We start from the raw sequence: 55,655 nt of genomic DNA, 5'->3' as shown, positions 1-55,655 counted from the left end.
ACGAGTACGACACCCTGCTGTCCGACGGGAGCTCGGTGCCGGTGCCCTCGCAGGTCGACCGGCACGACGTGGCGGTGATCATGTACACCTCGGGCACCACCGGCCGCCCCAAGGGGGCGATGCTCACGCACGAGAACCTGCGGGCGAACGCCGTCGCCGTCACCTCGGCGTTCGGGCTGCGCAAGAGCGATGTCACCATCACCGCGCTGCCGATGTTCCACATGGGTGGGCTGGGGCTGCACACGCTGCCCTTCATCTACCTGGGCGCCCGCAACGTGATCCTGCCGTCGTTCGACCCGACCGTCGTCCTGGAGCTGGTGGCCAAGGAACGGGCGACGCAGCTGCTGCTCGTGCCGACCATGTGGCAGGCGGTGACGGCGGTGCCCGATCTCGAGCGCTACGACCTGTCCTCGCTGGACTGCGCGCTCATCTCCGGGGCGCCCGCGCCGATGGCGGTGCTCGAGTTCTTCGCCGATCTCGGCATCCCGATCGAGGAGGGCTTCGGGATGACCGAGTGCGCGCCGTCGGTCGCGAAGCTCGACGCCGAGCACGTTCGCACCAAGGCCGGGTCCATCGGCCGGTCGTTGTTCGGCATCGAGACCCGGATCGTGGACGACCGGGACCAGGACGTGCCCGCCGGCACCGTTGGCGAACTCCTCGTCCGGGGCGACAACGTGTTCGTCGGGTACTGGATGCGCCCCGAGGAGTCGGCCGAAGCGTTGCGCGGCGGCTGGTTCCACTCCGGCGACCTGGGCTGGGCCGACGAGGACGGCTTCATCACCCTGGTCGACCGACGCAAGGACATGCTGATCAGCGGCGGGGAGAACGTCTACACCCGCGAGGTCGAGCTGGCGATCGCGCAGATGCCCCAGGTGCGCGACGTGGCCGTGGTCGGTGCCGCACACGCGAAGTGGGGCGAGACCCCGGTGGCGTTCGTGGTCGCCAAGGACGGCGAAACCCTCACCGAGGAGGAGGTCATCGCGTTTGCCCGCCAACGCCTGGCCGGATTCAAGACGCCGACCAGTGTGTGCTTCCTCGCTGCGCTGCCGACCACCGCGACGGGAAAGATCCAGAAGAACGCTCTGCGTGATCGGCTGTCCGCCACCATGTCCGACGGATAGCCGAACAGATCGAGTGACGACGGCCGGTCGTGGCGCTGCCACGGCCGGCCGTCGTCATGCCGTGGTGAGTTCCTCACCCCGCGAACGCGGACGCCGGTGGTGCCCGCGCGGGTTCGCGGGCACCACCGGCGTCGGTGGAACGGGGATCTCTGCGCTACGGCAGCAGCTGATCCATGAAGGAGTTGCTGTAGATCCGGTGGGGGTCGAGCGTGTTGAACGCCGCCCGCGCGCTGTCCCAGTTGTCGCTCGCGGGCACACCGTCGCGGTAGCTCTGCGGCAGGGCGCCGCTGATGATCCCGCCGTCGGTGTACGGGTCCGCGCCGAACGCCCAGCCCTTCGACCACTCGGGGCGGAAGGTGTAGTCGTTGCCCGTGTAGTGCGAGCGCATCCACTGCTCCATCTCGCGGTAGAACTCGAACATGCCGGGGGTACCCGGGACGCCGAGCACGTTCAGCCAGATGGCGGTGTCCCACTCGGGGTGGTCCGGGCGCGGACGCATCGCGGAGATGGTCGGCGCGCCTGCCGAGGGGACCTTGACGTCCGCGGCCTGGTCGAGGCCGCAGCAGCGGATCTCGACGGGACCGTTGAGCGGGTACTGACCCTTCGCCTTGTAGAACTCGATGCGCTCGTTGAACCAGTGGGTGAAGTCGTGGATGACCTGACCGATGTTGGCTCGGTTGGTGATGACCGCGCCGCCGCCCTCGGTCAGGCGGAGGGTGGTGGCCTTGATGTAGAACTGGATGTCCTTCGACCAGCCCCAGATGTCGTTGGCGCCGGTCGCGGCGAGCCCGGCGACCGTGGTCGTGTACATGATGTTGCCGAACGCAGGCGCGATGCCGGGCAGACCCGAGTTCATCTGTCCGAGAAGGTCGGTGACCGCCTCGGGCAGGTTGTCCGAGAACGGGTAGTTGTACGGGCCGGTGACCTCACGCGCCCCGGCGGGCTTGGTGGGTGCGACCGACCAGACCTTGAGCCACGGCTTCTCGGTGAAGGGGTACCAGATGGCCTCCACGCCGCCGTTGGAGGCGACGTAGCTCTCGAAGGTGCGGCCCGAGGCGCCCTTGGCTCCGAACATCTCGGTCCACTTGATGTCGGTGTAGCTCTGGCACCGCATCCGGAAGTTCGGACCCGCCTGCAGCGTCACCGAGGTGAGGAAGGTGCGGCCGAGGTTGGTCAGCAGGGGCTTGATCTGAGGATCGTTGCGGGAGTAGGTCTTCTCCGCGTACTTGGAGCCGTCCCAGACCACCGCGGTCAGCGAGGTCACCAGGTTGCTCAGCGAGCCGTATGTGTGGCCCGGGGTGGTGGCCTGTCCGTTGGCGGGCAGGGCGGCGCCGTGCGCATCCACGGCAAGCGAGCCCGCGATCGACAGCACGCCCGGCGCGGGCAGGTTCGCGAAGCCGAGGCCCTGTGCCTGCAGCGCGGTGGTGATCGCGTCCAGGGTGGCGCCCGGGCCCGCGGTGACGGTCGCCGGGGCGCCGCCCGCGTTGACCGAGACGCCGTTGAGGTGCTTCATCGTGTCGACCAGGATGACCTTGTCGACGGGGGCGCCGTTGACGACGGTCAGCGGGGTCCAGCCGTGCATGGCGCCGCGCGGACGGATCTTGTACCCGTTGGCGTGCGCCCAGTTCGCCAGGCGGACGACGTCGTCGGGCGACTTGGGATGACAGGTCCAGACGGAGTCCAGCATGATCTCCTTGGACCAGTTCTGGTACGCCTGCTGCGCGAGTTCGATGCCGTCCGGGAAGCTCGGCGGCGCGGGGAGTGTCGGCCCGCCGAGCGAGCCCGAGCCGCCTGCCGAGCCCGACGAGCCGAGCGGGATGGCGTAGACGGGCGTCCACGCGCCCGCCGCCGTCGCTGCCAGGGCCCCCGCCCCTGCAGCGAGGAATCCCCGCCTTGATAAGCCGAGACGCTTATCGTTCGATTCCGGCATGCGTTTACTCCAGTCGTGTGTGAGAGAGGGGGAGTTGTGTTCGTCAGTGCTGGGTAGGTCGGTCGGCCGTGCTGGGAACGGCCGACCGACCAGTCGTTCTTGCTGGATCAGGCGAGCGTGAGGACCACGTCTGCCAGGGCCGGCGAGTCGTCGCGCTCGAGAACGCTTGCCGAGATGAGCAACTGGCCGGCTTCTTTCCAGATCCGGATCTTGAGGGTCTCTCCCGGGTAGACCACCCCGGCGAAGCGGGCCTTGTAGCCCTTCACCTTCGATGTGTCAGCGTCCAACGCGGCATCGACAGCGGCCTTGCAGACCATCCCGTACGTGCACAGCCCATGCAGGATAGGCGCAGGGAAGCCGGCTGCGCTGGCGAATTGGGGATCCGAGTGCAACGGGTTCCGGTCACCGCACATCCGGTACAGCAACGCCTGCTGCGGCAGGATCGGCGCCTCGACCTCGAAGTCGGGGGACCGGTCGGGCAGTGTGACGGACTCCGAGGGGCCGCGCTCGCCGCCGAAGCCGCCCTCGCCGCGAGCGAAGATCGACGAGCGTGCGGTCCACAGCGGATTCCCGTCCAGGTCCGTGGTGGTGGACTCCTGGACGATGACCGCGGCCTTGCCCTTGTCCCACACCTCGGAGATCCGGGTGGTGGTGCGTGCATTTCCCTCGGCCGGAATCGGCTGGTGCACGGTCACTTCCTGGCTGCCGTGCACGACCTTGGCGAGGTCGATCTCCACGCCGGGGAAGGACACCTTCGGTGCCTCGGTGGCATGGAAGTTCGCCACCACGGTGGCGAAGGTCGGCAGCACCTGAGGCTTGCCGTCCTCGAGGTAACGCAGCTCCTTGGCGTCGAGCGGGCGCGCGCCCGCTCCGATGCCGAGGTGGTAGTGCTGCACGTCCGAGCTGGTCCAGGAGAACTCCTGGGTGGGCAGCTCGGCGCCGATCGCGATGTTGGGGTCGATGGGCAACGTGGCTTTCCTGTCAGTTCGAAGTGGCGGTGGCGGATTCGGCGCTCACGCCGGAAGCGGACTCGGTGCCCGACTTCGCCTTCTCGGCGATGTCAAGGACCGCGAGGTACGCGAAGGTCATCGCGGGACCGATGGTCGCGCCGGGACCGGCGTAGGTGTGACCCATCACGGGGGCGCTGGCGTTGCCCGCCGCGTAGAGGCCCTCGATCACGGTGCCGTCCTCGCGCAGGGCGCGACCCTCGGTGTCGGTGCAGATGCCGCCCTTGGTGCCGAGGTCGCCCGGCACCATCTTGATCGCGTAGAAGGGGGCCTTGCTGATCTCCCCGAGGCTGGGGTTCGTCAGGCGCGGGTCGCCGTAGTAGGCGTCGTACCCACTGTCACCGCGACCGAAGTCCTCGTCCTTGCCGCTGCGCGCGAACCCGTTGAAGCGCTCGACCGTCTCGGTGAGGGCGTCGACGGGCAGTCCGGTCTTCTCGGCGAGTTCGGCGATGGTGCCCGCCTTGACCACGACGCCGGCCTTGAGCCACCGGCCGGGGAACGGGGAGCGCGGCGTGATGCCCGCGAAGGTGTAGCGGTTGCGGTAGCGCTGGTCCAGGATCATCCAGGTCGGGATGTTCTCGCCCGGGCCCTCGCCCTGGCCGTACTTGCCGCCGTACATCATGTGGGTGGCCTCGACGTACGGGGCGGCCTCGTTGCCGAAGCGCTTTCCTGCGGTGTTGACCATCATCGAGCCGGGCAGGGTCCGCTCGGACAGGGCGAACCAGGGGCCGCCGGTCAGCGGGATGGACGGACCCCACCAGGCGTCGTCCATGAAGTCCACTGCGGCACCGACGTTCTGGCCCGCCAGGATGCCGTCGCCGGTGTTCGCCTTGGCGCCGACCGTCCACTCGGTGGTGATCGGGGCGCGCTGGTACTTCTTGCGCATCTCCTCGTTGTGCTCGAACCCGCCGGAGCCAAGCACGACGCCGTGCTTGGCGCGGATGACCTGCTCCTCGCCGTCGACGAGCACCTTCACGCCGCGGACGGCGCCGTCTTCCGTGTACAGCTCGGTCAGCGGCGTGTTCAGCAGGATCGGCACGCCTGCGTCACGCAGGCCGATGCGCATGCCCGCGACCAGGGCCTGACCGCGGACCAGCAGGTCCTTGCCGGTGGCCTTGGCGGCCAGGAAGCGCATGCCGACCTTCATCGCGCGCACGGGTCCACGGCGGTTGCGCATCAACAGGTTCAGCCACTTGTAGTCGGCCTGCGTGATGACGAAGTTCTTGGGAGCCTTGACGTAATCCGGCTCGAGGTTCTTGCGGTCGTCGCCGAGCTGGTTGCCGTCGAAGGGCGACGGCTCCACGGAGCGTCCGCCGAGACGTCCGCCGGGGGCCTCGGGGTAGTAGTCCGAGTAGCCGGGCACCCACTGCAGCTTCAGTGCGCTGTTCTTCAGCACGAACGAGAGCATCTCCGGCCCACGGTCGAGGTAGGTGTCGATGCGCTCGGGCGCTACGACGTCGCCGATGATGCTGTGCAGGTACTCGCGGGCTGCCTCGCGGGTGTCGGTGACACCGTCGGCCTCGAGCACCTCGTTGTTGGGGATCCAGACGCCGCCACCGGACCTGGCGGTGGAGCCGCCGTAATGGGCGGCCTTCTCGACGATGACGACGCTCAAACCCTGGTGGGCGGCGGTCAGGGCCGCGGTCATGCCCGCCGCGCCGCTACCGACAACGACGATGTCGTATTCCTGCTTGCTCATGTAGAACACGTTATAGAATCAAGTGGGTCTCAGTCCATGCTTTCTGCCAGGAAGTATTGCCGAACTGGGTCTTGACAACCGGAACCAAACGAAAACACGTTGCAGGCGGACGGAAGGTGGTGCGCGGTGTCCTGGGACCTCTCCGCGGATGTCGTTGTAGTCGGGGTGGGCGTCGCGGGTGTCTCCGCCGCTCTCGAGGCCGTCGCGGCGGGTGCGGATGTGATCGCGCTCGACCGTTACAGCGGCGGTGGGGCCAGCACCATCTCGGGCGGCATCGTCTATGCCGGCGGCGGGACCTGGGTTCAGAAACAGGCCGGGGTCGCCGACAGCTCGGACGCGATGTTCGCCTACCTCAGCCGCGAGGTCGGGGACGCCGTCAGCGAGGAGACGCTGCGCAAGTTCTGCGACCAGAGCCCCGCGATGATCGACTGGCTGTCCGGCCACGGGGTGCCGTTCGAGGCCTCGCTGTGCCCGTACAAGACGTCGTACCCGAGCAACCGCCACTACCTGTACTACTCGGGTAGCGAGGCGGCGGGCGGCTTCCGCGACATCGCGAAGCCGGCGCCCCGCGGACACCGGGCCAAGGGCAAGGGGACCTCGGGCAAGATGCTCTACGGGCCCCTGATCGCCTCCGCGCTGACAAACGGCGTCAGGCTTGAACAGCAATCCCGTGCGACAGAGCTGATCATGGACGAGACTGGGACCGTGGTCGGGGTCCAATGCCTGAGCCTTCGCGGCGCACCCAAGCAGGTGCGCGCGCGGTATGCCGCGCTGACCTCCCTCTCCGCCAAGCCGGGCATCTACTACCCGCCGATGCGCAAGATCCTGCAGAAGCAGATCGAGAAGATGGAGGCGCGGTACGCCAAGCCGATCCGCATCCAGGCCCGTTCCGGCGTGGTGCTCAGCGCGGGCGGGTTCATCGCGAACCGTGAACTCGTCGCCGAACACGCGCCGCAGTATCGCGGCGGGCTTGCGCTCGGCACGGCGGGCGACGACGGCAGCGGAATCCAGATGGGTACCGCCGTCGGCGCCGCGACCGACAAGCTCTCCAACATCTCGGCCTGGCGTTTCATCGTTCCGCCCAGCGCCTTCCTCAGCTCGGTTCTCGTGAACGAGAAGGGCAACCGGATGGTCGACGAGTCCCGGTACGGGGCCGCGCTCGGGTACGCGATGATCGCCGAGAACTCCGGGCAGGGGTGGCTGCTGGCCGACGCCGACCTCGTGAAGGAGGCGCGCTTGCAGCTGGGCACCCAGACCATGTGGTTCCAGCGCGTCCAGGCCGAGACCCTGCTTCGCGGCGAGGGCGTCACGGGGAACACCCTCGAAGAGGTTGCGGCCAAGGTCGGGATCGACGCAGCCGGGCTGGCGGCGACGGTCGCGGCGCACAATGACGCGATCGCGGCGGGCGAGGCGGACCCGATGGGCAAGCCTGCTGACTTCGTTCGGCCGGTGCGGACGGCGCCGTTCTCACTGTTCGATGTGTCGCTGAAGAAGAGCCTGACCAACCCGCTGCCGATGCTGACCCTCGGTGGCCTTGTCGTGGACGAGGCGACCGGTGAGGTCACCTCGACTGCGGGCGAAGCCATTCCGGGGCTGTACGCGGCGGGCCGCACCGCGGTGGGGATCTGCTCGAACTCCTACGTCAGCGGGCTTTCGCTAGCAGACTGCATCTACTCCGGCCGCCGGGCCGGTGCGCATGCTGCGCAAGGTGGCTCCGCCTAGCACCAGGTACTGACGAAGGGAACCGAAGATGCTCACGACCGAGTTGCGCAGCCAGATCGCGGATCGTCTCGACGCCGCAGAGAAGGATCATCTGGCGATCGATCCGTTGTCGGAGCAATACCCGGACCTCGATGTCGTGGACGCCTACGAGATCCAGCTGATCAACATCCGCCGCCGGGTGGCGGAGGGTGCCAGGGTGGTCGGGCACAAGGTCGGCCTGACCGCGGCAGCGATGCGCGAGATGATGGGCGTCGACGAGCCCGATTACGGCCACCTGTTCGACGACCGGGAACTGCGCGAGGGTGAGCCGGTGGACACCTCGCGCTTCCTGTTGCCGCGCGTGGAGGTCGAGGTCTCCTTCATCCTGGGGGCGGATCTGCCAGGCGCGGGGTGCACCGTCGATGACGTGATCGCCGCGACGGAGTTCGTGGTGCCGTCCATCGAGCTGATCGACACCCGGATCAGGGAGTGGAAGATCGGTATCTGCGACACCATCGCGGACAACGCCTCGTACGCCGGTCACGCGATCGGTGCCCAGCGCGTCCGGCCCGGCGACATCGACCTCACCGCTATCCAGGCCACCCTCCTGCGCAACGACGAGTTGGTCGCGGAGGGATGCAGCGATGCCGTCCTCGGTAACCCGGCGGCAGGCGTGGCCTGGCTCGCCCAGGAGGTCGAGGGCTTCGGGGTGCAACTGAAGGCGGGCGACATCGTGCTCCCGGGGTCGTGCACCCGGGCCTTCGACGTCCGCCCAGGCGACAGGTTCCACGCCGAGTTCAGCGGGCTCGGTTCCGTTTCTCTACAGTTCAAGTAGGAGACAGCCATGACCAAGGCAAGTGTTGCGATCGTCGGGTCGGGCAACATCAGCACCGACCTCCTCTACAAGCTGCAGCGATCCGAGTGGCTCGAACCGCGCTGGATGATCGGCATCGATCCCGAGAGCGAGGGCCTCGCGCGGGCGCGCAAGATGGGCCTCGAGACCTCCGCGGAGGGCGTCGACTGGCTGCTGAACCAGCCCGAGAAGCCGGACCTGGTGTTCGAGGCGACCTCGGCCTACGTGCACCGCGACGCCGCGCCTCGGTATTTGGAGGCGGGGATCCGCGCGATCGACCTCACCCCCGCGGCCATCGGCCCGGCGGTCGTTCCGCCCGCCAACCTGCGCGAGCACCTCGACGCCCCGAACGTCAACATGATCACCTGTGGGGGCCAGGCGACCATCCCGATCGTGTACGCGGTCTCCCGCGTGGTCGACGTCGTGTACGCGGAGATCGTCGCGTCGGTCGCGTCGCTGTCCGCGGGGCCGGGTACCCGCGCCAACATCGACGAGTTCACCAAGACCACCAGCCGTGGCATCGAGGTCATCGGCGGTGCCAGCAAGGGCAAGGCCATCATAATCCTGAACCCGGCCGATCCGCCGATGATCATGCGCGACACCATCTTCTGCGCCATCCCCGAGGACGCAGACCATGCCGCGATCACCGACTCAATCCACCGCGTGGTGGCGGACATCCAGCAGTACGTGCCCGGATACCGGCTGCTCAACGAGCCGCAGTTCAACGAGCCGAGCGTGGTGTCTGGCGGCTACGCGACCGTGACGACCTTCGTCGAGGTCGAGGGCGCAGGTGACTTCCTGCCGCCGTACGCGGGCAACCTCGACATCATGACGGCGGCGGCAACCAAGGTGGGCGAGGAGATCGCCCAGAAGCTTCTCACCGTGAGGGCGTGAGTGACATGGCAGTGACATCGAAAGGCGTGATCGACAGCACCGTTCATTTCGACTCGGCGTGGGACGTTCGGGTCACCGACACCTCGTTGCGGGACGGCTCGCACCACAAGCGGCACCAGTTCACCGGTGACGAGGTGCGGGCGATCGTCGGCGCACTCGACGCGTCCGGCGTGCCGGTCATCGAGGTCACCCACGGCGACGGCCTCGGCGGGTCCTCGTTCAACTACGGCTTCTCCAAGACCCCCGAGCAGGAACTGATCAAGATCGCGGTGGACACCGCGAAGCGGGCCAAGATCGCCTTCCTGATGCTGCCCGGACTGGGCATCAAGGAGGACATCATCGAGGCGCAGGGCAACGGGGCCTCGATCTGCCGCATCGCCACCCACTGCACGGAGGCGGACGTCTCGATCCAGCACTTCGGCCTGGCCCGCGAGCGCGGCCTCGAGACCGTCGGCTTCCTGATGATGGCGCACTCGAGCACCCCGGAGAATCTCGCGCAGCAGGCTCGGATCATGGCCGATGCCGGCTGCCAGTGCGTGTACGTGGTCGACTCCGCGGGCGCACTCGTGTTGGAGCAGGTGTCCGAGCGCATCGAGGCGCTGGTGTCGGAGCTCGGCAACGACGCCCAGGTCGGCTTCCACGGCCACGAGAACCTCGGCCTCGGTGTCGCGAACTCGATCGCCGCGGTGCGCGCGGGCGCCAAGCAGATCGATGGCAGCACCCGCCGCTTCGGTGCGGGCGCGGGCAACGCGCCGGTCGAGGCGTTCGTCGGTGTCTGCGACAAGATCGGCATCAAGACCGGCATCGACTTCTTCTCGATCGCCGACGCCGCGGAAGACGTCGTCCGTCCGGCGATGCCCGCCGAGTGCCTGCTCGACCGGCAGGCCCTGATGATGGGGTACGCGGGGGTCTACTCCAGCTTCCTCAAGCACGCCGAGCGTCAGGCCGAGCGGTACGGCGTCTCGCCCGCCGAGCTGCTGGTGCGTGCGGGCAAGCGCAAGCTGGTCGGCGGGCAGGAGGACCAGCTGATCGACATCGCGCTCGAGCTGCAGCGGGAAGCCGCCGCCGGCTGAGGTCCCGGATACGGAAAAGGGGCGCGCATCCGGATGGATGCGCGCCCCTTCATGTTCGGCGTTCGCTACGCGTCGGTGTCGCGCACCTCGAGGATGCCCTCCATGACCGCGTGTTCGATGCTGCTCAGCAGCCGCGGGCAGGTCTGCTGGGACCCGGTACGCCCACCGGACCTGGTGAACTCCGGGCACGCCTGCGCCGGATCGGCCTGCCACTGGATGCTGGTGTGCTTGAAGCTGTTCTTTCGAACGAGGACGCAGGTGCCGCAGGCGCGGCACTCCACCTCCTGCAGTCCGTCCTCGAGGTAGGTCTGCAGGTCGATGGCGGTCTGTGCGCGGACGGCCTCGACCCGGGCCGGGCTGTCGGCGAAGTCAGGGGCCTTGGCCCAGGTCGAGGTCATCTCACACTCCCGTCTTGTTGTCGGCGGCCTCCGCCGCTGCCTTCTCCTCCGCCTGGCGGGCCAGGTTCTCCTCGACCTCACGCTGCCAGGCCTCGACGGCCTTGGTGGTGTCGATCTCGAACTCGAAGCGCTGCGTCTGCTTCTCCTCGACATCGGCGACGTCGACATAGAACTGGTCGTACCAGCGGCGGAGCTGGTAGACGGGGCCGTCTTCCTCGCAGAGCAGCGGGTTGTCGATCTTGCTCTTGCTCTTCCAGATCGCGACGTCCTGCTCGAAGCCCATCGCAACACCCTCGGTGAACTTGCGCGAGATCTTCTCGGTGGTGGCGTCGTCGAGGCCCTTGGGCTTCTGCACACTCACGCCGTACATCAGCACGAACGAGTCCTGCGTGACCGGGTAGTGGCAGTTGATCAGGATGCTCTCTGCCTTGTACCCGCTGTAGTCGTTGTGCAGCCAGTTGATCATGTACGACGGGCCGAAGTACGAGGCCTCCGAGTCCAGCACGGACTCGCCGTACTGGGTGCCCATGCTCTGCACGTCCGGACGGCCGTGGTTCTGCAGGTACTGGGTGGCGACGTGGCCCTCGAAGACGTTCTTGAAGTACTTCGGGAACCCGAAGTGCACGTAGAAGAAGTGCGCCATGTCCACCACGTTGTCGACGATCTCGCGGCAGTTCGAGCCCTCGACGAGGATCCGGTTCCAGCGCCAGTCGGTCCACTCGTCGGTGAACACCTCGGGCAGGTGCGGGATCGTCACGCCCTCCGGAGGCGGGTTGCCCTCGGGGTCGTTCCAGACGAACAGCTGCTTGTTCTCCTGCAGCGTGATCCACTTGCGGGTGCGTGCCAACGGCGGGACGCGACGGGCATAAGGGATGCCCGTGCATTTGCCGTTGCCGCCCCAGCGCCAGTCGTGGAACGGGCAGGCGACGGAGTCGCCCTTGATGCTGCCCTCGCTCAGGTCGCCGCCCATGTGCCGGCAGTACGCGTCGAGCACCTGCAGCTTGTTCTGGCTGTCGGCAAAGACGACGAGCTTGGTGCCGAACGCCTCGACCGCGTGCGGCTTGCCGTCCAGGAACTCGCTCTCCAGGCCGATGCAATGCCACCCGCGGGCGAATCGCGTCGGGTTGGCTCCCACGTCGATCTCGCGAATGCCCTTGCCGGATGCGCCGCTACTCTGCGTCATCTTTGCCCCTCACATCCCTTCGTTCTTGTACTAGAACACGTTATAGAACTTGTGCCAGTTTTGCTAGATATTGGCGCTAGTAGTCGCAGTCAGGGACTTTCGTCCCAGTGGAACCCATTCTGCTCGACACGAATGGGAACGTGTTCTAGTCTCAGGTGAAAGTGAAGCACCGAGACGCACGACACATGAGGGAGTACCAGTGGGTGAGCACGACAGCCGCGCGGTGATCGAGAAGCTGAACGAGCTTCTGCCGACCCTGCGCGAGCGCGCACAGGAGACCGAGGATCTGCGTCGCATTCCCGACGACTCGATCAAGGGGCTCCAGGAGGCCGGCTTCTTCCGACTCCTGCAGCCGGCGCAGTGGGGCGGCTTCGAGGCTGATCCCGTCACCTTCTACACCGCTGTCCGCAACATCGCGAGCGCGTGTGGGTCCACCGGCTGGGTCTCCGGCATCATCGGCGTCCACAACTGGCACCTCGCGCTGTTCGATCAGCAGGCGCAGGAGGACGTGTGGGGCCAGGACACCGACGTGCGGATCTCCTCGTCGTACGCGCCGATGGGTGCGGGCGAGGTCGTCGACGGTGGCTACAAGGTCAACGGCGCGTGGGCCTGGTCCTCGGGCTGTGACCACGCCAACTGGGTTGTCGTCGGCGGACCGGTGATCAAGGACGGCCGCCCGGTCGACTTCGGCAGCTTCCTGATCCCCCGCGAGGACTACCAGATCGACGACGTGTGGAACGTGGTCGGCCTGCGCGGCACCGGCAGCAACACGATCGTCGTCAAGGACGTGTTCGTGCCGCGGCACCGCTTCCTCAGCTTCAAGGCGATGAGCGATCTCACCGCGCCGGGCCTCGCGCAGAACACCGCGCCGGTCTACAAGATGCCGTGGGGCACCATCCACCCCACCACCATCTCGACCCCGATCGTCGGCATGGCGTACGGCGCCTATGACGCCCACGTCGAGCACCAGGGCAAGCGCGTCCGCGCGGCCTACGCAGGCGAGAAGGCCAAGGACGACCCGTTCGCCAAGGTCCGGATCGCCGAGGCCTCCAGTGACATCGATGCCGCCTGGCGTCAGCTCTCCGGCAACGTCGCCGACGAGTACGCGCTGCTGCTGGCCGGCGAGGAGGTGCCGATCGAGCTGCGCCTGCGGGCCCGCCGCGACCAGGTGCGTGCCACCGGCCGCGCCATCGCCTCGATCGACCTGCTCTTCGAGAACTCCGGTGCGACCGCTCTCGCGAACGGCACTCCGATCCAGCGCTTCTGGCGCGACGCGCACGCAGGCCGCGTGCACGCCGCCAACGATGCCGAGCGCGCCTACGTCATGTTCGGTGGCGCCGAGTTCGGTCTGCCGCTCACGGACACGATGGTCTGAGGCGGGGCATCGTGACGACGACAGAACAGGCCGAGATCACCTACGAGTCGACCTCGAAGTTCGCCCAGGTCCGTCCGGACCTCAAGCTGCACTACCACGAGGCCGGCGTCGGCAACGGCCCGACGATCGTGCTGCTGCACGGCGGCGGACCCGGTGCCTCCTCCTGGTCGAACTTCTCCAAGAACATCCCCGTGCTGGCCGAGAAGTTCCACGTGCTCGCGGTGGACCAGCCCGGCTACGGGCTCTCGGACAAGCCGACCGAGCACCCACAGTACTTTGTGCACAGCTCTTCCGCGCTCAAGGATCTGCTCGACACCCTCGAGATCACCGGGCGGGTGCACCTGCTCGGCAACTCGCTCGGTGGCGGCGCGGCCGTGCGGTTCGCGCTCGACTTCCCGGATCGTGCCGGCCGGCTGGTGCTGATGGGCCCCGGCGGGCTGAGCGTCAACCTGTTCTCGCCCGACCCGACCGAGGGTGTCAAGAACCTCGGCAAGTTCAGCTTCCAGCCGACGCGGGACAACCTCGAGGCGTTCCTGCGGATCATGGTGTTCGACCAGTCGCTCATCACCCCGGAGCTGGTCGAGGAGCGGTTCGCCGCGGCGAGCACCCCCGAGTCGTTGGCGGCCGCGAAGGCGATGGGCAAGTCCTTCGCCAGCGCCGACTTCGAGAAGGGCATGCTCTGGCGCGACGCGCACAAGCTGCGCCAGCGGGTGTTGCTGATCTGGGGCCGCGAGGACCGGGTCAACCCGCTCGACGGCGCCCTGGTGGCGACGAAGATGATCCCGCGCGCGCAGCTGCACGTGTTCGGTGGCTGCGGCCACTGGGCGCAGCTCGAGAAGTTCGATGAGTTCAACCGTCTGGCAAGTGATTTCCTTCTCGACGGAGGTAACTGATGGGTATTCGTTCGCTTGCGTACATGCGCATCGAGGCCACCGACATGGCGGCCTGGCGCGAGTACGGCCTGAAGGTCCTCGGCATGATCGAGGGCAAGGGCACCGACGCCAACTCGCTCTACCTCCGGATGGACGACTTCCCTGCCCGCCTGGTGATCGTGCCGGGTGAGCGCGACCGCCTGATGGTCTCCGGCTGGGAGACGGCCAATGCGGCCGAGCTGCAGGAGATTCGGGACAGCCTGTCCGCGGCAGGCGTGCCCTTCAAGGAGGGCACCGCCGACCAGATCGCGGACCGTCGGGTCGCCGAGCTGATCGTCTTCGAGGACACCTCGGGCAACACGCTCGAGGTGTTCCACGGCGCGGCCCTCGAGCACCGCCGGATCGTGAGCCCGTACGGACACAAGTTCGTCACCGGCGAGCAGGGTCTCGGACACGTCGTGCTCACCACGGACGACGACCAGGCCTCGTTGCGGTTCTACCGCGACGTGCTCGGGTTCAAGTTGCGCGACTCGATGCGGCTGCCTCCGCAGATGGTCGGGCGGCCCGCCGACGGCGAGCCGGCCTGGCTCCGCTTCCTCGGCTGCAACCCGCGCCATCACAGTCTGGCGTTCCTGCCGATGCCGAACCCGACCGGCATCGTGCACCTGATGGTCGAGGTGGAGAACTCCGACGATGTCGGACTCTGCCTGGATCGGGCGATGCGCAAGAAGGTCAAGATGTCGGCCAGCCTCGGCAGGCACGTCAACGACCTGATGCTCTCGTTCTACATGAAGACGCCGGGCGGCTTTGACATCGAATTCGGTTGCGAGGGGCTCGAAGTCGAGGATGAAAGCTGGATCGCTCGCGAGAGCACCGCGGTGAGCCTGTGGGGTCACGATTTCACGGTGGGAATGAAGTAGTGACGGCGCCTCAGGAGTCGACGACTGGCGCGGAGATCGATCCGCGTCAGTTCCGTACCGTGCTCGGTCAGTTCTGCACCGGCGTCACGATCATCACGACGATCGACGAGGGTGAGCCGGTCGGCTTCGCGTGCCAGTCGTTCGCGGCGCTGTCGCTGGATCCGCCGCTGGTGCTGTTCTGCCCGACCAAGGCGTCGCGGTCCTGGGCGGCGATCGAGCGCAGCGGCAAGTTCTGCGTCAATGTGCTCGCGGAGGAGCAGCAGGCGGTGTGTGCCCGGTTCGGATCGCGCGAACCGGACAAGTTCGGCGGAATCGGCTGGGAGGCGTCGCCTCTCGGATCTCCGATCATCGACAGGTCGCTGGCACACATCGACTGCACGGTGGAGACCGTGCACGACGGCGGCGACCACTTCGTGGTGTTCGGTCGGGTGCACTCGATGAGTGAGATCAAGACCGAGCGTCCGCTGCTGTTCTACCGTGGGCAGTACACCGGCATCGAGCCGGACAAGACGGTCCCTGCGCCCTGGCGCGACGACCTCGAGGCGTTCCTCACCGCGACCACCGAGGACACCTGGCTGTAGAGCAACACCGAAGACGACTGAAGGGCACCTCTGAGGGGAGGTGCCCTTCAGTCATTTTCGGGTTCAGGCCCGCGAGCGTCGACCGGCTCAGACCTCGAACTCGGCCGAGGTGCCGGTGAACTCGGAGATCTTGCCCTCACGGCTCTTCTGGTCGCCGAAGTGCTGGATCCGGTAGCGACCGGCGGGCGTGCCCTCCGGCACGTCCCAGGTGATACGCGCGACCGAGGCGTTCGAACCCTCACGGCGCCAGTGGTATTTGGTGGACCAGTCGCCGTCGTCCGCGTGGCGCACCCATCGTCCGCCGTCGAGCCGCTGGACCTCGAAGAAGGTGCCGCGGCGGTGCAGGTTGTTCTTCGGGTGCCCGGTGGAGAACTCTACGGCCACTTGGGTTCCCGTCGCGGCCTTGGCGGCCGGCTGGACAAGTACGTCACCGAACTGGCGGCCCGGCATCGGCGCGTCCGCAGGGACGTCCGGCCCGAAGCTCGGCTGGAACCCGGACAGGTCGCGGGGCGCGGGTCCGCGCGGGACCTCGGCACCGTCGCGCATGGCGATCGCGAGCTGCGCGTAGCCCTGCTGGTAGGCGGGAAGTGTGTTGCGACCGAACAGTGTCGACCCGCCCTCGTACTGCTGGGAGTCGTACTCCTCCGGCGTGGTGCAGTAGCTCGAGTAGGCGTTGGCGTAGCCCTGGAAGATCACCTTCTCGAGCGGCACGCCGAGCTCCTTGGCCACGGTCCGCCGGACGCGCAGGCCTGAGACGATGGTGAACTCCGCGGGTCCACCGACCACATAGAGGTCGCCGATCCGGATGATCTGGATCTTGAGCACGTGCGGGACCCACCCGTCGGGCGGCAGCAGACCGACGGGGACGAGAACCATCTTCGGGGCCTGCGCGTCGGCCAACCACTGCGGGGTCTTGGTGTCGATTCCGCCGAGGGCGTCGATGACGGGGTTGCGGGTGCCTTCCGGGAAGATCGGGATGGCCGGGCCGTCCTCGGTGCTGCCCGCCGCCATCGCCGCTCCGACGCACGCGGGGGAGGTGCGTTGCGGCTGACCGTTGGTCGTGTAGCGACCGTCGACGAGCTGGTTTGCCATGTCGAGGTACATGATTCGGCTGTCCACGACGGTGGAGGAGATCGTTTCGGCCGACTTGAAGGCGGTGCGGGCGGCGGCCAGCTGTCGCTCACCGATCAGCCGGGTGTTCTCGAATTCGTCGTCCGTCGGACCTTTTCCGGGCTCGAGGTCGAGGTTCGGCGACATGTCGCCGGTGTTCGTCTGCGGGAACGAGGCGACAAAGCTGGGCTTGCCGTCGAGATAGCGCACCCCGGCGACGTCGTGCTCCCAGAAGTATGCGGCGGCGCCCTTGTTGTCGCCGGAGATGAGCTTGTTCTCTTCGGTCAGCGAGGCGCCGTGGGTGGGGAACCAGCCGATGGCGCCGACGTTGTCATCGCCTTGGCTGACGCGAAGCACCCGCATGTGGGTGTCGATGCCGAGGGGGTAGTAGTCCTTGTCGCTCTGTGGATTCCGGTCGAACGCGACCCGGGAGCGGTTCACGCTTGCGTCGGTGAGTTCACTGTGACCGAACGCGACGGTGCCGGGCGCCAGGTTGTCGTGGGCGGCGCTGATCGCCTCGACGAGGCCGTCGACCTCGGCGTTGAAGACCAGCGGCTGGAAGCCGAGAGTGGCCAGGCTGTACGCGTAGTCCTGTGAGGCGCCGCCACAGGCGGCATGCGAGTGCACGGCCGTGAGCATGACGTTGCGTTCGGTGTAGAGGTTGCCGTACTTCTGGCTGAGCCGGACGAGGACGGCGTCGTGCACGGCCTGGAAGATCATGCAGGTGTCGGCGCAGACGAAGACCACCCTGGAGTCGTCCGCGCCGGCGAATACGTAGGCGCGCACGCGGGTTCGCTGGTGGAGCCCCTCCGCGCGCTGCTCGAAACTCGAGTAGCCCATCATCCCGTTCTCGGCGACGGGTCCGGTCATGTCGGACAGGCCGACGCCGACGCGGAAGCCGCCCTTGGCGGGCGCGGTTCGCGCGAGCTCGGTGGTGCGCGGCGCCGCTGCGGTGGCGCGGCCCGCGCCGAGGGCGGCCAGCGCCGGAGTGGCAGCGGCTCCCGCGAGCACGCTGCGTCGACTGATCGAGACCACTGGGATCCTTTCGGGGAATCGGGCACCGTGTTGGTCAAGTGTCCAGAAGACAGCACACACCACCGCGGCCCCGTTGGCAATACCCTTTGCCGGACTTGTCCGGGTGGGGTCAGATCGCCATGCGGTGAGGGCCGATTCGGATCACTCGATGGAGGTGTCGCCGAGCGCCTCGAGGACGCGCCGAAGTCCGTCGGCGGTCTCGTCGACGACCCCGCGATCGACGTCGGCCAACAGCCGCGCGTAGTTCGCGAAGTGGTCGACGATCACGGCGCGACCCAGCTCCTGCCCGCGCTCGGTGAGGCGGATCTTGACGGTGCGCCGGTCGTCGCCGTCGCGCACGCGCTCGACCAGCCCCTTGGCCTCCATGCGGTCGGTGCGGTTGGTGATCGCGCCGGAGGTCACCATCGACGCCTTGATGAAGGCGCCTGCCGTGAGCGCGTATGGGGGCCCCGATCGCTGCAGGGTGACGAGGACGTCGAACTCGCCTGCCTCGAGGCCGTGCTGGGCGGCGGTGACCTTGGCCGATTTGTCCACCAGGCGCGTCAGTCGCTGGGCTCGCGCGAGCAGTTGGACCGGCCAGAAGTCCTCGACCAGGTCGGGGCGCTCGGTCGCCCACTGTTCGAGGATCGCGTCCACCGCGTCGCTCATATCGCTCCCCTCAAGATTTATCTCAACATCAAGATACTTGACGTCGAGAGAGCTGTCTGTTTTTATCTCAACGTTAAGAGAATCAAGGTTGAGCGATATCGACGGTGATGTCGTCGCGACCACCCGAAAGCGCCCGCCCTCGAACCCAGGAGCCGGTCATGACACAGCTCGCCCGCGTACTGCCCACCGAGTCCCGCGCCGCTGGGCCGCAACAGATCTCAGCGCTCTGGCTTGCCCTGCTGGCGAGCCCGATCGCGGCCAGCGCCAACAGTCCGGTCCTGATCCTTCCGGCGATGGCCGATTCGTTCGGGGTCCGAACTGCGACGGTGACCTGGCTCGTCACCGTCTTCGCCTGGGCGATGGCGATCGGCACCCCGCTGATGGCGACCCTGCTGCGCCGTCGTGGAACCCGCCTGACGCTCGCGGTGGGGAGCACCCTGATCGTGGCAGGCACCCTGCTCGTCGCCGTAGCGCCCTGGCTGCCGCTGGCGATGGCCGGCCGTGCGGCCCAGGCAGTCGGTGGCGCGGGTCTGGCGACCGTCGCGATGACCCTCGCGGGCACCGCCCGTCGGATGGGGGCGATCACCGCCGGCTTCGGCATCCTCGGCGCGGTGGGGCCGCTGGTCGGCTCGTTGATCGCCGAGGCGGCATCCTGGCGCGCGGCGCTTGCGATCTCGCTCGTCGCGCTGCTGGCCGTCCCGGCGGTGATCCGGCGCAGCCCGGCCGTCGTCCCCGCCGCCACCGTGCCCTTCGATGGCCGGGGCGCTGCCCTGCTCGTGTGTACGGCGTCCGCCCTGGTCCTCGTGCCCCGCTACCCGGCACCTGCGGTCGCCGCCGCGATCGTGATGGGCGTCGTGCTCGCGGCCCATATCCGCAGGCGCCCCGACGGCTTCGTTCCCGCAGCGCTGCTGCGCAGCCCGGCGTTCGTCGCCTCGACCCTCCTCGCGTGCGCACTCGCTACGTCGTACTTCACGCTGCTGTTCACGATCCCGCAGCTGCTGCGGGAGCGGACCGAATGGTCAACGGCCGCAATCGGTGCCGGGCAGCTGGTGGCCTTGCTGATCGGCTCCGCGCTGTCTCTGGTGCTGGCCGCCGCCGCGGTGCGGATCGGCCGTTCCGGGGTTCTCGCCGTCCTGATCGCCGTCGGGGCGTTGGCCCCGCTGACCGCGGCCATGACCCCGTGGGCGCCGCTGCTGCTGGTGGCGGCCACCCTGGCGGTCTTCGCCACCACCGGCGGTCAGGCCACGCTGGCGGTCTATGCGACCGCTGCCGCACCGGAGTCCCAGCGCCCCACCACGATCGGTCTGTTCAACCTCTGCTACCAGCTCGGCGGGGCCTTCGGCCCGGCGATCGCGGCCCTGATCGTCCTGGGCTGACCGACGTCCGGATGCGCCGGTCGGTGGGTGTTCACACCACCCGCGCGTCCCCGAAGGTCATCTTCAGGTCCGGAATCGACAAGGTGAGCAGGGCACGGCGCGGTAGGCCGAGCGAGCGCAGCTCGTCGGCGATGGGATGGGTGCCCAACGTCAGGTCCGCACCACCGAGCCGGGAGCGGACGCCGGACGGGTTCATCTCCCACTGGGTGTGCCTGGTGATGCCGTCGAGGTGCGAGTAGGCCGCCACCGCGGCGCCCGCCCCAGAACCGGGCACCGTGACGCCCGGTTTGATGCGCAGTTCTGCGATGAGCCTGCCGTCCTGGCTGACCGACGCCCGCTTGGCCGGGCTCGTGTGATCGGCGTCGAAATCCGCCAGCACCTTGGGGAATCCCCAGATCCCGCGACCGGCGGCCATCGTGAACTCGCCGTCGACGGGCAGCTGATGGATCAGCGCGCCCGCCCCGCCCGTCGCCAACGACCGGAGATCCGAGACGACGGAGGACTTGCCGGTATCGCGATGGTTGCGGACCATGAAGCAGACACCGAACTCGTTGTAGGGGCCCAGGTCTCCGTCCACGTAGTCGACGAACACCAGCACGCACAGTCCGCGACCGGGGCGATACCGGAGGATCTCCAGCCCGGTGTGATCGATCAGCGCCTGCGCCGGGGCGGTCGGGACCGAGTACATGGCCATGAACGCCGTCGCCTGCCGGATCTGCACCGGCATCTCGACGCGCTTGCCGAGAACGTCGTGGGAGGTGGCGCCGTGGGAGGTCACTGCGTCACCACGCCGCGCAGGCCGTCGACGCCGTAGACCTGCTCGAGCATCGAGCTGAAATCGGGTCCGCGCCGCAGCATCTGGCCGCCGTCGACGTTGATGATCTGGCCGGTGATCCAGGTGGACTCGTCGCCGAGCAGGAACCGCGCCAGCGCCGCGATGTCCTCCGGCTCCCCGATGCGGGGCAGGGGAGTGCAGGCCTGGTAGTCCTCGAGCAGCGGCCCGCCCTCGGTGATCAGGGCGACCAGATCGGTGCGGGTGAGCCCGGGCCGGATGCAGTTGACCCGGACGTTGCTGGCACCCAGCTCATCGGCGCCGAGCTGGACGAGGTGGTCGACGCCGGACTTCGAGACGCCGTACGCGCCGAACCATCGGTGGGTATTGCTGCTCGCGATGGAGGAGATCGCGACGAACGATCCGCCCCCGCCGCGGACCAGCTCGCGGGCGGAGTGCTTGAGCGTGAGCATCGTGCCCGTGATGTTGAGCTCCACGGTGCGGCGCCAGGCATCGACGTCGATCTGGGTGACCGGGGCGATGGTCTCGTTGCCGCCCGCGCAGGCCACCACCCCGTCGAGGCGTCCGGTCACCGCCGCGGCGGCCGCGACCGCTTCGACCACCGCGTCCTCGTCGGTGACATCGGCGGCGTGATGGGTGATCGACCCGTCGTGCGCGGGCGTGACCGACGCGGCGGCCTTGATCAACTTCTCCTCGGTGCGTCCGCAGATGGTCACGTGGGCGCCGGAACCGGCCAGCAGGGAGGCGACGCCGAGGCCGATTCCGCTGCCGCCTCCCGTCACCAGGATCGACTTGCCCCGCACAGCTCCCGTACCGATCGCGTCCACCGCGACTCCCTCCGTTGTGCAACCTGTTCTACCACCGCCGGGGCGATTTGGATATGCAATCCCGCCAGCAGGAATAGGCTCGATTCACCCGGTGCGAGCAGGTTCGGAGAACGGCTGAGCGAGGGAGTTGACGGCATGCGACCCGACATCGATCTGGTGGATGGACGGTTCTATGCGGGTGAACGTGGCGACCCGAGGGACGCCTACACCTGGATGCGTGCACACGAGCCGGTGTTCCGGGACAGGGACGGCACGGCGGGCGCCGCGAGCTATGCCGCGGTGATCGACGCCGAGCGGGACGCAGACCTGTTCTCCAACGCCGGGGGGATCCGGCCGGAGGTGGGGCCGCTGCCGCACATGATCGACATGGACGACCCGGAGCATCTGCACCGTCGCAAGCTGGTCAACGCCGGCTTCACCCGCAGACAGGTCGAGGCCAAGATCGGCGGCATCGGACGGATCTGCGACGAGCTGATCGACGCGGTGATCGACAGGGGCGAGTGCGACTTCGTCCGCGATCTCGCCGCGCCGCTGCCGATGGCGGTGATCGGCGACATGCTGGGTGTGCGGCCGCAGGAGCGGGAGATGTTCCTGCAGTGGAGCGACGACCTGGTCGAGGCCCAGGGCAGCAACGCCTCCGAGGAGATGCTGTCGAAGATGATGGCGGCGTACGTGTCCTTCGTCGAGTTCACCATGCGCACGATCGAACAGCGCCGCCGCGAACCGACCGAGGACCTGACCAGCGTGCTGGTGCATGCCGAGATCGACGGCCGCCGGCTCACGGACGAGGACATCGTGGCCGAGACCCTGCTGATCCTGGTCGGCGGCGACGAGACCACGCGGCACGTGCTCAGCGGCGGCATGGAGCAGCTGATGCGCCACCCCGAGCAGCGGGACCAGCTCGTCGCCGACCGGTCCCTGATCCCGCAGGCGCTCGAGGAGATGGTGCGCTGGGTGTCACCGGTGAAGAACATGTGCCGCACCGTGACCCGCGACGTGGAGTTCCACGGCACGCGGCTGCGCGCGGGCGAGAAGATGCTGCTGCTGTTCGAGTCCGCGAACTTCGACGAGTCGGTGTTCGAGAATCCGGCACGGTTCGACGCGTCCCGGAATCCGAATCCGCACGTGGCCTTCGGTTTCGGGTCGCACTTCTGCCTGGGCAACCAGCTCGCCCGGCTCGAGGGCAGGCTGATGTTCGAGCGGCTGCTCGAGCGGATCCCGAACATGGAACTGGCGAGCGACCTGCCGCTACCGCGCCGACCGGCAAACTTCGTGACCGGCCTCGAGAAGATGCCGGTCCGCTGGTAGCCGGCGGTCGATGAGCCGGCCCAGGATCAGGAGGTCGCCGCCGGGGGAGTGGCCCACATGTGCGAGAGGAACTGGAAGCTCGGGACGTCGTCGAGGGAGATGATCGACTCGTAGATCCGCTCGTACGATGTCTCCGCGATCCGCCAGCTCCCGTCGTCGTCGCGGTGGTACCGGTCGGTGTAATAGCCGGCACCGCGGATCCATCTGTTTGCGGCAGGCACGATCACCGTGTCCTCGAAGTTCCACGAGCCGGACGCGTCCGATCCGTCGACCGAGATCTCCGGATGGTTGGCGATGTGCACGGTCGTGATCGCCGGGCCGAGCGCGTCGCGCATGAACCCGGCGACGGCGTCGCGGCCCTGGAAGACGAGCGGTTCGGCGAGCGCATGCGTGCCGTAGTGCGCGACGATGTCCTCGGCGAGGGTGTCCGCGAACTCGTCCCACCGTTTCAGGTCCAGCGCGCGGAAGTACCGGTACTTGAGCTGCCGGAGGTCCTCGAGCGAGCTGAGGTCTTCGAGCGATCGGGGGGCCATTCGCGGAGCTTCTCACAGTCGATCGCGCGGGGTTCGGAATTCGGTCGATCTCGTCCCGACATGCAGAAGGCCGGCCCGGGGAATCCGGGCCGGCCTTCGAGCTCAGTGCAACGGGATCAGGCGGGCAGGCCCGCGGCCGACTCCAGCGACTTCAGGTACCCCCGCGGCTGGCCGAAGAGCTGGGCGCTGCCGTGTGCGCGCTTGAAGTACAGCTGGGCGTCGTGCTCCCAGGTGATCGCGATGCCGCCGTGCAGCTGGATGCTGTCCGCCGCGACCGACTGCAGGGCCTCCGAGCAGTACACCTTCGCGACCGCGGCGTCCGTCGCCGCGGTGGGCGCTCCGTCGACGAGCGAGCGGACCGCGCCGTAGGACGCCGAACGGGCCGTCTCCACCAGGAAGTACAGGTCCGCCATCCGGTGCTTGAGGGCCTGGAAGCTGCCGATCGGACGACCGAACTGCACGCGGGACTTGCTGTACTCGACGGTGAGGTCCAGCGACTGCGCGGCCGCACCGATCTGCTCCGCGGACAGTGCGACGCAGGCGATCTCGCGCACCCGCTCCAGGGCCGCCGAGCCGTCGGCGGTGAGCAGACGGGCCGAGGCGCCGTCGAACTCCACGACCGACAGGGTCCGGGTCGGGTCCATCGCGGGCAGCCTGCGGCGGCTGACCGACTCCTGCGCGGGATCGACCTCGAACAGCGCCACGGCGCCGTCGATCGCGGCGGCGACGACGAGCACGTCCGCGATCGACCCGTCCAGCACGAAGTGGCTCGCGCCGGTGAGCGAGTGCCCGTCACCGGCCGCCGTGGCCGTCACGTCGACCGACTCGGTGTCCCAGCTGCCGTCGGCGCCGGTCCAGCACAGCGCCGCGACGGCGGTGCCCTCCGCGATCCCGGGCAGCAGTCGCTCGCAGGCCTCGGTGTCGCCGCTGGCCAGGATCGCCTGCGCGCCGAGCACCACCGAACCGAGCATCGGTGTCGGGGCGAGCGTGCGGCCGAGTTCCTCGAGCACCAGGTGCGTCTCGATCGCGGATGCGCCGATGCCGCCGAACTCCTCGGGGATCGCGAGCGCGGCGACGCCGACCTGCTGGCAGAGCATCTCCCACAGCGCGGTGTCGTAGCCCTGCTCGGTCTCCGCGGCGCGGCGGACCGCACCGGGATCGGAGTGCTTGGCGAGCAGCGCCCGCACGGTCTTGCGGAGCTCGAGCTGCTCCTCGTCGAATGCGCCTACCGCGGCAACCTGGCTCACAGCGACTCCATCACTCGGGCGCGGTGCACAGACGGGGTGCCCCACGCGGTCAGCAGGGCCCGGGTCTTGGTCAGCCACAGGGACAGGTCGTGTTCCTGGGTGTACCCGATGGCGCCGTGCACCTGCAGCGCGATCCGCGATGCGCGGTACGCGGCGTCGCCACACGCGACCTTGGCCGCCGAGATGTCGCGGCGGGCGTCGGCCGAGCCGTCGCGGACGGACAGCGCCGCGCCGTGCAGCAGCGGTCGCGCCATCTCGAGGCCGATGGCGACGTTCGCCAGGTGGTGCTTGATCGACTGCTGGCTGCCGATGGCCTTGCCGAACTGCTTGCGCTGCTTGGCGTATTCGGTGCTGACCTCGAGCATGGTGCGGCCGAGGCCGAGCAGCTGGGCTGCGGTGGCGAGCGCGCCCATGTCGAAGGCGCGCTCGACGTCCGCGTCGCCGAGTGTCTCGGCGGCGGTGACGGAGAACAGCTTCCTGGCCTGGTCGACGGAGCCGTGCTGGTCGCCGACTGTGGCGGTGGACACCGAGTCGCCCTGCACGAGCAGGGTCAGCTCGACGGCGTTCGCGTCGACGGCGAACGGCACCCGCGGCGGGGCCGCGACGGTGGCCAGCGCGCCCTCGGCGAGCGCGGACAGGCGGTCCGGCGCCGCGCCTGCGAGCAGCACCGGTGCGACGGCGATGGTCTCGGCGACCGGACCCGGCACGGCGTGCCTGCCCAGCTGCTCGACCGCGACGACCAGGTCGATGGCGTCGGCGCCGAGGCCGTCGTGCGCCTCGTCGATGATCAGGCCGTTGACGCCGGTCTCCGCCAGGCGCTGCCACACCTTGAGGCCGGGCGCGGTGTCACCCGCGTTCCAGGACCGGATCACGGCGGGCATGTCGGACTTGGCGAGCAGCGAGTCGATGCTGTCCGCGAAGTCGGTGTGCGAGGAGTCGAGTGCGAATCTCATCGGTCCGCCTTAGGTAGGCCGAGCAGCCGCTCGGCGATGACATTCTTCTGGATCTCGTTGGTGCCGGCGTAGATCGGACCGGAGAGGGAGAACAGGTAGCCGTCCATCCACGCGGTGTCGGCGAGCTCGGCCTCGGGGCCGAGCAGGTCGAGCGCGGTCTCGTGGGTTGCCACGTCCCACTCGGACCAGAACACCTTGTTGATGGAGGACTCGGCGCCGAGCTGGCCGCCGCCGGCCAGCCGGGTGACGGTGCCCCACGTGCTCAGCTCGTAGGCGCGCGATCCGATCCACGCGTCGACGACCCGGTCGCGCAGCTCGGTGTCGGACTGGTCGCCGTTCGTCTTCCACAGCTGCACGAGCCGGTCGGTGGCGGCGAGGAAGCGGCCGGGGGAGCGCAGCGACAGGCCGCGCTCGTTGCTCGCGGTGCTCATCGCGACCCGCCAGCCCTCGTTGACGGCGCCGATCACGCCGGACTCCGCGGGGTTCGCCGGGTCGTCGGGCACGAAGACGTCCTCGAGGAACACCTCGGCGAAGCCCGGCAGGCCGTCGAGCTGGTCGATCGGACGCACGGTGACGCCCTTCGACCGCAGGTCGAACATGTAGTACGTGATGCCCTTGTGGCGCTGGGCCTCCGGGTCGGAGCGGAACAGGCCGAATCCCCAGTCCGCGAACGCGGCGCGGGAGCTCCAGGTCTTCTGACCGTTGAGCAGCCAGCCGCCGTCGACCTTGGTGGCGGTGGCGCGCAGGCTGGCCAGGTCGGAGCCGGACTCGGGCTCGGACCAGGCCTGGGCCCAGATGTCGTCGGCGCGTGCCATGCGCGGCATGATCCGTGCCAGCTGCTCGGGCTTGGCGTGCTCGAAGAGCGTGGGGGCCAGCAGGAAGATGCCGTTCTGGCTGACCCGGCCGGGTGCGCCGGAGCGGTAGTACTCCTCCTCGAAGATGACCCACTGCTCGAGGGTGGCGTCGCGGCCGCCGTACTCGGCCGGCCAGGACACCACCGACAGGCGGGCGTCGGCGAGGGTGCGCTCCCACTGCCGGTGCGCCTCGAAGCCCTCCGCCGTGTCCATGTGCGGCAGCGGCTCGGCGGGGACGTTCGCCTTGAGGAACGCGCGCACTTCGTCGCGGAATACGACTGTGGCGTCGTCGAATTCGAGATCCACTATTCTTCTCCAGCCTTCTTCATCGCCGCGGCTGCGCCGCGCTTCATTGCTGTGGCGTCCATACCGCCCAGGGGCCCCTTGCCGATTTCGGCGTTGTGTGCGTGCGCGAAGTGGTGCAGACCGAAGACCGAGTCCATGCCGGCCCGCACACCCATCAGGTCCTCGCACTGGTTGACGGCCTTCTTGGTCAGCGCGAGTCCGAACTGCGGCATGGTCGCGATCCGGTCGGCCAGGTCCATCGCGGTGGCCTCGAGGTCCTCACGCGGAACCACCCGGCTGACCATGCCCCACTCGTAGGCGCGCTGCGCGGAGAAGCGATCGCCGGTGAACAGGATCTCCTTGGCCCCGCGCACCCCGAGCACCCACGGGTGCGCGAAGTACTCGACGCCCGGAATGCCCATCCGGACAACAGGGTCCGCGAAGAAGGCGTCGTCGGAGGCCACGATGAGGTCGCACACCCAGGACAGCATCAGGCCACCGGCGATGCAGGCGCCGTGCACCATGGCGATGGTCGGCTTCGGCAGCTCGCGCCACCGCCGGCACATGCCGAGGTAGACCTCCATCTCGCGGGCGAACCGCTGGTCGCCGCCCTCGCGGTCGACGTGGTCCCACCACATGATGGCCTTGTTGTCGTAGGACACGTGGTGGTCGCGTCCGACGGTCCCGATGTCGTGCCCTGCGCTGAAGTGGTCGCCGTTGCCGGCCAACACGATCGCGCTCACCTCTGGGTCCTCGACGGCGCGCTGGAAGGCGGCGTCCAGGGCGTAGGTCATCACGGAGTTCTGCGCGTTGCGGAACTTCGGTCGGTTCATCGTGACGACCGCGACCTTGCCGCGGACCTCGTAGGTGACGACCTCGCCCTCGTCGGGAACACTCACGACTTGCCCTCCCGGAGATCGTTCTTGAGGACCTTGCCGGACGGGTTGCGCGGCAGCGATCCGACGACGACGACCGAGCGCGGGATCTTGAAGTTGGCCAGGTGCTCCTTGCAGTATGCGAGGACCTCCTCGGCCGTGATGGTGCGACCGGGCTTCGCGACGACATAGGCGCGGCCGACCTCGCCCATCCGCTCGTCGGGCACTCCGATGACGGCCGACTCGGCGACCGCGTCGATCCGGGCGAGGGCGTTCTCGATCTCGGCGGGATAGACGTTGAAGCCGCCCGAGATGTACATGTCCTTGAGCCGGTCGGTGATGTCGATGTAGCCGCGCTCGTCCATGACGCCGACGTCGCCGGTGTGCAGCCAGCCATCCTTGTCGATGGTCGCCGCGGTGGCCTCCGGGTCGTCGAGGTAGCCGAGCATGACGTTCTCGCCGCGGACCAGGATCTCGCCGTTGTCGCCGATCCGGACCTCCATGCCGGGGATGGCGCGCCCGGAGGTGGTCGAGACGGTGACCGGGTCGTCGTCGGTGCGGCACATGGTCACCACGACGGCCTCGGTCTGCCCGTAGGCGGTGAGCACGGCGTCGAAGCCCAGTTCGGACTGCATTCGTTCGACCAGCCGCACCGGAACCGCGGCGGCACCGGTGATGGCGATCCGCAGGCTCGACAGGTCGTACTCGTCGCGGGTGGGCAGGTCGAGGATCGACTGGTGGATGGTCGGGGCGCCCGGCAGGACGCTCACACGGGCCTCGGCGATCTTCGCGGCGACCTTGGGGACGTCGAACAGCGCCATCGGGACGATGGTGGCGCCGCGCAGGACACACACCATGATCCCGGCCTTGTAGCCGAAGGTGTGGAAGAAGGGGTTGATGAGCAACTCGGCATCGGCGCTGGTGACCTCGGCGCAGGTTGCCCACGCGTCCGCGATGCCCACCGTCTGCCGGTGCGCGCTCAGCACGCCCTTGCTCTTGCCGGTGGTGCCCGAGGTGAACAGGATGTCGGCGATGTCGTCCGGATCGACGGCCTGGGCGCGGGCATCCGCCTGCTCGGCGGGCACCGACGCGGCGAGGTCGTCCAGCTGCTGCCACTCGATGACGCCCTCGGTCGGCGCCGCCTCGTCGAAGGGTATCCGGATGACGGTGTCCAGCACGTCGAGGTCGCCCGGCCCGGCCGCGCGGGACAGGTCGGCCCAGCGGTCGGTCTTGAGGAACGGGCCGACGACGAACAGGGCCCTCGCCTTCGTCCGGATCACCAGGTCCAGCGCCTCGGTGCCGGTGTAGCGGGTGTTGATCGGGACCAACACCGCGCCGGCGTAGTGCGTGGCGAGGGCGGCGATGACCCAGTGATAGGTGTTCGGGGCCCAGAGCGCGACGCGGTCGCCGGGCTCGATCCCGCGCGCGATCAGTGCCCGTGCCACCGTGCGCACGCGGTCGAGGAGGTCGGAGTAGCTGAGATGGGTCTCGCCGTCGGCGATGGCCTCGGCGTCCCCGAACTCGCGAGCCGCCCTCGCGAGGGCCGCGGGGGTGGTATTCACATCACTGGTCACTGGACTCCTCTACAAAGCAAGTGCTTGGTAGGTTATCCTACCGGGGTGGATGTAAGCCAGGGGCTGGGGACAGCCAAAGACGACGAGCAGTTCGCCGCGACCGTCCGTGAGTGGTTGGCCGACAATCTCACCGGTGAGTTCGCCGGTCTGCGTGGGCTCGGCGGACCCGGACGTGAGCACGAGGCCTTCGAGGAGCGACTCGCGTGGGACCGCCATCTGGCGGCCGCCGGGTGGACCTGCCTGGGCTGGCCGACCGAGTACGGCGGCAAGGGCGCGACGCTGAGCCAGCAGGTGATCTTCCATGAGGAGTACGCCCGCTCGGGCGCACCCGCGCGGGTGAGCCACCTCGGTGAGGAGCTGCTCGGGCCGACGCTGATCGCGTTCGGCACCGAGGAGCAGAAGCGGCGCTTCCTGCCCGGCATCAACACGGTCTCCGAACTGTGGTGCCAGGGCTACTCCGAGCCCGGCGCGGGCTCCGACCTCGCGGCGGTCTCCACCTCGGCGCGCCTCGACGGCGACCAGTGGCGGATCAACGGGCAGAAGGTGTGGACCTCGCTCGCGCACGTCGCGCAGTGGTGCTTCGTGGTCGCGCGGACCGAGCCCGGCTCGCAGCGCCACAAGGGCCTGTCCTACCTGCTGGTCCCGATGGACCAGCCGGGCATCGAGGTGCGGCCGATCCTGCAGCTCACCGGCACCTCCGAGTTCAACGAGGTGTTCTTCGACGACGCCCGCACCGACGCCGACCTGGTGGTCGGCGAGGTCGGCCAGGGCTGGTCGGTCGCGATGGGCACCCTCACCTTCGAGCGCGGCATCTCCACGCTCGGCCAGCAGGTCGGCTTCGCCAAGGAACTGTCGGAGATCGTCGAGCTGGCCGAGCGCAACGGCGCGGCCTCCGACCCCGTCATCAAGGACAAGCTCACCCGCGCCTGGATGGGCCTGCAGGTGATGCGCGCGCACGCCATGCGCACCCTGTCCGCGGTCGACGCCAGCGCCCAGGGCGGCGAGGCCTCGGTGGCCAAGCTGCTGTGGGCCAACTGGCACCGCGGTCTCGGCGAGCTCGCGATGGAGGTCGCCGGTGCGGACTCGCTGCTGGCGGGCAACGGGCCGTTCGGCGCCGACGCCGACCTGAGCGACCAGCAGCGCCTGTTCCTGTTCAGCCGGGCCGACACCATCTACGGCGGCTCGAACGAAATCCAACGAAACATCATCGCCGAGCGGGTGCTCGGACTTCCCCGAGAGGCTCGACCGTGACCACTTCCCTCAAGTCCCCCCTGGCAGTCGCCCCCGCCGAGATCGAGGGCCACAACCTGCTCAAGGGCAAGAAGGTCGTCGTGACCGCGGCCGCGGGCACCGGTATCGGCTTCGCCACCGCGCGCCGGGCGCTGCTCGAGGGCGCCGACGTGCTGGTCTCGGACTTCCACGAGCGTCGCCTCGGCGAGACCGTGGAGAAGCTGTCGGCCGAGTTCGGTGGCCAGCAGGTCGAGTCGTTCGTCTGCGACGTCTCGAGCACCGAGCAGGTCGACGCGCTGATCGCCGGCTCCGCCGAGAAGCTCGGCCGCATCGACGTCCTGGTCAACAACGCGGGCCTCGGCGGCGAGACGCCGGTCGTGGACATGACCGACGAGCAGTGGGACCGCGTCCTCGACATCACGTTGACGAGCACCTTCCGCGCCACCCGCGCGGCGCTTCGCTACTTCAAGTCGGTCGAGCACAACGGCGTCCTGGTCAACAACGCCTCCGTGCTCGGCTGGCGCGCGCAGCACTCGCAGGCGCACTACGCGGCGGCCAAGGCAGGCGTCATGGCGCTGACCCGCTGCAGCGCGATCGAGGCCGCCGAGTACGGCGTCCGCATCAACGCCGTCGCGCCGTCCATCGCCCGCCACGCGTTCCTGGCGAAGGTGACCAGCGAGGAACTGCTCGACAAGCTGGCCGAGGGTGAGGCCTTCGGTCGCGCCGCCGAGGTGTGGGAGATCGCCGCGACCATCGCGATGCTCGCCAGCGACTACACGACCTACCTCACCGGCGAGATCGTCTCCATCTCCAGCCAGCGCGCCTAGGCGGCTCCGCCGCCTGTGAGTGGTTGACGAGTGCTGACACTCGTCAACCACTCACAGGCGCGTAGCGCCTGTGGATAACCCGGCCCGATCTCGTCGATCCGGTCGGTACCCGACGCCAGTGTCGTCGGCATGCCCGCAACGTTCTCGCCCGCAGCGCTCCAGGCCCTCGTCGACCGCCAGTACGGATTGGTCACCGCGGCGCAATTGCACGCCCTCGGATTCCCGCCGTCGCGAACGCGACAGCGCCTCGAGACCGGGAGCTGGCAGCGGGTGCTGCACGGGGTGTACGCGATCACCTCGGGCGCGCTCACTCGCGAGGCAATTCTCGAGGCCGCCCTTCTCTACGGCGGGACCACGGCGCTGCTCAGTCACCGGACGGCCGCGGAGCTGTGGGGGATGGTCCCAGTGAGCGAGGCCGGTCCCGTCCACGTCACAGTTCCCTACGGTGTCTCCGCGATCGGTCAACCCGCGACCGCGGTCGGACACGCGGTGCACAACGATCGCGTGGTGCCCGCGCGGGGGAGCGTCCTGCATCCCGGGGTGGTGGTGCACCGGTCGCGCGCGCAACGGCACATCGGTGCCGGCGACCTCCTGCCACCGCGCACGACCCGCGCGGACACCGCGCTAGACCACGCCATCGCGCAGCCGTCGGCGCGCGAGGCATACGTCAGCCTGATCGGCACCGTCACCAACGCTCGCGTCCGGTTGGACGACGTCCGGCGCCGGATGAACGAGCGGACCCCGCGTCGCTACCGGAAAGCGCTCGAGGCGGCCGTCCGGCTGCTGGCCGAAGGCGTCCAGTCGATGCTCGAGTACCGCTTCGCGGTCGATGTCGAACAGGCCCACGGACTTCCCGTGGCACGCAGGCAGGAGCCGGTGGTGGTCGACGGCCGCACGCTCTGGGAGGACTGCGACTACAGCGAACACGGTGTCCCGCTGATCGTGCGCCTCGACGGCCGCCGGTCGCACTCCGCGCGCGAGGTCGCCTTCCGGGACCGTCGCCGCGACAACGCCGCCGAACTCGCCGATCGGCCACGGCTGGTGTTCGGCTACGAGGAGGTGGTCGTGACCCCGTGCCTGGTGGCCGGGGAGGTCGAGCAGGTCCTGCGCCGCGAGGGGTGGCATAGGCGGGACGAAAACCCGTGTCCCGCCTGTGCGCGGTTAGCGAGTCCTGACACTCGTCAACCGCGCACGGGCGGCGGAGCCGCCTAGACGGTGTAGCCGCCGTCGACGTTCAGCTTCTGGCCGGTGATGAAGCCGGCCTTGTCGCTCGCGAGGAAGCAGACGGCTTCGGCGATGTCGACCGCGGAGCCGAAGCGCTGCAGGGGGATCCGGCTCATCGCGACGGCCTGCGCGCGCTCATCGAGGTCGGCGTTGCCCATCAGGCGTTCGGCCATGCCGTCGGTGAGCATGCCGGGGCCAACGGAGTTGAAGCGGACGCCGTAGCGGCCCTCCTCGGCGGCGAACGCCCGGACCAGCGCCTCGACGGCGCCCTTGGTCCCGGACGAGAGGCCGTCGCGGACGGGAAAGCGGTCGGTGGCCGCCGTGGTCACCGCGACCACCGAGCCGCGCGCCGCGCGGAGCCCGGGCAACAGGGCGTGCACGAGCGCGAAGAACGCGGTGGCCTCGGCTCCGAGATGCTCGGAGAAGGTGTCGGGGGAGACCTTGGACAGGTGGACCATCGGGATGTGCGGGCCCGCCGCGTGCACCAGCACCGACGGATCGCCGAGCTCGGCCGTGATCTCCCGCGCCCACCGTGCGACCCGGTCCCGGTCGGTCAGGTCGACGGCATCGGCACGGGCCCGCCCGCCCGCAGCGGTGATCTCCTCGACCAGGGCGGCGGCGCGCTCGGCGCCGGAACGGTAGGTGAACGCGACAGGGAGCCCCTGGGCGGCGAGCCGCCGGGTGATCTCGATCCCGATGCCGCCCGATCCGCCGGTGATCACGGCGCAAGTGTTTTGCTGCACCCCGATACCCTAACAAGCGCTTGGTTGATACTCTGTCGAGTGTGACCCCTCCGCCGAGAGCTGCCGAAGAGTCTGCCAGCAAGTCCGGCCGCCGCGCCGAACTCCTCGCGCTGGCGGCCGCCCTGTTCGCCGAGCGCGGTCTGCGCGCCACCACGGTGCGCGACATCGCCGACTCGGCCGGGATCCTGTCCGGCAGTCTCTACCACCACTTCGACTCCAAGGAGTCCATGGTCGACGAGATCCTCAAGGGCTTCCTGGACGAGCTGTTCGGCCGCTACCGCGACATCGTCGCGGCCGGTCTCGGATCGCGCGCCACCCTCGAGGCGATGGTGATCGCGTCCTTCGAGGCGATCGACGGTTCGCACGCCGCGGTCGCGATCTATCAGGACGAGGCCAAGCACCTGGTCGGCAACGAGCGCTTCGAGTACATCACCGAGCGCAACAAGGAGTTCCGGGGCCTGTGGGTCTCGGTCCTCGAGGCGGGCATCGCCGACGGCAGCTTCCGCCCCGACATCGACGTGGAGCTGGTGTACCGCTTCATGCGCGACACCGTCTGGGTTCCGGTGCGCTGGTACCGGCCGGGAGGCCCGATGACCGCGGAAACGGTCGCCAAGCAGTATCTCGCCATTGTGCTCGACGGGCTCTCCAGCCCACAGTCACGGTCCGATTCGTAGGGAGTTTCCATGCCTGAGGCATACATTGTTGACGCCATCCGCACCGCGGTCGGCAAGAAGGGCGGTGCCCTCTCCGCGGTGCACCCCGCGGACCTCGGCGCCGGGGTGATCAAGCAGCTCCTCGAGCGCAACCAGGTCGACCCGAGCGAGATCGACGACGTCGTGTTCGGCTGTGTCGACGCGATCGGCCCGCAGGCCGGCAACATCGCGCGCACCGCCTGGCTGGCCGCCGGCTACCCCGAGGATGTCCCCGGTGTCACCGTCGACCGTCAGTGTGGATCCAGCCAGCAGGCCGTTCACTTTGCGGCGCAGGCGATCCTGAGCGGAACCGCGGACCTGATGGTGGCCGGCGGCGTGCAGAACATGAGCATGATCCCGATCGCCTCCGCGATGGTCGTCGGCGAGCAGTTCGGTTTCGAGACCCCGTTCAAGGGCTCGAAGGGCTGGGAGCACCGCTACGGCGACGAAGAGGTCTCGCAGTTCCACGGCGCCGAGCTGATCGCCGAGAAGTGGGACATCAGCCGCGAGGAGATGGAGCGCTGGGCGCTGCAGAGCCACGAGCGCGCGCGCAAGGCGATCGCCGAGGGCCGATTCGACAAGGAGATCGTGCCGGTCGGCGAGTTCAGCATCGACGAGGGCCCGCGCGAGACCAGCCTGGAGAAGATGGCCGGGCTCAAGACCCTGACCGACGGCGGACGCCTGACCGCGGCCCTGGCGAGCCAGATCTCCGACGGCGCCAGCGCGACGCTGCTCGCCTCCGAGGCCGCGGTGAAGGCGCACGGCCTCAAGCCCCGCGCCCGGATCCACCACATCAGCGCCCGCGGCGCCTCGCCGATCTTCATGCTCAGCGCGCCGATCCCCGCGACCAAGTACGCGCTGGAGAAGGCCGGCCTAACCATCGATGACATCGACGTCATCGAGATCAACGAGGCCTTCGCCCCCGTCGTGCTGTCCTGGATCAAGGAGATCGGCGCGGACCCGGCGAAGGTCAACGCCAACGGCGGCGCGATCGCGAACGGGCACCCGCTCGGCGCGACCGGCACCAAGCTGTTCGCGACCATGCTCAACGAGCTCGAGCGCACCGGTGGGCGCTACGGCCTGCAGACCATCTGCGAGGGTGGCGGCACCGCGAACGTGACGATCATCGAGCGCCTGGGTTAAAACCTCTCCGCGCAAGCAGATTCGGCCCCGTACCCCTCCTGCCGGAGGAGTACGGGGCCGAACTCGTCGGTGGACCCGGACGACGGTGTCCGTCAGTCGATGGTGCCGATCAGCGCGAACAGTGCGTCGGCGATCCGCTCGCACCACGCGTCCGAGTCCTCGAATCCGCGCGAGACGCCGCGGAGCATGGTGGCCGACACCAGCAGGTCGAAGACGGTGTCCGCGGTGGACGCGGCGGCGGCCGGCTCCGTGTCCGGCTCAGCCAGTTGGATTCGGTCGAGCAGCGCCTTGCGGGCGGGCACCTCGGCCCGCTGGACGAGCCGCTCGTAGACGCCCTCGTTGTGATTCCAGGTGGACATCAGCCCTGGTATCGCGGAGCGGGCGGCCGGGTGCGCGGCGCGCTCGAGGAAACTGCGCGTCCAGGCCAGGAGGTCGGCGTGCAGGTCGTCGGTGCTCGGGGGGAGCGGCACGTCGCCCATGGACTCGAGGCCGAAGATCGCGTCCTCGATGATCATCTCGCGGGTGGCCCAGCGGCGGTAGATCGCGGGCGCGCTGACCTTGGCCCGTCGGGCGATGGCCTGGATGGTGGTCTTCTGGTAGCCCGACTCGACGAGCAGCGCAATGGTCGCATCGAGGACCGACCGGTCGACCTGGGGATCTCGGGGCCGGCCCGGGCCGGCTGCTTCGACTGGGTGGTCTCCGGATCCATTCACATCGCCGGACAATACCGGAGCGGGTTACCCCCGGAGCCAAAATAGTTACGGGGTGACACGGAACTCATCGCACGCGGGCGGTGGCTCGGGGTTATCGTCGGGATATGTGCCGAAACATCACCGAGCTCCGCGGCCTCGAGCCGGCCGCCACCGCGGAGGAGATCGAGGCGGCCGCCCGTCAGTACGTGCGGAAGGTGAGCGGGGTGCAGAAGCTGTCCGACGCCACCCGAGAGCCCTTCGAGCAGGCGGTCGCCGAGGTCACGGCGACCACGATGCGGCTGCTCGGGGTGCTGCCCTCCCGCAAGCAGCCACCGGCCACGGTGCCGCCGCTGCGCAGGCCCGAGGTCCGCGCCCGGATGGCCGCGGCCGCCGCAAACGACTGAAGGGCACCGCCGGCCGGATGAACCGGCCGATGGTGCCCTTCAGTGTGGGGAGTGCGCTCCCGAGCTCAGGCGCGCAGCGCGCCCAGTGCGTCGATCCGCTTCACGGCGTCCGCCATGATCCGGTCGATCAGTTCCTGACAGCTCGGCAGGTCGTCGACCATGCCGACCACCTGACCTGACGCGAGCACGCCCGCCTCGGTGTTGCCGTCGACCAGGCCGGCCTTGAGCAGCATCGGGGTGTTGGCGTACATGATGACCTGCAGCCAGGTCTTGTCCGTGGACTTCTTCATGTCGAGGCCCTCCTTGAGGAGAGTCGACCACTTCATGCCCGTCATCGCCCTGACCTTGGGAGCGTTCCTGGCCGCGGCGATGAGACCCCGTGCGTAGCTGGACTTCTCGAGGCTGTTGACCAGGTCGGTGTTGAGCACCCGGTGCGGCATGCCATCGACCTTCACGGACACGGTGGTGTCCTGCAGGCCGCGCTTGAGGTACTCCTGCTTGACCGAGTCCGGCACTGCGCTGTCGCTGGTGAGCAGGAAGCGGGTGCCCATCGCGACGCCCGCGGCGCCGTAGGACAGCGCAGCTGCCAGGCCGCGGCCGTCGAAGAAGCCGCCGGCCGCGATCACCGGGATGTCGACCGCGTCGAGCACCGACGGCAGCAGCAGCGTCGTGGCGACCGGGCCGGTGTGGCCGCCGCCCTCGCCGCCCTGCACGATCACCGCGTCGGCGCCCCAGGAGGCGACCTTGACGGCGTGCTTGGCGGCGCCGATGGACGGGACCACGACGACGCCGTTGTCCTTGAGCTTGCTGATCAGGTCCTTCTTGGGTGCCAGCGCGAACGAGGCGACCTTGACCTTCTCGCGGATCAGCAGGTCGATGCGCTGCTGAGCGTCCGTCGCGTCGGCGCGGATGTTGACGCCGAACGGCTTGTCGGTCAGCTCCTTGGTCCGCAGGACCGCTGCCTCGAGCTCGTCGTAGGTCATCGTCGCCGAGGCGAGGATGCCCAGGCCGCCCGCGTTGGACGTGCCCGCGGTCAGGCGCGGGCCGGAGACCCAGCCCATGCCGGTCTGCACGATCGGGTGCTCGATGCCGATCAGTTCGGTCAGCGCCGTGCGCAGGACGGCGGTCATGCCTGGACCTCGCGCTCACGCAGACCGCGCGGGTCGATGACCTCGCGGATCAGGCGCAGCTCCTCGGCGGTGGGCTCGCGGGTGACGCCCGCCTCGGCCAGCCCGGCGACCTCGAAGGAGGTGTTCTCGGCGACCTCGGCCGCGGTGACGCCCGGGTGCAGGCTGAGCGCGCGCAGGGTGTGGTCCGGTCCGCCGAAGTCGAAGACGCCCAGGTTGCTGACCACGCGGTGCAAGTGCAGGTACTTGAACGCCGGGTTCGAGGGATCGACCTTGTCGTAGCCGACACCCGAGACCACGTCCACCTTGTCCACGAACACCCGCGAGGAGTGCTTCGGGACGAAGTAGCTGGTGGCGTGGTTGATGGTGTTGCCGGGGGCGCCGCGGACGCCGAACATCTGGCGGGTCGGCTGCTGCAGCGGACCGAACGCGGACAGGTTCTGGTTGCCGTACCGGTCGATCTGGTTGGCGCCCATGACCACGTGGCGGCGGCCGGAGGCGACGACGTCGAACACCTTGCGGAACGGCATCCAGCCCTCGATCGGGGCCTTGGCGCCGACCGCGGGGGTGTCGGCGAAGATCAGCGCCTCACCGTCGGTGATGAGCAGGTCGGGCTCGGTGGTGAGCCGCGCCAGCCGCGCGCCGATGGTCGCCAGCGTGGACATCGGGCTGGCCATGATCTCGCCCGCGCCCGAGAAGATCTCGGCGCACGCGATCGCGCAGTACTCCGCGCGGGTGATGGTCTCGGTGGAGGTCATGCCTGCTCCTCTGCGAACTTCTTGACGGCGGCCTGGTAGTCGTCCTCGCTGCCGGACAGGTAGGTGTCAACGAAGACCTGCCACGACTCGGGGGTCTTGGCGGCCTCCGCGTAGTGACGCTGGAACTTCTCGTCGCGGCCGTAGCTCTCGCCTGCGAGGGTGAAGTGGGCGCCGTTCGGGGCCTCCACGACGCCGTCGACCATCATGCGGTTGAGGATCAGCTGCTGCAGCGGAACGGCCTTCACCAGCTCCTCGGTCTCGACGATGCGCTCGACGGAGACGTAGCGCTTCTCGGCGGCCATGCAGTACAGGTCGTCGAAGTACGGGTCGACGCCGTTGTAGGCGGCGTTGCCGTGCTTGTCGCCCAGGTTCAGGTGCACGAACGACGCGTCCAGGTTCAGCGCGGGCATCGCGATGAGCGTCTCGGCCTTGCCGGACTCGTCGGCGTACGGCGAAGTGACGGTCTTGAGCTCGTCGCCCCAGAAGTTCAGGACGTCCGAGCCGAGGCCCGCGCGGATCGGCAGGAACGGCAGGCGGGCCGCGGCGGCCTCGAGGCCACACTTGACCATGCCCTCGTCCATCTCGCGGACCTCGATGGCGCCGGTGGTGCGGGCCTTGGCGAACCAGGGGTCGTAGAACGGCGCGGAGTCCAGGGACACGAAGCCGTAGTAGGCCTTCTTGACCTTGCCCGCCGAGCACAGCAGGCCCAGGTCCGGTCCGCCGTAGGTGACGACGGTCAGGTCCTTGATGTCCGAGCGCAGAATCGCGCGCACGAACGCCATCGGCTTGCGGCGCGAGCCCCAGCCGCCGAGGCCGATCGTCATGCCACTGCGCAGTTCGCCGACGACCTCGTCGAGCGACATCCTCTTGTCACGCATTGTCTTTCAACTCCCTACTTGTTCGCGCGCGGCTTGCCGGTGGCGACGAACTCGTCGCGGTGCTCGTCGGCGACGCCGGCGAGGTTCAGCTCGAACGTGAAACCCTGCTCGATCCGGTAGCTGGTGTGCACGTCCATCACGTCGATGCGGTTGATCGCTTCCTTGGCGCGCCGGATGACCCGGGTGTCCTTGGCGGCGATCTCGCCTGCGATCTTGAGTGCACACGCGTCGAGCTCGGCGCGCGGGACGACGTCGTACACGGAGCCGAAGTGCTTGAGCGTCTGGGCGTCGACGTTCTTGGCCGTGTAGTACAGCGTGCGCATCATGTGCTGGGGGACCAGGCGGGCGAGGTGCGTGGCCGCGCCGAGTGCGCCGCGGTCGACCTCGGGCAGGCCGAAGACGGCGTCGTCGGACGCGACGATGACGTCGGCGTTGCCGACCAGGCCGACGCCGCCACCGACGCAGAAGCCGTTGACGGCGACCACGACGGGAACCTCGCAGTCGTAGACCGCGGAGAACGCCGCCGCGCAGCCGCGGTTGGCGTCGATCAGTGCGCCGTGACCCTCGGTGGCCTGCATCTCCTTGATGTCGACGCCGGCGTTGAAGCCGCGACCCTCGGCTCGCAGGATCACCACGTGGGTGCTCGGATCCTTGCCCGCCGCGAGGACGGCGTCGGCCAGTTCGAACCATCCCTTAGACGGGATGGCGTTCACCGGCGGGTAGTCGACGGTGACCGTGGTGATGCCGGCCCCATCGGATTTGGAAGTGATTCCCATCGTGATTCCTTAGGTAGGTCGCCAAACCAAGCGATTGCTTGGTAAGTTAGCACACCTGCGGGTCGGGCTGGAGTTCGCTTTTCGGCGGATGACCCCCGACCCGCAGAGAATCCCTGACAGTGGAGGTACTGGTGGATCTAGGTCTTGACGGCAGCGTGGTGCTGGTCACCGGCGGAGTGCGCGGCGTGGGCGCGGGCATCAGCCGCGCGTTTCTGCGCGCGGGCGCCACGGTGGTGACCTGCGCGCGACGGCCGGCCGACGAGCCGATCGAGGTGGATGGTCGCGGCGTGGAGTTCATCTCCTGCGACCTTCGCGACGCCGAGCAGGTGCAGTCGATGATCGACTCGATCGTCGCCACCCACGGCCGCCTCGACGCCGTCGTCAACAACGCGGGCGGGGCGCCGTACGCCCTGGCCGCGGACGCCAGCCCCCGCTTCCACTCGAAGATCGTCGAGCTCAACCTGCTCGCCCCGCTCCTGATCTCGCAGATCGCGAACGCCGTCATGCAGAAGCAGGACACCGGCGGCTCGATCGTGATGATCAGCAGCGTCAGCGGCAGCCGCCCGTCGCCGGGCACCGCCGCCTACGGCGCCGCCAAGGCCGGCATCGACAGCCTCGCGGCCAGCCTCGCGGTGGAGTGGGCGCCGAAGGTCCGGGTGAACTCGATCGTGGTCGGCCTGGTCGAGACCGAGCAGAGCCACCTGCACTACGGCGGGGCCGACGGCCTCGCCGCGGTGAGCAAGACCGTCCCGCTGGGTCGGATGGCGCGGCCCGAGGACATCGGGAACTGTGCGACCTTCCTGGCATCGCCGCTGGCGTCCTACGTCAGCGGTTCGACACTGACGGTGCACGGCGGCGGCGAGCGCCCCGCGTTCCTGGCGGCGTCGGACGCAGAGACATCCAACAAGCCAGTGATGGAGGAGCAGAAGTGAGTGGATTGGTAGAGGGTCGCGTCGTCATCGTGACGGGCGCGGGCCGCGGTATCGGACGGGCGCACGCACTGGCGTTCGCGGCCGAGGGCGCGAAGGTCGTCGTGAACGACATCGGCGTCGGCGGCGACGGCACCGCGACCGGTGAGAGCCCCGGCGAGCAGGTCGTCGCGGAGATCATCGCCGCGGGCGGACAGGCCGTGGTGAACGGCGACGACGTCGCGGACTGGGACGGCGCGCAGAACCTGATCAAGACCGCCATCGACAACTTCGGTGGCCTCGACGTGCTGGTCAACAATGCGGGCTTCCTGCGCGACCGGATGCTGGTCGGCATGAGCGAGCAGGAGTGGGACTCGGTCATCCGGGTGCACCTCAAGGGCCACTTCGCCCCGCTGCGGCACGCGGCCGCGTACTGGCGCGCCGAGTCCAAGGCCGGACGTCCGGTGGACGCGCGGATCATCAACACCAGCTCGGGTGCCGGCCTGCAGGGCAGCATCGGTCAGGGCAACTACGCGGCCGCCAAGGCGGGCATCGCGGAGATGACCATCCAGGCCGCCGCCGAGCTGAAGAACTACGGCGTCTCCGTCAACGCGATCGCGCCGGCGGCGCGCACCCGGATGACGGTGGGCGCGGGCGGCGCGATGGCCGAGGCGATGGCCGCTCCCGAGGAGGGCTTCGACGCGATGGCGCCGGAGAACATCTCCCCGCTGGTGGTCTGGCTGGGCAGCGCCGAGTCGAAGGACGTCACCGGCCGGGTGTTCGAGGTCGAGGGCGGCAAGATCACCGTCGCCGAGGGCTGGCGGCACGGCCCCGTGCAGGACAAGGGCGATCGCTGGGACCCGAAGGAGATCGGCCCCGTCGTGGCCGACCTGCTCGAGAAGGCGGAGACCCCCACCCCGGTCTACGGGGCGTAAAGCGGCTCCGCCGCCCGTGCGCGGTTGACGAGTGTGTGGACTCGTCAACCGCGCACAGGCGCGAAGCGCCTAGACGGGGGAGCGGACGATGACCGTCGTGCCGGGGAAGTAGGCGGCGAGTTCCGGCCGCGACAGCTTGATCACGGCGGTGCCGTAGCCCTGCTTGCGCGCCTCGGGCGCCACCCACACCGCGAGGTCCACCTCGCCTTCGTGTAGTTCGCCGAACACCAGCCCGACGCACTCCGGCCGGTCGCCGCTGGTGTTCTCCGCGACGAACCATGCCGCGGTCTCCTCGTCGACCCGGTTCAGGCCTGCCCGGCGCTCCTCCTCGATGCGATCCTCCTGCCACGGCGTGCCGTCGGCATCGAGCTGCTCGGCCGAGCGCCGCCGGTAGAGCTCCGCGTCCTCGTCGTTGTAGGTGAACGGGCGCAGCCGCACGTTCGTGCCGGTGCTGAAGGGGCGCTGTTCCGGCAGCCACTTCAGCGTCGCGTCCAGGTTGGTGACCTCGTCGCGGAGGTGGTCGCGCTCGAGCCGGGTCAGGCGCCCGAGCTGAAGACCCAGCACCGCATTCGCGTTGTCCTCGGTCGTCTCGAGGAGCGCGCTCACACTGCGTACGGCGGCGGCGTGGTCGTCACTGTCGACGATGGCATCGAGGACCTCGTGCCGCATCTCGAGCGCCCGCAGGAGCGCCGAGGCGAGTTCGCGTCGGTCCAGGATCTGATCTTGGGGGCCAGCCGTCATGACGAAATCTCCCTATCCGTTGAGGTGCAACAGCGCGGAGCACGCACCTGCCGGATCGGCAATCCTGCGGGCTCCCCCCAGATTGTCTGTCAACGGGCCGCCAATTGCTACGAACAGACCACGACCGGGATCTTGCGTTCGACCCAGGACTGGTAGTCGTCGAACTCGGGGTACATGGCCACCAGCTTGGGCCACAGCTCCGCGTGCTCGGCATCGTCCGCGACCTTCGCGACCAGATGGCGCACGTCGGAACGGATCTGGACCTTCACATTGGGGTCGGCCTTCAGGTTCAGGTACCACAGCGGGTTCTTGGGCTGGCCGCCCTGCGAGGCGACGAGCACGACCCGGTCACCGTCCTCGAGGAACAGCAGTGGGCTCACCCTGGGCTCGCCGCTCTTGCGGCCGGTGGTGGTGAGCAGGCAGATCGGCAGGCCGCTCTTCGCGGCGCTGCCGACCCGCCACTTACCGCCGACACGCCCACCGGTGGCCCGGTACGCGATCACGTTCGTCTTCGACATCCATTTGATGATGATTCGGGTGAACTGCGTATCGAGCATCGGTGGGCGCTTCATGGCCGGATCAGATCCGCTCGATGATGGTGCCGGTGGCCAGCGCGCCGCCGGCGCACATGGTGATCAGTGCGGTGGACTTGTCCGTCCGCTCGAGTTCGTGCAGTGCGGTGGTGATGAGGCGGGATCCGGTGCTGCCGACGGGGTGGCCGAGGGCGAGGGCGCCGCCGTTGACGTTGACCTTGTCCATGTCGGGGCCGTGCACCCGAGCCCAGGACAGTGCGACGGAGGCGAAGGCCTCGTTGACCTCGAACAGGTCGAGGTCGCCGATCTTCATGCCTGCCTTCTCGAGGACCTTGGCGGTGGCCTGGACGGGGCCGTCGAGGTGGAATTCGGGCTCGGCGCCGACGAGCACCTGGGAGACGATCCGGGCGCGGGGCTTGAGGCCGAGGGCGAGGGCGCGGTCGGAGTCCATCAGCAGCACTGCGGCGGCGCCGTCGGAGATCTGCGAGGCGGTGCCCGCGGTGTGGATGCCGCCCTCGATGACCGGCTTGAGCTTGGCGAGCGACTCGAGCGTGGTGTCGCGCAGGCCCTGGTCCCGGGAAACCAGCGTGGTCTCGGCGGTCGGCAGCTTGTCCTCGCCGATGACGGGGGCGGTCACGGGCAGCACCTCGCGGTCGAAGCGTCCCTCGGCCCAGGCCTGCTTGGCCAGGGCCTGCGAGCGGACGCCGAGCGCCTCGATGTCCGCGCGGGTGATGCCGCGACGCTTCGCGATCCGCTCGGCGGCCTCGAACTGGTTGGGCATGTCGATGTCCCAGGATGCCGGGCGGCGCGGGCCTGCCTCGGTGCCGACGTTGGCGCCGAGCGGGACCTGGCTCATCTGCTCGACGCCGCAGGCGACGCCGATGTCGATGGCGCCGGTGGCGATGAGGCCGGCGATCAGGTGGTTGGCCTGCTGTGCGGAGCCGCACTGGCAGTCGATGGTGGTGGCGCCGGTCTGCCACGGCAGACCCGCAGCCAGCCAGGCGACCCGGGTGACGTTGTTGGACTGTGCACCGGCCTGGGTGACGCAGCCGCCGATGGCCTGCTCGACGAGGAGGGGGTCGATGCCCGCCCGCTCGAGCAGTCCGACCTGAACCGAGCCCAGGGTCTCCGCCGCGTGCAGGCCGGACAGCCAACCCCCTCGCTTGCCGATCGGGGTACGGACTGCCTCGACGATTACTGGTGTGCCCACGGCGGGCTCCTTTCCACGTGTCTACAAAAAGTAGAACAGGTTCTCCCCATTGAGCAAGGAGAATGGGCCCAGTTCTTTGCCTAGTCTTTCCCTGATCGAAGCTCTATGCTTCAATCTTTGTAGAACGTGTTCCACATCACGCGCGGCGCCGATCGCGATGGCAGGAGACAACAGTGGCACAGCCCAACATTCCCGCGGGATTCGACTTTACGGACCCCGATATCTACGCGCACCGGCTGCCGGTGGAAGAACTCGCCGAGGTCCGCAAGGCCGAGCCGGTGTACTGGGTCGAGCAGCCCGACGGTGTCGGCGGATTCAACGACGGTGGCTACTGGTTGGTCACCCGTCACGAGGACATCCGCGACGTGTCGATGCGCGACGTGTTCTCCACCTGGGAGAACACCGCCATCCCGCGGTTCGCCGATGACATGAAGCGCGAGCAGATCGAACTGCAGCGCTTCGTGCTCCTGAACAAGGACGCGCCGGAGCACACCAAGCTGCGCAAGCTGGTCTCCCGCGGCTTCACCCCCCGCGCGATCAACGGGATCAAGGAAGAGCTGCGCGACCGCGCCGAGTCCATCGTCAAGGCCGCCGCTGCGGAGGGTAGCGGCGACTTCGTCACCCAGGTCGCGGCGGAGCTGCCCCTGCAGGCCATCGCCGAGCTCATCGGCGTGCCGCAGGAGGACCGCGGCAAGGTCTTCGAGTGGTCCAACCAGATGACCTCGTACGACGATCCCGAGTTCGCCGACATCGATCCGGCTGCCGCGTCGATGGAGATCCTCGGGTACGCGTACCAGCTCGCCGAGGCGCGCAAGGCGAACCCGGGCGACGACCTCGTCACCACGCTCATCGAGGCGGACGTCGACGGCGACGAGCTCAGCCCGGAGGAGTTCGGCTTCTTCGTGATCGTGCTCGCGGTGGCAGGCAACGAGACCACCCGCAACGCCACCACGCACGGCATGAAGGCCTTCATGGACAACCCCGAGCAGTGGGAGCTGTACAAGAAGGAGCGTCCGAAGACCACGGCCGACGAGATCATCCGCTGGGCCACCCCGGTCGCCGCCTTCCAGCGCACCGCCCTCGAGGACACCGAGATCGGCGGCGTGGCGATCAAGAAGGGCCAGCGCGTCGTGATGAACTACGTGTCGGCGAACTTCGACGAGGAGGTGTTCGAGAACCCGGAGAAGTTCGACATCCTCCGCGACCCGAACCCGCACCTGTCCTTCGGCGGAACCGGCGCCCACTACTGCCTCGGCGCCAACCTGGCCCGCATGGAGATCGACCTGATCTTCAACGCGATCGCCGACTTCCTCCCGGACATCACCGAGGTCGGCGCGACCCGCCGCCTGCGGTCCGGCTGGCTCAACGGCATCAAGGAGTACCAGGTCGACTACAAGACCGGCGGTTGCCCGGTCGCCCACTAGGGCAGTCGATCCACCAGCACCATCCGGCAGCGCCGGCGCGGTCACCCCGCGCCGGCGCTGCCGTTTTCGTTCCCGGTGACCTCAGCGGCGCAGCCATTCGTCCCAGGCGGGCGCCACCAGTTCGAACAGGGCCGTGTAGCCGTCGGAACGCGGGTGGGCGCCGTCGCCGTCGCGGACCTGCCTGCGCCAGACGTCGTGCTTCTCCAGCGCAGTGAAGACGTCGACGAACGTGCAGCACCGCGCATCACAGATGTCGCGAAAATTATTGTTGAGCAAGAGAATCCGATGGTTGTGCTCCTCGTCGTGCACGGGCGGCGGGCCGACGAAGAGGACAGGTGCGCCCGCGGCGGCGTCGAGGCAGTCGATCAGGTTCTCCCGAGAGGTCGCGGCCGGGACCCGAGGCCCGTCGTCCGTGGCGGTCGCGTCGTTGACCCCGAAGGAGAACACCAGCCGCAGCTCCGTGTCCGCGGGCCTGCGGCGCTCGATCTCGTCGCGCAGCCGCGCCCGGATGTCGGTGGAGGTGTTGCGTCGGATCCCGAGGTTGTATCCGGTGGCCGGTCGCCCCGCCTGTGCGCTGCGGGCCAGCAGCCGGCCGGTCCAGCCGAGCGCGGTCTCGTCGCCGACGCCCGCGACAAAGGAGTCGCCGATGAAACAGATCCGGAGATCCTCCGAGTGACTCTGCACTGAATGTCATCCTTCCGATCGCCTGCGGTCGGACCCACCCTGCCGTGAAACGCAAAGGACCGCACCTCGATTTACGAGGCGCGGTCCTTCCGGCGTTCGTGCGTACTACAGCTTGACGAGCGTCTTCATCGCCCGGTCGACCTCCCAGAAGGCCCGAATCGACTGCAGCTTGCCCTCGTCGTTCACCCGGTAGATGAACACTCCCTCGGCATCGATCTGGTTGCCGGCCACGACGGACCGGATGCTGCCGATGTAGACCATCTCGTCACCGCACTGCAGGGTGTCCCTGATGTCGAACACGAGTGACTCGGTGTTCGCGATGGTCATGTCGTAGAAGCGGGCAATGGCCTCGCGGCCGTGGTGCCCCTTGCCCTCGGGGTCGAAACCCGAAGGGCCGACCGGGTCCTCGACCCAACCGTCCTCCGCGAACAGCGCCAGCCACTCCTCCTTGCGCCTGCCGCTCGCGGCTGACTGGGACGCGCGCGACGCGATCCGGACAGGGTGCTCCGTCGCGGTCTCGGTCATGACGCTCCTCCCGCGATGTGGTCGGCCGCGAACTTGCGCAGCGAGTCCTGCTTGGCCTCGAGCGGGCCGTCGAAAGGAATGCCGTCGAAGATCCACGGCACCACGATGGAATCGGTGATGCCCGCGCCCGCGAGTTCGGCGTAGCCGTCCTTGCCGAAGCGGTCGATGCACACGGCCTGCAACTCGAAAGGCTCATCCGCGCGGCCGTATTCGGCCCGCAGATCATCGAGCTTGCGCTTGGTCTCGACCAGGTCCTTGAACTTCATCATCGCCGAGGTCCAGCCGTCGCCCACCCGGGCCGCCCGGCGCAGCGCCACGTCGGTGTGACCGCCGACGTAGAACGGCACCGGCTTGCTGGGCGCGGGACTGATCTGCAGGCGGTCGAAATCGTAGAACTCCCCATGGAACTCGACCATGCCGCCCGCGAGGGTCAGCTTGATGATCTCGATCATCTCATCGACCCGGGCGCCACGCTTCTTGAACGGCACGCCGCACCACTCGAACTCCTCAGGAGCCCAACCGATCCCGACGCCGAAACCGAACCGGTTCCCGGTCAGGTTCGCGACGGACCCGACCTGACGCGCGAGCAGCAGCGGGTTCCGGGACCCCAGCTTGAGCACGTTCGTGTAGAAGCCGATGGTGGAGGTGGCCGCACCAAGGGCCGCAGCGGCGATGAGGGGATCAACCCACGGGGTCTCGGCGTTCCACATCCGGGAGCCGTCGGGGGTGTATGGGTAGTCCGCCGCCGCCGTCTCCATGTAGAAGAGCGAGTCCGGCAGGGCGATATTGGCGAACCCGCATTCCTCGGCGGTCTGCGCGAGCGGGATGAGTTGGTCGAGCGGACTCATCGCGATGCCTACGGTGAACTTCATGCTGATCTCCTACTCGAGCTCGTCGGATTCGTCGGGCTACTCGGGCTTGTCAGCACCGACAACCCACATCGAGAAGTACTGTGAGCCGCCGCCGTAGGCGTGGCCGAAGGCCTTGCGGGCGTCCTGGATCTGGTGGTCACCGGCGCGGTTCATCACCTGCATCGCCGACTCAGCGAAGCGGATCATGCCGGAGGCGCCGATCGGGTTGGACGAGAGCACGCCGCCGGAGGCGTTGACCGGGAGGTTCCCGTCGCGGGCGGTCTCGCCCGCCTCGGTGAGCTTCCAGCCGGTGCCCTCCGCCGCGAACCCGAGGTTCTCCAGCCACATCGGCTCGAACCAGGAGAACGGGACGTAGATCTCGGCGGCGTCGATCTCCTTGAACGGATCGGTGATCCCCGCGTCCTTCCACAGCGCGGCCGCGGCGTCGCGTCCGGCCTGCGGGTTGACCTGGTCACGCCCGGAGAATGTGGTGGGCTCGGTGCGCATCGCGGTGGCGTGCACCCAGGCCACCTGGCGGCCCCGGGAGATCATCGACTTCGCCGAGTCCTCGTCGCCGATCACGATGGCGCACGCGCCGTCCGAGGACGGGCAGGTCTCGTCGAAACGGATGGGGTCCCACAGCATCTGCGACGCCTGCACCGACTCCAGTGTGATGTCGGGCTGCTTGAGGTGTGCGTACGGGTTGATGCTGCCGTTGAGCCGGTCCTTGACCGCGACCATCGCGCCGATGTGGCTGGGCGCGCCCGAACGGCGGATGTACGAACGCACGTGCGGGGCGAAGTAGCCGCCCGCGCCCGCGCCGACCGGCATCGTGAAGGGCACCGGGATCGACAGCGCCCACATGGCGTTCGACTCGGACTGCTTCTCCCAGGACACCGCCAGCACGCGCTTGTGCACGCCGGACTTGACCAGGGAGGCCGCCACGACACCGGTGGAACCGCCGACGGAGCCCGCGGTGTGCACGCGCAGCAGCGGCTTGCCGACGGCGCCGAGCGCGTTCGCCATCGCCAGCTCCGGCATCATCGAGCCCTCGAACATGTCGGGGGCCTTGCCGACGACGACCGCGTCGATGTCGTCCCAGCTGACCTCGGCGTCGGTCATGGCGCGGTCGATGGCCTCGCGGACCAGGCCGGACATCGTGACGTCGGTCCGCTTGGCGACGTAGTGGGTCTGGCCGGTGCCGAGGACCGCGGCCTTGTGCTTACCACCCATGATCAGTTACGTCCTTCCATGACCGCGACCAGGTTCTGCTGCAGCGCGGGACCGCTGGTGGCGTGTGCCAGGGTGCGGCCGGCCTCGCCGGTGTGGATCTTGCGGGCGGCGTGACCGATCCGCTCGAGGCCCGCCGAGAAGAGCGGGTTGCCCGAGAGCGGGCCGCCGGACGGGTTGACGGTGACGGACTCCGAGAGCCCGATCGCCTCGGCCAGGATGAGCTCCTGGTGGCTGAACGGTCCGTGCAGCTCGGCGACCTCGATGCCGCCGAGGTCGCCGCCGGTGGCGGCGCGGGCCGCGGCCGCGGTGGACGGGGAGGTGGTGAGGTCACGTCCGCCGAGGGCGGGGGAGTCGATGATGTGCTCGAAACCGGTGATCCAGGCTGGGTTTTCGCACATCTCGCGGGCACGATCGCCTCGGGCCAGCACGATCGCCGAGGCGCCGTCCGTGATCGGCGCGCAGTCGTGCGCGCGGAGCGGGTCGGCGATGAACGGCTGCGCGAGCAGCGATTCGATGTCGTAGTCGCCGGAGAGCTGGCTGAGCGGGTTGTCCTTGGCCGCCCTGCGGCTGCGCACCACGACCTCCGCCATCTGCTCGGGCGTCCACTTGCCCGCATCGAGGCCTGCGCGGGCCTGCAGTCCCGCGACCGAGACCGAGTCCGGCCACAGCGGGGCGACCAGGTACGGGTCGAGCTGCATGGCGAGGACCTGGCGCAGGTTGCCTGCGGAGGACTTGCCGAAGCCATAGACCAGGGCCGTGTCGACCTCGCCGGTCATGATCTTGATCCACGCCTCGTACAGGGCCCAGGCCGCGTCCATCTCGACGTGCGACTCGTTGATCGGCGGCACGGCGCCGATCGAGTCGACCGCGGAGATGAACGAGAAGGCGCGTCCGGCGAGGTAGTCGGACGAACCCGAGCACCAGAAACCGATGTCGGACTTGGTGATTCCGAGGGTGGAGTAGAGCTCTTGGAAGATGGGGACCAGCATCTCGACACCGTTGGTGGTGCCTGTGGTCTCTCGAAGATGGGGGGCCTGCGCGAAGCCGACCACTGCAATCTCTGTCACGGGGGTGGCCTCTCTACAGGTGCTGCTTGTAGGTGTCGTACTCGGCGTCGGGCTCGCCGGTAGGACGGAAATGGGAGATCGACTCGAGCGTGTAGCCGCGCTCCTCGCGTGGACGCCAGACGGCCTCGACGCGCAGGCCCATGCGCACATCCGCGGCATCGATGTCGAGGATCAGGTGCTGGATCGCGATGTCGGCGCCGTCGAGCAGGATGTACGCCGCGACGTACGGCGGCTTGATGCGCTGACCGAGGAACGGCACGTTGACGATGCAGAACGTGGTGACGGTGCCGCGGTCGGAGAGTACGACCTGCTCCTTGGTCGGGATGCCGTCGGTGGGGTTGGCGCCGCGCGGGGGCACGTAGACCTTGCCGTTGGCGTCGGTCCGCCCGCCGAGGATCTTGCCCTCGACCAATCCGCGGAGGTAATAGCTCTCCTCGGCGGAGGCGGTGTGGGTGTACATCATGTCGACCGGGGTGGTCATGATGGTGACCGGTTCGGCGTCGGAAGGTGCTGCGGCGGTGGCGCTTCCGTCACCCTCGCCCGGCGCGAAGGAGGCGATGTCCTTGATGTGTCCGACGGTCTCGTCGGCCCAGCGGATGTGCACGCGCATGCCGGTGCTCATCTCGTCGGGAGAGGAGACGTCGACGGCGTGCAGGAGGGAGGTGTCGGCGCCGTCCAGCTTGATCAGCGCCCACGCGAACGGGCGGTCGAGGGGCTGGCCCTCGATGGGCTCGGCCATCCACGTCCACGACTGGACGGTGCCGACAGGCGACACCTCGACGAAGTCGGTGAGCGGCTCGGCGGTCACCGGGTCGTACTCGGCGGGGGGCACGTGCACCCGGCCGTCCGACCCGCGAACGCCGACGACGCGATGCGCACGCAGCCCGTTCACGAAGGCGCCGATGGTCGGTCCGACCGAGCGCGTGTAGTCGAACGCCATACGCAGCGGCGCGTTCAGCGGCCGCTCCTGGCCCGCCGAATCTGGCTCTAGTTCCAGTGAACTCTTCCTCATGGTCACAAAGTCGAGTAGAACAGGTTCTTATTCCACTAGCAATAGTGAGTTCTGATCACCACGGATATGGAGGCAGTCGATGAAGCTCGGGTTGCAACTTGGGTACTGGGGCGCGCAGCCCCCCGCCAACGCCCAGGAGTTGGTGACCGAGGCCGACACGGCGGGATTCGACGCGGTCTTCTCAGCCGAGTCCTGGGGCAACGACGCGTTCACCCCGCTGGCGTGGTGGGGCTCGAGCACGGAGCGGATCCGGCTCGGCACCTCGGTGGCGCAGCTGTCCGCCCGCACGCCGACCGGCGCCGCGATGCACGCGCTGACCCTCGACCACCTCTCCGGCGGCCGCGCGATCCTCGGCCTCGGCGTCTCCGGCCCGCAGGTCGTCGAGGGCTGGTACGGCCAGCCCTTCCCGAAGCCGCTCGCACGCACCCGGGAGTACGTCTCGATCGTGCGGCAGGTGCTCGCGCGGGAGGCGCCGGTGACCAACGACGGCCCGCACTACCCGATGCCGTTCAAGGGCGAGGGGGGCATGGGGCTCGGCAAGCCGCTCAAGCCGATCACCCACCCGCTGCGCGCTGACCTGCCGATCTGGCTCGGTGCGGAGGGTCCGAAGAACGTCGCGCTCACCGCCGAGATCGCCGACGGCTGGCTGGCGATCTACTACACCCCGCGCCTGGCACCGATGTACAACGAATGGCTCGACGAGGGCTTCGCGCGTCAGGGCGCCCGGCGCAGCCGCGAGGACTTCGAGATCGCGGCCACCTGCCAGGTCGTCATCACCGACGACCGCGCGGGGGAGATCGCGAAGCTCAAGCCGATCACCGCGCTGTACGTCGGCGGGATGGGTGCGGCGGAGGTGAACTTCCACGCGCAGGTCTACACCCGGATGGGCTACGGCGAGGAGGTCAAGGAGATCCAGAAGCTCTTCCTGTCGGGCCGCAAGGCGGAGGCGGCCGCGATCGTCCCCGACCAGATGGTCACCGACACGATGATCATCGGCAATGTCGACGAGGTGCGCACCCAGGTCAAGCAGTGGGAGGAAGCAGGCGTCACCATGCTGCTGGTGACCTGTCGGAGCGTCGAGCACATGCGCCAGCTCGCGGAGGCGGTCAACCCCGCCTGATGTGAGCGGAACACGTTCCAGAATCGGGCCCCGGATCGCCGAATCGGCAGTCCGGGGCCCGATCCGTCGGATGGGGTCAGCGGGTGTCTCGATCCGCCCCGGTCGCCAGGTCGTCACAGTCGACCCGTCGCACGAGGCCTGCGTGCTCACGTAGGTACGGGAGGGCGCCCAGGTCGCCCGCAGCCGACCTCGACACCGCAGCCCAATGCACCCGGGCCATCACGACCGGGTGGCCGGGGTCGGCCCCGTAGAAGGCCCGGGCGAGCCCGCTCTCGGTGGCAGCCGCGGCGGCGACGACCCGGGCGACGGCATCGGCGCGCACGTCCGGCAGGTCGACCAGGTGAACGGCGGCGTAGTCGGCATCCGGATCGTCGGCGGCGGCCGCGAGGCCTGCCCGCAGCGAGGCGCCGACTCCCTCGCGCCAGCCGGCTGCGTAGACGGCCTCCGCGCCGTCCGGCACGGCCGTGTCCGCCGCGCCGAGCACCACGATGACCCGGGAGCAGCCCCCGTCCCGCAGCGCCGCGACCGCGGATCGCAGCCAGGCGCCCTGATTCGCCAGGACCTTCGGCATCCCGTACCGGCTGCCCTGGCCCGCGGCAAGCAAAACCCCGACGACTCGGTGCTGTGTCGTCGGGGTCTGCATGTCGTTGCCGGGGAAGGTGGCCGCTACTTGCCCTGGAACTTCGGGGCGCGCTTCTCGGCGAACGAGCGCGGACCCTCCTTGGCGTCGTCGCTCCGGAACACCTCGGCGCCGATCTCGGCCTCGAGCTCGAAGGCGTCCTCCTCGTGCATGCCCTCGGTGACGCGGATGGTCTTGAGGATCGCCTGGACCGCGATCGGGCCGTTGGCCGCGATCGCGTCCGCGATCTCGAGCGCCTTGGTCAGCGCCTGTCCGTCCGGGACGACGTGGCCGATCAGGCCGAGTTCCTTGGCCTCGGGCGCCGGGACGTTGCGGCCGGTGAGCAGGATCTCGGCTGCGACGGTGTACGGGATCTGGCGGACGAGGCGGACCGCGGAGCCGCCGAGCGGGAACAGTCCCAGCCGGGCCTCGGAGACGCCGAACTTGGCGCTCTCGCCCGCGACCCGGATGTCGGTGCCCTGCAGGATCTCGGTGCCGCCTGCGATGGCGGCGCCCTCGACCGCGGCGATCAGCGGCTTGGTGAGCCGGCGGCCCTTGAGCAGCGCAGGCAGCTTGGTCAGGTCCATGCCGCCCTTGACGAACTTGTCGCCGGGGGCGTTCTTGTTCATGGCCTTGAGGTCCATGCCGGCGCAGAACGTGCCCCCGGCGCCGGTGAGGATCGCGACCCGGATGTCGGGATCGGCGTCGACCTGGTCCCAGGCCCGGGTCATGATCGCCATCATCTCGCCCGACAGGGCGTTACGGGCCTCGGGGCGGTTCATGGTCACGATGAGGACGTGACCGCGCTTCTCGACGAGGCAGTGAGCGGACTGTTCCGAAATGTCGGAAATCTCGGCTGTGGTGGAGGACACTCTCGGCTCCCGATATCGTGTGAGTTGAGTCTCACATTGGCTCTTGCCAGAAACGGTAACACGTTCTACTTTATGGGCGTGGCCCTAAATATCGCAGACTTCGTCGAGCACTCCATTGACCTGAATCCAGAGCGGGTGGCGCTGCTGGACAGCGACCGCGAGATCACCTATGCGCAGCTGGAGGAGCGGACCAACCGCCTCGCGCATTACCTGCAGGATCGCGGTGTCAAGCCGGGTGACAAGGTGGGCATCTACAGCCGCAACACGATCGAGGCCATCGAGGCCATGGTCGCGGTGTTCAAGGCCCGCGCGGTGATGGTCAACGTGAACTACCGCTACGTCGAGAACGAGTTGCAGTACATCTTCGAGAACTCGGACATGGCCGCGCTGATCGTCGAGCGCCGGTACGTGGACAAGGTGGCCAACGTGCTGCCGAACACCCCACTGGTCGAGTCCGTGATCGTCGTCGAAGACGGCACCGATCTCGACTACTCCTCGTTCGACGGCGTCGAGTACGAGCAGGCCCTGTCCCTCGGATCGCCCGACCGGGACTTCGGCGAGCGCAGCCCCGACGACATCTTCATGCTCTACACCGGCGGCACCACCGGCATGCCGAAGGGCGTCATGTGGCGGCACGAGGACTGGTGGCGGGTACTCGGCGGCGGCACCAACTTCATCACCGGCGAGCGCGTCGAGGACGAGTGGGAGATCGCGAAGGTCGGCGCCGCGAACCCCGCGATGGTGCGGTTCCCGATCCCCCCGATGATCCACGGCGGCTCGCAGTCCGCGGTCTTCCACAGCCTCTTCGGCGGCGGCACCCTCGTGATGCACCCCGAGTTCAACGGCCACGAGGTGTGGCAGGTCATCGACAAGCACAAGGTCAACCTCATCTTCATCACGGGCGACGCGATGGCGCGCCCCATGGTCGATGCCCTCATCGCCGGCAACCCGGAAACCGGTGAGCCGTACGACCTCTCGTCGCTGTACGTGATCGCGAGCAGCGCGGCGCTGTTCTCTCCGTCGCTCAAGGAGCAGTTCCTCGACCTGCTGCCCAACCGTCTGCTCACCGATTCGATCGGTTCGTCGGAGACCGGCTTCGGCGGGCTCGCGACCATCTCGAAGGGCTTCGAGCACACCGGCGGTCCGCGGGTGAAGATCGACGCCTCCACCGTGGTCATCGACGATGAAGGTAACCAGGTCGAGCCCGGTTCCGGTCAGGTCGGCCTGCTGGCCCGGCACGGTCACATCCCCCTCGGCTACTACAAGGACGAGGTCAAGACCGCGGCGACCTTCAAGACGTTCAACGGGGTTCGTTACTCGATCCCCGGCGACTACGCCACGGTCGAGGCGGACGGCACGGTCACGATGCTCGGCCGCGGATCGGTCTCCATCAACAGCGGCGGCGAGAAGATCTACCCGGAGGAGGTCGAGGGTGCCGTCAAGTCGCATCCCGACGTCTTCGACGTCCTGGTCGTCGGTGTCCCGGACGAGCGCTTCGGCCAGCGGGTCGCCGCCGTCGTCGCGCCCCGCGAAGGCACCCGCCCGAGCCTGGCCGACATCGTCGCCGCCTCCCGCAAGGAGATCGCCGGCTACAAGGTGCCCCGCAGCCTCTGGTTCGTCGACGCGATCAAGCGGTCGCCCGCCGGCAAGCCGGACTACCGCTGGGCCAAGGAGCAGACCGAGCAGCGCGAGGCCGACGACCACTACAGCAACGGAAACGCGTGATGCGTAACGCCCTCGCCGACAAGTTCGGCATCCAGTACCCGATCTTCGCGTTCACCCCGTCCGAGCACGTGGCGGCGGCGGTGTCGCGCGCAGGCGGACTCGGCGTGCTGGGCTGTGTGCGGTTCAACGACCCGGAGGAGCTCGAGGCCGTCCTCACCTGGATGGACGAGAACACCGACGGCAAGCCGTACGGCGTCGACATCGTCATGCCTGCCAAGATCCCGACCGAGGGCAAGGCCGTCGATCTGGACAAGCTGATCCCGGCCGAGCACCGCGCGTTCGTCAACCGCACGCTCGAGGAGCTCGGCGTGCCGCCGCTGTCCGACGATGTCGAGCGTGCGACGGGCACCCTTGGCTGGCTGCACTCGGTGGCCCGCGCGCAGGTCGACGTCGCGCTCCGGCACCGTCCCGCGCTGATCGCCAACGCGCTCGGGTCGCCGCCGAAGGACGTCATCGACGAGGCGCACGAGCACGGCGTGCCGGTCGCGGCGCTGGCGGGCGCGGTCGGTCACGCACTGAGCCACGTGGCCAACGGCGTCGACATCGTCATCGCCCAGGGCTACGAGGCGGGTGGCCACACCGGCGAGATCGCCTCGATGGTCCTGGTTCCCGAGATCGTCGACGCGGTGGGCGATTCCGCCACCGTGCTGGCCGCGGGCGGTATCGGCAGCGGTCGC

General features: G+C 68.7%; 55 protein-coding genes (2 of these 55 running past the window's edge). 23 read left to right on the top strand and 32 right to left on the bottom strand.

Going from position 1 to position 55,655, the window contains the following annotated elements:
• On the top strand, nucleotides 1-1,121 hold the 3' portion of the coding sequence (locus ABIC28_RS19600) for an acyl-CoA synthetase (protein ID WP_354580413.1). 394 nt of this gene lie to the left of the window's left edge; the window shows 1,121 of its 1,515 coding nt (coding positions 395-1,515); its start codon lies off the left edge, out of view; the stop codon is at nucleotides 1,119-1,121.
• A gap of 154 nt (nucleotides 1,122-1,275) precedes the next feature.
• On the opposite strand, the gene ABIC28_RS19595 is transcribed toward ABIC28_RS19600, so the two are convergent.
• From ABIC28_RS19595 to kstD, 3 genes are all read right to left on the bottom strand, one after another.
• Nucleotides 1,276-3,051: a cholesterol oxidase substrate-binding domain-containing protein gene (locus ABIC28_RS19595; RefSeq protein ID WP_097214274.1), complete on the bottom strand. Its 1,776-nt coding sequence runs from the start codon at nucleotides 3,049-3,051 to the stop codon at nucleotides 1,276-1,278.
• Between the two features lie 107 nt (nucleotides 3,052-3,158).
• Nucleotides 3,159-4,019: an enoyl-CoA hydratase ChsH3 gene (chsH3, locus tag ABIC28_RS19590; RefSeq protein ID WP_354580411.1), complete on the bottom strand. Its 861-nt coding sequence runs from the start codon at nucleotides 4,017-4,019 to the stop codon at nucleotides 3,159-3,161.
• A 13-nt stretch (nucleotides 4,020-4,032) separates the two neighbouring features.
• Nucleotides 4,033-5,757, bottom strand: a complete 1,725-nt coding sequence (gene kstD, locus ABIC28_RS19585) for a 3-oxosteroid 1-dehydrogenase (protein WP_179800719.1) — start codon at nucleotides 5,755-5,757, stop codon at nucleotides 4,033-4,035.
• Nucleotides 5,758-5,883: 126 nt separating this feature from the next.
• Between kstD and ABIC28_RS19580 the strand changes: the two genes are divergently transcribed.
• From ABIC28_RS19580 to dmpG, 4 genes are read left to right on the top strand one after another with little or no spacing between them, the layout of a single operon-like run.
• The gene (locus ABIC28_RS19580; RefSeq protein ID WP_354580408.1) at nucleotides 5,884-7,479 is read left to right on the top strand and encodes an FAD-binding protein; all 1,596 of its coding nucleotides are present in this window, start codon (nucleotides 5,884-5,886) and stop codon (nucleotides 7,477-7,479) included.
• 28 nt (nucleotides 7,480-7,507) lie between these two features.
• Entirely contained in the window at nucleotides 7,508-8,293 is a 786-nt protein-coding gene (locus tag ABIC28_RS19575) for a 2-keto-4-pentenoate hydratase (RefSeq protein ID WP_097214278.1), read from the top strand.
• Nucleotides 8,294-8,302: 9 nt separating this feature from the next.
• Nucleotides 8,303-9,205, top strand: coding sequence for an acetaldehyde dehydrogenase (acetylating) (locus ABIC28_RS19570; RefSeq protein WP_354580406.1), 903 nt, complete (start codon nucleotides 8,303-8,305; stop codon nucleotides 9,203-9,205).
• Between the two features lie 5 nt (nucleotides 9,206-9,210).
• Complete coding sequence (dmpG, locus tag ABIC28_RS19565) at nucleotides 9,211-10,278, top strand: 4-hydroxy-2-oxovalerate aldolase (protein WP_097214280.1); 1,068 nt, start codon at nucleotides 9,211-9,213, stop codon at nucleotides 10,276-10,278.
• Between the two features lie 65 nt (nucleotides 10,279-10,343).
• Here dmpG and ABIC28_RS19560 read toward each other — a convergent pair whose 3' ends face one another.
• Together ABIC28_RS19560 and ABIC28_RS19555 are read right to left on the bottom strand one after the other, a co-directional pair.
• Nucleotides 10,344-10,676 (bottom strand): hypothetical protein, encoded by a 333-nt coding sequence (locus ABIC28_RS19560; RefSeq protein ID WP_097214281.1) that lies wholly within the window; start codon nucleotides 10,674-10,676, stop codon nucleotides 10,344-10,346.
• 1 nt (nucleotide 10,677) lies between these two features.
• On the bottom strand, nucleotides 10,678-11,859 hold the full coding sequence (locus ABIC28_RS19555; RefSeq protein WP_077042923.1) for a 3-ketosteroid-9-alpha-monooxygenase, oxygenase component: 1,182 nt from the start codon (nucleotides 11,857-11,859) through the stop codon (nucleotides 10,678-10,680).
• Between the two features lie 199 nt (nucleotides 11,860-12,058).
• On the opposite strand from ABIC28_RS19555, the gene hsaA reads away from it, so the two are divergent.
• From hsaA to hsaB, 4 genes are read left to right on the top strand one after another with little or no spacing between them, the layout of a single operon-like run.
• The gene (hsaA, locus tag ABIC28_RS19550) at nucleotides 12,059-13,234 is read left to right on the top strand and encodes a 3-hydroxy-9,10-secoandrosta-1,3,5(10)-triene-9,17-dione monooxygenase oxygenase subunit (RefSeq protein ID WP_209927665.1); all 1,176 of its coding nucleotides are present in this window, start codon (nucleotides 12,059-12,061) and stop codon (nucleotides 13,232-13,234) included.
• A gap of 11 nt (nucleotides 13,235-13,245) precedes the next feature.
• Nucleotides 13,246-14,127 carry a 4,5:9,10-diseco-3-hydroxy-5,9,17-trioxoandrosta-1(10),2-diene-4-oate hydrolase gene (gene hsaD / locus ABIC28_RS19545; protein ID WP_077042922.1) on the top strand — a complete coding sequence of 294 codons (882 nt, stop codon included), beginning with the start codon at nucleotides 13,246-13,248 and terminating at the stop codon, nucleotides 14,125-14,127.
• Nucleotides 14,127-15,026 carry an iron-dependent extradiol dioxygenase HsaC gene (hsaC, locus tag ABIC28_RS19540; RefSeq protein WP_077042921.1) on the top strand — a complete coding sequence of 300 codons (900 nt, stop codon included), beginning with the start codon at nucleotides 14,127-14,129 and terminating at the stop codon, nucleotides 15,024-15,026. The genes hsaD and hsaC overlap by 1 nt, the downstream gene beginning before the upstream one ends.
• Complete coding sequence (gene hsaB / locus ABIC28_RS19535) at nucleotides 15,026-15,607, top strand: 3-hydroxy-9,10-secoandrosta-1,3,5(10)-triene-9,17-dione monooxygenase reductase subunit (protein ID WP_354580402.1); 582 nt, start codon at nucleotides 15,026-15,028, stop codon at nucleotides 15,605-15,607. Before hsaC ends, hsaB begins: the two co-directional genes overlap by 1 nt.
• 87 nt (nucleotides 15,608-15,694) lie before the next feature.
• On the opposite strand, the gene ABIC28_RS19530 is transcribed toward hsaB, so the two are convergent.
• Nucleotides 15,695-17,752 (bottom strand): neutral/alkaline ceramidase, encoded by a 2,058-nt coding sequence (locus ABIC28_RS19530; protein WP_097214284.1) that lies wholly within the window; start codon nucleotides 17,750-17,752, stop codon nucleotides 15,695-15,697.
• Nucleotides 17,753-17,893: 141 nt separating this feature from the next.
• Entirely contained in the window at nucleotides 17,894-18,400 is a 507-nt protein-coding gene (locus tag ABIC28_RS19525; RefSeq protein ID WP_097214285.1) for a MarR family winged helix-turn-helix transcriptional regulator, read from the bottom strand.
• 158 nt (nucleotides 18,401-18,558) lie between these two features.
• On the opposite strand from ABIC28_RS19525, the gene ABIC28_RS19520 reads away from it, so the two are divergent.
• Entirely contained in the window at nucleotides 18,559-19,776 is a 1,218-nt protein-coding gene (locus ABIC28_RS19520) for an MFS transporter (RefSeq protein ID WP_354580399.1), read from the top strand.
• 31 nt (nucleotides 19,777-19,807) lie between these two features.
• Here ABIC28_RS19520 and ABIC28_RS19515 read toward each other — a convergent pair whose 3' ends face one another.
• Nucleotides 19,808-20,503 (bottom strand): acetoacetate decarboxylase family protein, encoded by a 696-nt coding sequence (locus ABIC28_RS19515; RefSeq protein WP_354580442.1) that lies wholly within the window; start codon nucleotides 20,501-20,503, stop codon nucleotides 19,808-19,810.
• A gap of 47 nt (nucleotides 20,504-20,550) precedes the next feature.
• Nucleotides 20,551-21,396 (bottom strand): SDR family oxidoreductase, encoded by an 846-nt coding sequence (locus ABIC28_RS19510; RefSeq protein WP_373560302.1) that lies wholly within the window; start codon nucleotides 21,394-21,396, stop codon nucleotides 20,551-20,553.
• A 135-nt stretch (nucleotides 21,397-21,531) separates the two neighbouring features.
• Here ABIC28_RS19510 and ABIC28_RS19505 point away from each other — a divergent pair, with 135 nt between their 5' ends.
• Nucleotides 21,532-22,704, top strand: coding sequence for a cytochrome P450 (locus tag ABIC28_RS19505; RefSeq protein WP_354580397.1), 1,173 nt, complete (start codon nucleotides 21,532-21,534; stop codon nucleotides 22,702-22,704).
• 26 nt (nucleotides 22,705-22,730) lie between these two features.
• Here ABIC28_RS19505 and ABIC28_RS19500 read toward each other — a convergent pair whose 3' ends face one another.
• The 6 genes from ABIC28_RS19500 to ABIC28_RS19475 form a co-directional block, all read right to left on the bottom strand.
• Nucleotides 22,731-23,237, bottom strand: coding sequence for a nuclear transport factor 2 family protein (locus tag ABIC28_RS19500; protein ID WP_354580395.1), 507 nt, complete (start codon nucleotides 23,235-23,237; stop codon nucleotides 22,731-22,733).
• A gap of 116 nt (nucleotides 23,238-23,353) precedes the next feature.
• Nucleotides 23,354-24,484, bottom strand: coding sequence for an acyl-CoA dehydrogenase family protein (locus ABIC28_RS19495; RefSeq protein ID WP_097214289.1), 1,131 nt, complete (start codon nucleotides 24,482-24,484; stop codon nucleotides 23,354-23,356).
• Nucleotides 24,481-25,437 (bottom strand): acyl-CoA dehydrogenase family protein, encoded by a 957-nt coding sequence (locus ABIC28_RS19490; protein WP_097214290.1) that lies wholly within the window; start codon nucleotides 25,435-25,437, stop codon nucleotides 24,481-24,483. Before ABIC28_RS19490 ends, ABIC28_RS19495 begins: the two co-directional genes overlap by 4 nt.
• Nucleotides 25,434-26,597, bottom strand: a complete 1,164-nt coding sequence (locus tag ABIC28_RS19485) for an acyl-CoA dehydrogenase family protein (protein ID WP_097214291.1) — start codon at nucleotides 26,595-26,597, stop codon at nucleotides 25,434-25,436. The genes ABIC28_RS19490 and ABIC28_RS19485 overlap by 4 nt, the downstream gene beginning before the upstream one ends.
• Nucleotides 26,597-27,475 carry an enoyl-CoA hydratase gene (locus ABIC28_RS19480; RefSeq protein WP_354580392.1) on the bottom strand — a complete coding sequence of 293 codons (879 nt, stop codon included), beginning with the start codon at nucleotides 27,473-27,475 and terminating at the stop codon, nucleotides 26,597-26,599. The genes ABIC28_RS19485 and ABIC28_RS19480 overlap by 1 nt, the downstream gene beginning before the upstream one ends.
• Nucleotides 27,472-29,025: a FadD3 family acyl-CoA ligase gene (locus tag ABIC28_RS19475; protein WP_097214293.1), complete on the bottom strand. Its 1,554-nt coding sequence runs from the start codon at nucleotides 29,023-29,025 to the stop codon at nucleotides 27,472-27,474. Before ABIC28_RS19475 ends, ABIC28_RS19480 begins: the two co-directional genes overlap by 4 nt.
• Before the next feature lie 45 nt (nucleotides 29,026-29,070).
• Between ABIC28_RS19475 and ABIC28_RS19470 the strand changes: the two genes are divergently transcribed.
• The 3 genes from ABIC28_RS19470 (at nucleotide 29,071) to ABIC28_RS19460 (ending at nucleotide 32,294) form a co-directional block, all read left to right on the top strand.
• Nucleotides 29,071-30,276 carry an acyl-CoA dehydrogenase family protein gene (locus tag ABIC28_RS19470; protein ID WP_097214294.1) on the top strand — a complete coding sequence of 402 codons (1,206 nt, stop codon included), beginning with the start codon at nucleotides 29,071-29,073 and terminating at the stop codon, nucleotides 30,274-30,276.
• On the top strand, nucleotides 30,273-31,082 hold the full coding sequence (locus tag ABIC28_RS19465; RefSeq protein ID WP_027502840.1) for an SDR family oxidoreductase: 810 nt from the start codon (nucleotides 30,273-30,275) through the stop codon (nucleotides 31,080-31,082). The genes ABIC28_RS19470 and ABIC28_RS19465 overlap by 4 nt, the downstream gene beginning before the upstream one ends.
• Nucleotides 31,083-31,211: 129 nt before the next feature.
• Complete coding sequence (locus ABIC28_RS19460) at nucleotides 31,212-32,294, top strand: type IV toxin-antitoxin system AbiEi family antitoxin domain-containing protein (protein ID WP_097214295.1); 1,083 nt, start codon at nucleotides 31,212-31,214, stop codon at nucleotides 32,292-32,294.
• On the opposite strand, the gene ABIC28_RS19455 is transcribed toward ABIC28_RS19460, so the two are convergent.
• Entirely contained in the window at nucleotides 32,291-33,049 is a 759-nt protein-coding gene (locus tag ABIC28_RS19455; RefSeq protein WP_257017846.1) for an SDR family NAD(P)-dependent oxidoreductase, read from the bottom strand. The genes ABIC28_RS19460 and ABIC28_RS19455 overlap by 4 nt on opposite strands.
• A 41-nt stretch (nucleotides 33,050-33,090) precedes the next feature.
• On the opposite strand from ABIC28_RS19455, the gene ABIC28_RS19450 reads away from it, so the two are divergent.
• Nucleotides 33,091-33,723 carry a TetR/AcrR family transcriptional regulator gene (locus tag ABIC28_RS19450; protein ID WP_077042913.1) on the top strand — a complete coding sequence of 211 codons (633 nt, stop codon included), beginning with the start codon at nucleotides 33,091-33,093 and terminating at the stop codon, nucleotides 33,721-33,723.
• Between the two features lie 9 nt (nucleotides 33,724-33,732).
• Complete coding sequence (locus tag ABIC28_RS19445) at nucleotides 33,733-34,884, top strand: acetyl-CoA C-acetyltransferase (protein WP_097214298.1); 1,152 nt, start codon at nucleotides 33,733-33,735, stop codon at nucleotides 34,882-34,884.
• Between the two features lie 92 nt (nucleotides 34,885-34,976).
• On the opposite strand, the gene ABIC28_RS19440 is transcribed toward ABIC28_RS19445, so the two are convergent.
• The gene (locus ABIC28_RS19440) at nucleotides 34,977-35,597 is read right to left on the bottom strand and encodes a TetR/AcrR family transcriptional regulator (protein WP_354580387.1); all 621 of its coding nucleotides are present in this window, start codon (nucleotides 35,595-35,597) and stop codon (nucleotides 34,977-34,979) included.
• A gap of 104 nt (nucleotides 35,598-35,701) precedes the next feature.
• Between ABIC28_RS19440 and ABIC28_RS19435 the strand changes: the two genes are divergently transcribed.
• A complete protein-coding gene (locus tag ABIC28_RS19435) occupies nucleotides 35,702-35,980 on the top strand; it encodes a DUF2277 domain-containing protein (protein ID WP_097214300.1) in 279 nt (92 codons plus the stop codon).
• Between the two features lie 65 nt (nucleotides 35,981-36,045).
• Here ABIC28_RS19435 and ABIC28_RS19430 read toward each other — a convergent pair whose 3' ends face one another.
• From ABIC28_RS19430 to echA20, 4 genes are read right to left on the bottom strand one after another with little or no spacing between them, the layout of a single operon-like run.
• Nucleotides 36,046-37,110 (bottom strand): NAD(P)H-dependent flavin oxidoreductase, encoded by a 1,065-nt coding sequence (locus ABIC28_RS19430; RefSeq protein ID WP_354580384.1) that lies wholly within the window; start codon nucleotides 37,108-37,110, stop codon nucleotides 36,046-36,048.
• Nucleotides 37,107-37,865 carry a cholesterol ring-cleaving hydrolase subunit IpdB gene (gene ipdB / locus ABIC28_RS19425; RefSeq protein ID WP_097214302.1) on the bottom strand — a complete coding sequence of 253 codons (759 nt, stop codon included), beginning with the start codon at nucleotides 37,863-37,865 and terminating at the stop codon, nucleotides 37,107-37,109. Before ipdB ends, ABIC28_RS19430 begins: the two co-directional genes overlap by 4 nt.
• On the bottom strand, nucleotides 37,862-38,743 hold the full coding sequence (ipdA, locus tag ABIC28_RS19420) for a cholesterol ring-cleaving hydrolase subunit IpdA (protein ID WP_097214303.1): 882 nt from the start codon (nucleotides 38,741-38,743) through the stop codon (nucleotides 37,862-37,864). Before ipdA ends, ipdB begins: the two co-directional genes overlap by 4 nt.
• Before the next feature lie 14 nt (nucleotides 38,744-38,757).
• Nucleotides 38,758-39,519: a (7aS)-7a-methyl-1,5-dioxo-2,3,5,6,7,7a-hexahydro-1H-indene-carboxyl-CoA hydrolase gene (gene echA20, locus ABIC28_RS19415; RefSeq protein WP_097214304.1), complete on the bottom strand. Its 762-nt coding sequence runs from the start codon at nucleotides 39,517-39,519 to the stop codon at nucleotides 38,758-38,760.
• Between the two features lie 131 nt (nucleotides 39,520-39,650).
• Here echA20 and ABIC28_RS19410 point away from each other — a divergent pair, with 131 nt between their 5' ends.
• Nucleotides 39,651-40,451 carry an SDR family oxidoreductase gene (locus tag ABIC28_RS19410; RefSeq protein WP_097214312.1) on the top strand — a complete coding sequence of 267 codons (801 nt, stop codon included), beginning with the start codon at nucleotides 39,651-39,653 and terminating at the stop codon, nucleotides 40,449-40,451.
• Nucleotides 40,448-41,362 carry an SDR family oxidoreductase gene (locus ABIC28_RS19405; protein ID WP_097214305.1) on the top strand — a complete coding sequence of 305 codons (915 nt, stop codon included), beginning with the start codon at nucleotides 40,448-40,450 and terminating at the stop codon, nucleotides 41,360-41,362. Before ABIC28_RS19410 ends, ABIC28_RS19405 begins: the two co-directional genes overlap by 4 nt.
• Before the next feature lie 69 nt (nucleotides 41,363-41,431).
• Here the strand turns inward: ABIC28_RS19405 and ABIC28_RS19400 are convergent, their stop codons facing one another.
• The 3 genes from ABIC28_RS19400 to ABIC28_RS19390 all read right to left on the bottom strand — a co-directional run bounded on the left by ABIC28_RS19400 (nucleotide 41,432) and on the right by ABIC28_RS19390 (nucleotide 43,846).
• Complete coding sequence (locus ABIC28_RS19400) at nucleotides 41,432-42,103, bottom strand: GNAT family N-acetyltransferase (protein ID WP_097214306.1); 672 nt, start codon at nucleotides 42,101-42,103, stop codon at nucleotides 41,432-41,434.
• Nucleotides 42,104-42,210: 107 nt separating this feature from the next.
• A complete protein-coding gene (locus ABIC28_RS19395; RefSeq protein WP_097214307.1) occupies nucleotides 42,211-42,675 on the bottom strand; it encodes a nitroreductase family deazaflavin-dependent oxidoreductase in 465 nt (154 codons plus the stop codon).
• A gap of 7 nt (nucleotides 42,676-42,682) precedes the next feature.
• Nucleotides 42,683-43,846, bottom strand: coding sequence for a steroid 3-ketoacyl-CoA thiolase (locus ABIC28_RS19390; protein ID WP_209927653.1), 1,164 nt, complete (start codon nucleotides 43,844-43,846; stop codon nucleotides 42,683-42,685).
• Between the two features lie 173 nt (nucleotides 43,847-44,019).
• Between ABIC28_RS19390 and ABIC28_RS19385 the strand changes: the two genes are divergently transcribed.
• A complete protein-coding gene (locus ABIC28_RS19385) occupies nucleotides 44,020-45,270 on the top strand; it encodes a cytochrome P450 (protein ID WP_077042902.1) in 1,251 nt (416 codons plus the stop codon).
• 81 nt (nucleotides 45,271-45,351) lie between these two features.
• On the opposite strand, the gene ABIC28_RS19380 is transcribed toward ABIC28_RS19385, so the two are convergent.
• The 6 genes from ABIC28_RS19380 to ABIC28_RS19355 form a co-directional block, all read right to left on the bottom strand.
• Nucleotides 45,352-45,954, bottom strand: a complete 603-nt coding sequence (locus tag ABIC28_RS19380; RefSeq protein ID WP_097211825.1) for a DUF459 domain-containing protein — start codon at nucleotides 45,952-45,954, stop codon at nucleotides 45,352-45,354.
• A 105-nt stretch (nucleotides 45,955-46,059) separates the two neighbouring features.
• Complete coding sequence (locus ABIC28_RS19375; RefSeq protein ID WP_097211826.1) at nucleotides 46,060-46,479, bottom strand: nuclear transport factor 2 family protein; 420 nt, start codon at nucleotides 46,477-46,479, stop codon at nucleotides 46,060-46,062.
• Entirely contained in the window at nucleotides 46,476-47,351 is an 876-nt protein-coding gene (locus ABIC28_RS19370; protein WP_097211827.1) for a TIGR03619 family F420-dependent LLM class oxidoreductase, read from the bottom strand. The genes ABIC28_RS19375 and ABIC28_RS19370 overlap by 4 nt, the downstream gene beginning before the upstream one ends.
• Nucleotides 47,352-47,387: 36 nt before the next feature.
• Entirely contained in the window at nucleotides 47,388-48,563 is a 1,176-nt protein-coding gene (locus ABIC28_RS19365) for a thiolase family protein (protein WP_097211828.1), read from the bottom strand.
• Between the two features lie 2 nt (nucleotides 48,564-48,565).
• Nucleotides 48,566-49,630 carry a thiolase family protein gene (locus ABIC28_RS19360; protein WP_097211829.1) on the bottom strand — a complete coding sequence of 355 codons (1,065 nt, stop codon included), beginning with the start codon at nucleotides 49,628-49,630 and terminating at the stop codon, nucleotides 48,566-48,568.
• Nucleotides 49,631-49,643: 13 nt separating this feature from the next.
• On the bottom strand, nucleotides 49,644-50,642 hold the full coding sequence (locus tag ABIC28_RS19355) for a Zn-ribbon domain-containing OB-fold protein (RefSeq protein WP_097211986.1): 999 nt from the start codon (nucleotides 50,640-50,642) through the stop codon (nucleotides 49,644-49,646).
• 79 nt (nucleotides 50,643-50,721) lie between these two features.
• Between ABIC28_RS19355 and ABIC28_RS19350 the strand changes: the two genes are divergently transcribed.
• Nucleotides 50,722-51,762: an LLM class F420-dependent oxidoreductase gene (locus ABIC28_RS19350; protein ID WP_097211830.1), complete on the top strand. Its 1,041-nt coding sequence runs from the start codon at nucleotides 50,722-50,724 to the stop codon at nucleotides 51,760-51,762.
• Nucleotides 51,763-51,838: 76 nt separating this feature from the next.
• On the opposite strand, the gene ABIC28_RS19345 is transcribed toward ABIC28_RS19350, so the two are convergent.
• Both ABIC28_RS19345 and ABIC28_RS19340 read right to left on the bottom strand, forming a co-directional pair.
• Complete coding sequence (locus tag ABIC28_RS19345) at nucleotides 51,839-52,405, bottom strand: nucleotidyltransferase family protein (protein WP_097211831.1); 567 nt, start codon at nucleotides 52,403-52,405, stop codon at nucleotides 51,839-51,841.
• A gap of 23 nt (nucleotides 52,406-52,428) precedes the next feature.
• Nucleotides 52,429-53,253 (bottom strand): crotonase/enoyl-CoA hydratase family protein, encoded by an 825-nt coding sequence (locus ABIC28_RS19340; RefSeq protein WP_097211832.1) that lies wholly within the window; start codon nucleotides 53,251-53,253, stop codon nucleotides 52,429-52,431.
• Between the two features lie 78 nt (nucleotides 53,254-53,331).
• Here ABIC28_RS19340 and ABIC28_RS19335 point away from each other — a divergent pair, with 78 nt between their 5' ends.
• Together ABIC28_RS19335 and ABIC28_RS19330 are read left to right on the top strand one after the other, a co-directional pair.
• The gene (locus tag ABIC28_RS19335; protein ID WP_097211987.1) at nucleotides 53,332-54,978 is read left to right on the top strand and encodes an acyl-CoA synthetase; all 1,647 of its coding nucleotides are present in this window, start codon (nucleotides 53,332-53,334) and stop codon (nucleotides 54,976-54,978) included.
• Nucleotides 54,978-55,655 carry the 5' portion of an NAD(P)H-dependent flavin oxidoreductase gene (locus ABIC28_RS19330; RefSeq protein WP_097211833.1) on the top strand. The gene runs 435 nt beyond the window's last position, so only the first 678 of its 1,113 coding nucleotides appear in the window; it begins with the start codon at nucleotides 54,978-54,980; its stop codon lies beyond the right edge, outside the window. Before ABIC28_RS19335 ends, ABIC28_RS19330 begins: the two co-directional genes overlap by 1 nt.

Origin of the sequence: Rhodococcus sp. PvR044, from assembly GCF_040548995.1 — a bacterium.
Classification (GTDB): Bacteria; Actinomycetota; Actinomycetes; order Mycobacteriales; family Mycobacteriaceae; genus Rhodococcus_G; species Rhodococcus_G oryzae.
The sequence above is the reverse complement of the archived record's forward strand: the minus strand, read 5'-3'. Positions and strand labels throughout refer to the sequence as shown.

What these genes read in the sequence shown, in the direction of transcription:
- ABIC28_RS19595 (WP_097214274.1), bottom strand. Translation starts at nt 3,051, where the DNA reads ATGCCGGAATCGAACGATAAGCGTCTCGGCTTATCAAGGCGGGGATTC.
- kstD (WP_179800719.1), bottom strand. Translation starts at nt 5,757, where the DNA reads ATGAGCAAGCAGGAATACGACATCGTCGTTGTCGGTAGCGGCGCGGCG.
- ABIC28_RS19575 (WP_097214278.1), top strand. Translation starts at nt 7,508, where the DNA reads ATGCTCACGACCGAGTTGCGCAGCCAGATCGCGGATCGTCTCGACGCC.
- ABIC28_RS19570 (WP_354580406.1), top strand. Translation starts at nt 8,303, where the DNA reads ATGACCAAGGCAAGTGTTGCGATCGTCGGGTCGGGCAACATCAGCACC.
- dmpG (WP_097214280.1), top strand. Translation starts at nt 9,211, where the DNA reads ATGGCAGTGACATCGAAAGGCGTGATCGACAGCACCGTTCATTTCGAC.
- ABIC28_RS19560 (WP_097214281.1), bottom strand. Translation starts at nt 10,676, where the DNA reads ATGACCTCGACCTGGGCCAAGGCCCCTGACTTCGCCGACAGCCCGGCC.
- ABIC28_RS19555 (WP_077042923.1), bottom strand. Translation starts at nt 11,859, where the DNA reads ATGACGCAGAGTAGCGGCGCATCCGGCAAGGGCATTCGCGAGATCGAC.
- hsaC (WP_077042921.1), top strand. Translation starts at nt 14,127, where the DNA reads ATGGGTATTCGTTCGCTTGCGTACATGCGCATCGAGGCCACCGACATG.
- ABIC28_RS19525 (WP_097214285.1), bottom strand. Translation starts at nt 18,400, where the DNA reads ATGAGCGACGCGGTGGACGCGATCCTCGAACAGTGGGCGACCGAGCGC.
- ABIC28_RS19520 (WP_354580399.1), top strand. Translation starts at nt 18,559, where the DNA reads ATGACACAGCTCGCCCGCGTACTGCCCACCGAGTCCCGCGCCGCTGGG.
- ABIC28_RS19515 (WP_354580442.1), bottom strand. Translation starts at nt 20,503, where the DNA reads ATGCCGGTGCAGATCCGGCAGGCGACGGCGTTCATGGCCATGTACTCG.
- ABIC28_RS19505 (WP_354580397.1), top strand. Translation starts at nt 21,532, where the DNA reads ATGCGACCCGACATCGATCTGGTGGATGGACGGTTCTATGCGGGTGAA.
- ABIC28_RS19500 (WP_354580395.1), bottom strand. Translation starts at nt 23,237, where the DNA reads ATGGCCCCCCGATCGCTCGAAGACCTCAGCTCGCTCGAGGACCTCCGG.
- ABIC28_RS19490 (WP_097214290.1), bottom strand. Translation starts at nt 25,437, where the DNA reads ATGAGATTCGCACTCGACTCCTCGCACACCGACTTCGCGGACAGCATC.
- ABIC28_RS19460 (WP_097214295.1), top strand. Translation starts at nt 31,212, where the DNA reads ATGCCCGCAACGTTCTCGCCCGCAGCGCTCCAGGCCCTCGTCGACCGC.
- ABIC28_RS19445 (WP_097214298.1), top strand. Translation starts at nt 33,733, where the DNA reads ATGCCTGAGGCATACATTGTTGACGCCATCCGCACCGCGGTCGGCAAG.
- ABIC28_RS19435 (WP_097214300.1), top strand. Translation starts at nt 35,702, where the DNA reads ATGTGCCGAAACATCACCGAGCTCCGCGGCCTCGAGCCGGCCGCCACC.
- ABIC28_RS19430 (WP_354580384.1), bottom strand. Translation starts at nt 37,110, where the DNA reads ATGACCGCCGTCCTGCGCACGGCGCTGACCGAACTGATCGGCATCGAG.
- ipdB (WP_097214302.1), bottom strand. Translation starts at nt 37,865, where the DNA reads ATGACCTCCACCGAGACCATCACCCGCGCGGAGTACTGCGCGATCGCG.
- ipdA (WP_097214303.1), bottom strand. Translation starts at nt 38,743, where the DNA reads ATGCGTGACAAGAGGATGTCGCTCGACGAGGTCGTCGGCGAACTGCGC.
- echA20 (WP_097214304.1), bottom strand. Translation starts at nt 39,519, where the DNA reads ATGGGAATCACTTCCAAATCCGATGGGGCCGGCATCACCACGGTCACC.
- ABIC28_RS19400 (WP_097214306.1), bottom strand. Translation starts at nt 42,103, where the DNA reads ATGACGGCTGGCCCCCAAGATCAGATCCTGGACCGACGCGAACTCGCC.
- ABIC28_RS19395 (WP_097214307.1), bottom strand. Translation starts at nt 42,675, where the DNA reads ATGAAGCGCCCACCGATGCTCGATACGCAGTTCACCCGAATCATCATC.
- ABIC28_RS19375 (WP_097211826.1), bottom strand. Translation starts at nt 46,479, where the DNA reads ATGACCGAGACCGCGACGGAGCACCCTGTCCGGATCGCGTCGCGCGCG.
- ABIC28_RS19370 (WP_097211827.1), bottom strand. Translation starts at nt 47,351, where the DNA reads ATGAAGTTCACCGTAGGCATCGCGATGAGTCCGCTCGACCAACTCATC.
- ABIC28_RS19365 (WP_097211828.1), bottom strand. Translation starts at nt 48,563, where the DNA reads ATGGGTGGTAAGCACAAGGCCGCGGTCCTCGGCACCGGCCAGACCCAC.
- ABIC28_RS19355 (WP_097211986.1), bottom strand. Translation starts at nt 50,642, where the DNA reads ATGAGGAAGAGTTCACTGGAACTAGAGCCAGATTCGGCGGGCCAGGAG.
- ABIC28_RS19350 (WP_097211830.1), top strand. Translation starts at nt 50,722, where the DNA reads ATGAAGCTCGGGTTGCAACTTGGGTACTGGGGCGCGCAGCCCCCCGCC.
- ABIC28_RS19345 (WP_097211831.1), bottom strand. Translation starts at nt 52,405, where the DNA reads ATGCAGACCCCGACGACACAGCACCGAGTCGTCGGGGTTTTGCTTGCC.